The sequence below is a fragment of the Thiemannella venezuelensis genome, from assembly GCF_014203605.1.
Lineage (GTDB): Bacteria > Actinomycetota > Actinomycetes > Streptosporangiales > Streptosporangiaceae > Planomonospora_A > Planomonospora_A venezuelensis.
Genome location: NZ_JACHJJ010000004.1, coordinates 225,433 through 281,692, shown reverse-complemented (window position 1 = coordinate 281,692; position 56,260 = coordinate 225,433). Strand labels below are relative to the sequence as shown.

Annotated in this window: 52 protein-coding genes (2 of these 52 running past the window's edge); 18 read left to right on the top strand and 34 right to left on the bottom strand. The window is 72.0% G+C overall.

Translation table 11 applies throughout. From position 1 onward, the window contains the following. Window positions 1–232, bottom strand: partial view of a VOC family protein gene (locus FHS22_RS08955; protein WP_184940047.1) — the 5' portion only. Its footprint begins 188 nt before the window's first position; 232 of the gene's 420 nt are visible here — the first part of the coding sequence; its start codon is at window positions 230–232; its stop codon lies beyond the left edge, outside the window. Between the two features lie 236 nt (window positions 233–468). Here FHS22_RS08955 and FHS22_RS39185 point away from each other — a divergent pair, with 236 nt between their 5' ends. Beyond that, a complete protein-coding gene (locus tag FHS22_RS39185) occupies window positions 469–921 on the top strand; it encodes an aldehyde dehydrogenase family protein (RefSeq protein WP_221473406.1) in 453 nt (150 codons plus the stop codon). 138 nt (window positions 922–1,059) lie between these two features. Continuing rightward, the gene (locus FHS22_RS08945; RefSeq protein ID WP_184940045.1) at window positions 1,060–1,647 is read left to right on the top strand and encodes a TetR/AcrR family transcriptional regulator; all 588 of its coding nucleotides are present in this window, start codon (window positions 1,060–1,062) and stop codon (window positions 1,645–1,647) included. Window positions 1,648–1,888: 241 nt separating this feature from the next. Here FHS22_RS08945 and FHS22_RS37270 read toward each other — a convergent pair whose 3' ends face one another. The 3 genes from FHS22_RS37270 to FHS22_RS08930 form a co-directional block, all read right to left on the bottom strand. Continuing rightward, the gene (locus FHS22_RS37270; RefSeq protein WP_221473404.1) at window positions 1,889–2,347 is read right to left on the bottom strand and encodes an integrase core domain-containing protein; all 459 of its coding nucleotides are present in this window, start codon (window positions 2,345–2,347) and stop codon (window positions 1,889–1,891) included. Between the two features lie 1,104 nt (window positions 2,348–3,451). Beyond that, window positions 3,452–3,784 carry a hypothetical protein gene (locus tag FHS22_RS08935; protein WP_184940043.1) on the bottom strand — a complete coding sequence of 111 codons (333 nt, stop codon included), beginning with the start codon at window positions 3,782–3,784 and terminating at the stop codon, window positions 3,452–3,454. Between the two features lie 328 nt (window positions 3,785–4,112). Continuing rightward, window positions 4,113–5,072 carry an ADP-ribosylglycohydrolase family protein gene (locus FHS22_RS08930; protein ID WP_184940041.1) on the bottom strand — a complete coding sequence of 320 codons (960 nt, stop codon included), beginning with the start codon at window positions 5,070–5,072 and terminating at the stop codon, window positions 4,113–4,115. A 199-nt stretch (window positions 5,073–5,271) separates the two neighbouring features. Here FHS22_RS08930 and FHS22_RS08925 point away from each other — a divergent pair, with 199 nt between their 5' ends. Together FHS22_RS08925 and FHS22_RS08920 are read left to right on the top strand one after the other, a co-directional pair. Next, window positions 5,272–5,601: a PadR family transcriptional regulator gene (locus FHS22_RS08925; protein ID WP_184940039.1), complete on the top strand. Its 330-nt coding sequence runs from the start codon at window positions 5,272–5,274 to the stop codon at window positions 5,599–5,601. Window positions 5,602–5,703: 102 nt separating this feature from the next. After that, window positions 5,704–5,985 (top strand): HD domain-containing protein, encoded by a 282-nt coding sequence (locus FHS22_RS08920; protein ID WP_184940037.1) that lies wholly within the window; start codon window positions 5,704–5,706, stop codon window positions 5,983–5,985. A 175-nt stretch (window positions 5,986–6,160) separates the two neighbouring features. On the opposite strand, the gene FHS22_RS39180 is transcribed toward FHS22_RS08920, so the two are convergent. The 4 genes from FHS22_RS39180 to FHS22_RS08895 form a co-directional block, all read right to left on the bottom strand. Further along, on the bottom strand, window positions 6,161–7,117 hold the full coding sequence (locus FHS22_RS39180; protein WP_338047667.1) for a hypothetical protein: 957 nt from the start codon (window positions 7,115–7,117) through the stop codon (window positions 6,161–6,163). 70 nt (window positions 7,118–7,187) lie between these two features. Continuing rightward, on the bottom strand, window positions 7,188–7,817 hold the full coding sequence (locus tag FHS22_RS08905; RefSeq protein ID WP_260407768.1) for a hypothetical protein: 630 nt from the start codon (window positions 7,815–7,817) through the stop codon (window positions 7,188–7,190). Between the two features lie 468 nt (window positions 7,818–8,285). Beyond that, window positions 8,286–10,736: a DUF4132 domain-containing protein gene (locus FHS22_RS08900; protein ID WP_184940034.1), complete on the bottom strand. Its 2,451-nt coding sequence runs from the start codon at window positions 10,734–10,736 to the stop codon at window positions 8,286–8,288. 1 nt (window position 10,737) lies between these two features. Further along, complete coding sequence (locus tag FHS22_RS08895) at window positions 10,738–10,926, bottom strand: hypothetical protein (protein WP_184940032.1); 189 nt, start codon at window positions 10,924–10,926, stop codon at window positions 10,738–10,740. Window positions 10,927–11,360: 434 nt separating this feature from the next. On the opposite strand from FHS22_RS08895, the gene FHS22_RS08890 reads away from it, so the two are divergent. Further along, window positions 11,361–12,356 carry a hypothetical protein gene (locus FHS22_RS08890; protein ID WP_184940031.1) on the top strand — a complete coding sequence of 332 codons (996 nt, stop codon included), beginning with the start codon at window positions 11,361–11,363 and terminating at the stop codon, window positions 12,354–12,356. Window positions 12,357–12,422: 66 nt separating this feature from the next. Here the strand turns inward: FHS22_RS08890 and FHS22_RS08885 are convergent, their stop codons facing one another. After that, entirely contained in the window at window positions 12,423–12,905 is a 483-nt protein-coding gene (locus FHS22_RS08885) for a winged helix-turn-helix transcriptional regulator (RefSeq protein ID WP_184940029.1), read from the bottom strand. Between the two features lie 68 nt (window positions 12,906–12,973). On the opposite strand from FHS22_RS08885, the gene FHS22_RS08880 reads away from it, so the two are divergent. After that, a complete protein-coding gene (locus tag FHS22_RS08880; protein ID WP_184940028.1) occupies window positions 12,974–13,465 on the top strand; it encodes a nuclear transport factor 2-like protein in 492 nt (163 codons plus the stop codon). A 193-nt stretch (window positions 13,466–13,658) separates the two neighbouring features. Here the strand turns inward: FHS22_RS08880 and FHS22_RS08875 are convergent, their stop codons facing one another. From FHS22_RS08875 to FHS22_RS08845, 7 genes are all read right to left on the bottom strand, one after another. Then, the gene (locus FHS22_RS08875; RefSeq protein ID WP_184940026.1) at window positions 13,659–15,344 is read right to left on the bottom strand and encodes an amylo-alpha-1,6-glucosidase; all 1,686 of its coding nucleotides are present in this window, start codon (window positions 15,342–15,344) and stop codon (window positions 13,659–13,661) included. An 85-nt stretch (window positions 15,345–15,429) separates the two neighbouring features. Continuing rightward, complete coding sequence (locus FHS22_RS08870) at window positions 15,430–17,337, bottom strand: glycoside hydrolase family 127 protein (RefSeq protein WP_184940024.1); 1,908 nt, start codon at window positions 17,335–17,337, stop codon at window positions 15,430–15,432. Between the two features lie 17 nt (window positions 17,338–17,354). Continuing rightward, window positions 17,355–18,161: a carbohydrate ABC transporter permease gene (locus tag FHS22_RS08865; protein WP_184940022.1), complete on the bottom strand. Its 807-nt coding sequence runs from the start codon at window positions 18,159–18,161 to the stop codon at window positions 17,355–17,357. Next, window positions 18,158–19,084, bottom strand: coding sequence for a carbohydrate ABC transporter permease (locus FHS22_RS08860; protein WP_338047666.1), 927 nt, complete (start codon window positions 19,082–19,084; stop codon window positions 18,158–18,160). The genes FHS22_RS08865 and FHS22_RS08860 overlap by 4 nt, the downstream gene beginning before the upstream one ends. 22 nt (window positions 19,085–19,106) lie before the next feature. Beyond that, complete coding sequence (locus FHS22_RS08855; RefSeq protein WP_221473402.1) at window positions 19,107–20,381, bottom strand: sugar ABC transporter substrate-binding protein; 1,275 nt, start codon at window positions 20,379–20,381, stop codon at window positions 19,107–19,109. A gap of 62 nt (window positions 20,382–20,443) precedes the next feature. Beyond that, a complete protein-coding gene (locus FHS22_RS08850) occupies window positions 20,444–21,466 on the bottom strand; it encodes a LacI family DNA-binding transcriptional regulator (RefSeq protein ID WP_184940019.1) in 1,023 nt (340 codons plus the stop codon). 537 nt (window positions 21,467–22,003) lie between these two features. Next, complete coding sequence (locus FHS22_RS08845; RefSeq protein ID WP_184940017.1) at window positions 22,004–23,311, bottom strand: MFS transporter; 1,308 nt, start codon at window positions 23,309–23,311, stop codon at window positions 22,004–22,006. 196 nt (window positions 23,312–23,507) lie between these two features. On the opposite strand from FHS22_RS08845, the gene FHS22_RS08840 reads away from it, so the two are divergent. After that, a complete protein-coding gene (locus FHS22_RS08840; protein WP_338047665.1) occupies window positions 23,508–24,350 on the top strand; it encodes a PaaX family transcriptional regulator in 843 nt (280 codons plus the stop codon). 91 nt (window positions 24,351–24,441) lie between these two features. Next, window positions 24,442–25,308 carry a GNAT family N-acetyltransferase gene (locus tag FHS22_RS08835; protein WP_184940014.1) on the top strand — a complete coding sequence of 289 codons (867 nt, stop codon included), beginning with the start codon at window positions 24,442–24,444 and terminating at the stop codon, window positions 25,306–25,308. A gap of 269 nt (window positions 25,309–25,577) precedes the next feature. Here FHS22_RS08835 and FHS22_RS08830 read toward each other — a convergent pair whose 3' ends face one another. From FHS22_RS08830 to FHS22_RS08790, 9 genes are all read right to left on the bottom strand, one after another. Further along, window positions 25,578–26,351, bottom strand: coding sequence for an ABC transporter ATP-binding protein (locus tag FHS22_RS08830; RefSeq protein ID WP_184940013.1), 774 nt, complete (start codon window positions 26,349–26,351; stop codon window positions 25,578–25,580). Continuing rightward, window positions 26,348–27,421, bottom strand: coding sequence for a FecCD family ABC transporter permease (locus tag FHS22_RS08825; protein ID WP_184940012.1), 1,074 nt, complete (start codon window positions 27,419–27,421; stop codon window positions 26,348–26,350). The genes FHS22_RS08830 and FHS22_RS08825 overlap by 4 nt, the downstream gene beginning before the upstream one ends. Further along, window positions 27,418–28,446 (bottom strand): FecCD family ABC transporter permease, encoded by a 1,029-nt coding sequence (locus FHS22_RS08820; protein ID WP_184940010.1) that lies wholly within the window; start codon window positions 28,444–28,446, stop codon window positions 27,418–27,420. Before FHS22_RS08820 ends, FHS22_RS08825 begins: the two co-directional genes overlap by 4 nt. 9 nt (window positions 28,447–28,455) lie before the next feature. Continuing rightward, the gene (locus FHS22_RS08815; protein ID WP_184940009.1) at window positions 28,456–29,472 is read right to left on the bottom strand and encodes an ABC transporter substrate-binding protein; all 1,017 of its coding nucleotides are present in this window, start codon (window positions 29,470–29,472) and stop codon (window positions 28,456–28,458) included. Between the two features lie 98 nt (window positions 29,473–29,570). Then, window positions 29,571–30,482 (bottom strand): formylglycine-generating enzyme family protein, encoded by a 912-nt coding sequence (locus FHS22_RS08810; protein WP_184940007.1) that lies wholly within the window; start codon window positions 30,480–30,482, stop codon window positions 29,571–29,573. Window positions 30,483–30,801: 319 nt separating this feature from the next. After that, window positions 30,802–32,145 (bottom strand): FAD-binding oxidoreductase, encoded by a 1,344-nt coding sequence (locus FHS22_RS08805; RefSeq protein WP_184940005.1) that lies wholly within the window; start codon window positions 32,143–32,145, stop codon window positions 30,802–30,804. After that, window positions 32,142–34,001, bottom strand: a complete 1,860-nt coding sequence (locus FHS22_RS39175) for an ATP-binding cassette domain-containing protein (RefSeq protein ID WP_221473401.1) — start codon at window positions 33,999–34,001, stop codon at window positions 32,142–32,144. Before FHS22_RS39175 ends, FHS22_RS08805 begins: the two co-directional genes overlap by 4 nt. A gap of 5 nt (window positions 34,002–34,006) precedes the next feature. Next, window positions 34,007–36,844, bottom strand: coding sequence for a type 2 lanthipeptide synthetase LanM family protein (locus tag FHS22_RS08795; RefSeq protein WP_184940001.1), 2,838 nt, complete (start codon window positions 36,842–36,844; stop codon window positions 34,007–34,009). A gap of 15 nt (window positions 36,845–36,859) precedes the next feature. Continuing rightward, window positions 36,860–37,048 carry a DUF6229 family protein gene (locus FHS22_RS08790; RefSeq protein WP_184940000.1) on the bottom strand — a complete coding sequence of 63 codons (189 nt, stop codon included), beginning with the start codon at window positions 37,046–37,048 and terminating at the stop codon, window positions 36,860–36,862. Between the two features lie 93 nt (window positions 37,049–37,141). On the opposite strand from FHS22_RS08790, the gene FHS22_RS08785 reads away from it, so the two are divergent. Next, the gene (locus FHS22_RS08785; RefSeq protein WP_275955144.1) at window positions 37,142–37,783 is read left to right on the top strand and encodes a helix-turn-helix transcriptional regulator; all 642 of its coding nucleotides are present in this window, start codon (window positions 37,142–37,144) and stop codon (window positions 37,781–37,783) included. On the opposite strand, the gene FHS22_RS08780 is transcribed toward FHS22_RS08785, so the two are convergent. Continuing rightward, entirely contained in the window at window positions 37,758–38,993 is a 1,236-nt protein-coding gene (locus FHS22_RS08780) for an ATP-binding protein (RefSeq protein WP_184939997.1), read from the bottom strand. The genes FHS22_RS08785 and FHS22_RS08780 overlap by 26 nt on opposite strands. Before the next feature lie 163 nt (window positions 38,994–39,156). After that, window positions 39,157–40,383 (bottom strand): oxygenase MpaB family protein, encoded by a 1,227-nt coding sequence (locus FHS22_RS08775; protein WP_184939995.1) that lies wholly within the window; start codon window positions 40,381–40,383, stop codon window positions 39,157–39,159. A gap of 235 nt (window positions 40,384–40,618) precedes the next feature. Between FHS22_RS08775 and FHS22_RS08770 the strand changes: the two genes are divergently transcribed. The 4 genes from FHS22_RS08770 (at window position 40,619) to FHS22_RS08755 (ending at window position 45,433) form a co-directional block, all read left to right on the top strand. Then, window positions 40,619–41,275, top strand: coding sequence for a TetR/AcrR family transcriptional regulator (locus FHS22_RS08770; protein ID WP_184940243.1), 657 nt, complete (start codon window positions 40,619–40,621; stop codon window positions 41,273–41,275). A 124-nt stretch (window positions 41,276–41,399) separates the two neighbouring features. Next, on the top strand, window positions 41,400–42,251 hold the full coding sequence (locus tag FHS22_RS08765; protein WP_184940241.1) for a metallophosphoesterase family protein: 852 nt from the start codon (window positions 41,400–41,402) through the stop codon (window positions 42,249–42,251). A 207-nt stretch (window positions 42,252–42,458) separates the two neighbouring features. Further along, window positions 42,459–44,849, top strand: coding sequence for an ATP-binding cassette domain-containing protein (locus tag FHS22_RS08760; protein ID WP_184939993.1), 2,391 nt, complete (start codon window positions 42,459–42,461; stop codon window positions 44,847–44,849). A gap of 170 nt (window positions 44,850–45,019) precedes the next feature. Next, window positions 45,020–45,433, top strand: a complete 414-nt coding sequence (locus FHS22_RS08755) for an anti-sigma factor antagonist (protein WP_184939991.1) — start codon at window positions 45,020–45,022, stop codon at window positions 45,431–45,433. A gap of 69 nt (window positions 45,434–45,502) precedes the next feature. Here the strand turns inward: FHS22_RS08755 and FHS22_RS08750 are convergent, their stop codons facing one another. After that, the gene (locus FHS22_RS08750; RefSeq protein ID WP_184939990.1) at window positions 45,503–46,252 is read right to left on the bottom strand and encodes a class I SAM-dependent methyltransferase; all 750 of its coding nucleotides are present in this window, start codon (window positions 46,250–46,252) and stop codon (window positions 45,503–45,505) included. A gap of 44 nt (window positions 46,253–46,296) precedes the next feature. On the opposite strand from FHS22_RS08750, the gene FHS22_RS08745 reads away from it, so the two are divergent. Continuing rightward, window positions 46,297–46,557: a serine hydrolase gene (locus tag FHS22_RS08745; protein ID WP_184939988.1), complete on the top strand. Its 261-nt coding sequence runs from the start codon at window positions 46,297–46,299 to the stop codon at window positions 46,555–46,557. Window positions 46,558–46,584: 27 nt separating this feature from the next. Here FHS22_RS08745 and FHS22_RS08740 read toward each other — a convergent pair whose 3' ends face one another. Further along, window positions 46,585–47,148 carry a PadR family transcriptional regulator gene (locus FHS22_RS08740; RefSeq protein WP_184939987.1) on the bottom strand — a complete coding sequence of 188 codons (564 nt, stop codon included), beginning with the start codon at window positions 47,146–47,148 and terminating at the stop codon, window positions 46,585–46,587. 133 nt (window positions 47,149–47,281) lie between these two features. Between FHS22_RS08740 and FHS22_RS08735 the strand changes: the two genes are divergently transcribed. Next, the gene (locus FHS22_RS08735) at window positions 47,282–47,698 is read left to right on the top strand and encodes a nuclear transport factor 2 family protein (RefSeq protein ID WP_184939985.1); all 417 of its coding nucleotides are present in this window, start codon (window positions 47,282–47,284) and stop codon (window positions 47,696–47,698) included. A gap of 46 nt (window positions 47,699–47,744) precedes the next feature. Here FHS22_RS08735 and FHS22_RS08730 read toward each other — a convergent pair whose 3' ends face one another. The 4 genes from FHS22_RS08730 to FHS22_RS08715 form a co-directional block, all read right to left on the bottom strand. Continuing rightward, window positions 47,745–48,587: a sugar phosphate isomerase/epimerase family protein gene (locus tag FHS22_RS08730; protein WP_184939984.1), complete on the bottom strand. Its 843-nt coding sequence runs from the start codon at window positions 48,585–48,587 to the stop codon at window positions 47,745–47,747. Window positions 48,588–48,672: 85 nt separating this feature from the next. Beyond that, window positions 48,673–49,509 carry a carbohydrate ABC transporter permease gene (locus FHS22_RS08725; protein ID WP_184939983.1) on the bottom strand — a complete coding sequence of 279 codons (837 nt, stop codon included), beginning with the start codon at window positions 49,507–49,509 and terminating at the stop codon, window positions 48,673–48,675. Beyond that, a complete protein-coding gene (locus tag FHS22_RS08720) occupies window positions 49,503–50,390 on the bottom strand; it encodes a carbohydrate ABC transporter permease (protein WP_338047664.1) in 888 nt (295 codons plus the stop codon). Before FHS22_RS08720 ends, FHS22_RS08725 begins: the two co-directional genes overlap by 7 nt. Window positions 50,391–50,417: 27 nt before the next feature. Beyond that, window positions 50,418–51,740, bottom strand: a complete 1,323-nt coding sequence (locus tag FHS22_RS08715; protein WP_184939979.1) for an ABC transporter substrate-binding protein — start codon at window positions 51,738–51,740, stop codon at window positions 50,418–50,420. 328 nt (window positions 51,741–52,068) lie between these two features. Here FHS22_RS08715 and FHS22_RS08710 point away from each other — a divergent pair, with 328 nt between their 5' ends. From FHS22_RS08710 to FHS22_RS08700, 3 genes are all read left to right on the top strand, one after another. Then, a complete protein-coding gene (locus tag FHS22_RS08710) occupies window positions 52,069–53,070 on the top strand; it encodes an SIS domain-containing protein (protein ID WP_184939978.1) in 1,002 nt (333 codons plus the stop codon). A gap of 145 nt (window positions 53,071–53,215) precedes the next feature. Further along, the gene (locus FHS22_RS08705; protein WP_184939977.1) at window positions 53,216–54,115 is read left to right on the top strand and encodes a PfkB family carbohydrate kinase; all 900 of its coding nucleotides are present in this window, start codon (window positions 53,216–53,218) and stop codon (window positions 54,113–54,115) included. Window positions 54,116–54,131: 16 nt separating this feature from the next. After that, on the top strand, window positions 54,132–55,226 hold the full coding sequence (locus FHS22_RS08700; protein ID WP_184939975.1) for a LacI family DNA-binding transcriptional regulator: 1,095 nt from the start codon (window positions 54,132–54,134) through the stop codon (window positions 55,224–55,226). Between the two features lie 124 nt (window positions 55,227–55,350). Here FHS22_RS08700 and FHS22_RS08695 read toward each other — a convergent pair whose 3' ends face one another. Further along, a protein-coding gene (locus tag FHS22_RS08695; RefSeq protein ID WP_184939973.1) for a family 2B encapsulin nanocompartment shell protein crosses the window boundary here: on the bottom strand, window positions 55,351–56,260 show its 3' portion. 452 nt of this gene lie beyond the right edge of the window; 910 of the gene's 1,362 nt are visible here — the last part of the coding sequence; the start codon falls outside the window, past its right edge; the stop codon is at window positions 55,351–55,353.

Sequence of the window (56,260 nt, the reverse complement as noted above, 5' to 3'; positions counted from 1 at the left end):
CCACATATGCCAGGGCGAATCCGGCGAAGCCACCCGGCTGACGGTCGGGTAGACCGGCGTCGGCCGCGAAGGCTTCCCGGGACTGAAACGCGACCGCGACCCCACCTAACTCGAACAACGCGAACTCGTCCGAGCCTGCCGTGGATCTTCGCCAGCCCAGTTCCTGGTAGAACGCGACCGAGGCGGCGACATCGCGCACACCGAGCAGAATCAGATTGAGTCGCTGCCGCATGTCTTCCTCCTGGGAACCGGCGTCCGGCACGTCATCCTGCCATCTCCGGCCGCCACCACCACGACCAGCCCTATCAACCCTTTCCGGTGTACTTGGTCTGCCCCCATCGGGGACGCGCTGATGGACGGCGCCGACTACCTGATGTTCACCGGCTCAACCGCCGGCGAACGCCGGATCGCCCGCGAGGCCGGTGAAGGCTCATCGGCGCGTCCCTGGAGCACGGCGGCAAGAACGCCATGATCGTCCTCGACGACGCCGGCCTCGAGCGGGCCGCCGACGTCACCCCGGACATGGCGCTGTACGAGCAGGAGACCTTCGGCCCCGTCGTCGCCGTCTGCTCCTTCCGCGACGACGCGGAGGCGATCACGCCGGCCAACGCCTCGCCGTACGGTCTGAATGCCGGCCTCTGGTCCCGCAGCGCGGTCCGGGGCCGCGCGCGCCGGTACCCGTCAACGTCAACGAGGCCTTCGCCGCCGCGTGGGGCAGCATCGACGCGACGATGGGCGGGATGGGCGACTCAGGGCTCGGCCGCCGCCACGGCGCCGCCGGAATCCTCAAGCACACCGAGCCGCAGACCGTGGCCACCGGCGCCTGCTCGGGTTCTCCCCGCCCGCTCGAATCTCACCCGCCACCTGGGCGGCCCTCGTCACCGGCACGCTGAAGCTCCTGAAGGCGCCGGCGCCCGCTGAGGGAGTCCGCGGCCGGTGCCCGGATCGGTCGAGTCGCCTCCCAGGAGCAGGCCGGTGCCTCGGGGCATGCCACGCCGGTACCATTGTGTGCACTGCATACATCCGCTGTGGACCCGCCGCCCCGTGAAGGAGTGTTCCGTGTCGCGAACCGGCGTCCCGTATCACCACGGCGATCTGCGCGCCGCCTGCCTGCGCGCCGCGCGGGAACTGCTGGAGGAGGACGGCGGCGCCGGGCTGTCGCTGCGGGCGGTGGCGCGCCGGGCCGGCGTGTCGCCCACGGCCCCCTACCGCCACTTCGCCGACCGTGACGTGCTCGTCTCCGCGGTCGCGGCCCAGGGCTACCGCGAACTCACCGAGCACCTCGCCGCCGCCCATCGCGCGCCCCGGACCACTGACGATCTCGCCGAGATCGCGGTCGCCTACGTCCGCTTCGCCGTCGAACGTCCTGCGATGTTCAAGGTCATGTTCGCCGAGCCCTGCGACCCGACCAGCGAGGAGCGCGCCGCCGCGATCGCCGCCATCTCCGGCTACCTCCACGACATCGTGCGCAGCGCCTTCCCCTCCCGTGAAACCGAGCCCCTGGCGAACGCGATCTGGGCGCTGGTCCACGGTCTGGCCTTCCTCCACCTCGACGGGAAGTTCGACACCTCCACACCGCAACAGGCCGCCGACCGCGTCCGCTCCGCCATCCACGCGCTGCTGCCCCCAGCCTCCACGACTCCCTAGTGCTGTGACCGGAAACGATCACCGGGTCGGTGCGCAGGACGTCCCGGCCGGTCGGATGGGTGCTGATCACGTTCGATCAGCACCCAGGAGGCCGGATGACGCGACCGGTCAAGGTCCGCACGCTCACCGACCGAGAAGGACGGAAGCTGCAGCGGATCGTGCGACGGGGCACGACCAGCACGGTCCTGCACCGCTTCACAATCCATCGCGTAGGGCTTGAGCCGGGGATTCTCCGGAGCGGCTACGCGGCTCGGTGGTACTCGTCGATCAGCCCGCCGAGCACCTTCCGGCGTTCGATCCGGCCTTCCAGCGGGACGGCGGTCCGCTCGTCGTGATCGGGTGGCCGCTGCGCGCGGGACTGGTGCGGCCGGTGGCCGTTGCAGTGATCGGCGTACCCGGCCAGTGCCGAGCGCAGGTGCCGTTCGTTGGAGATCAGCGTGCGGTCGGTGCACTCGGCCCGTACGGTGCGCACCCACCGCCCCGCATAGCAGCCGGCCCGCGGCGTGCGCGACGGGAGCTTCACCACCGTCACGCCCTCACTGGCGAAGACCTCGTCGAAGACGCCGGTGAGCTTGGCATCCCGGTCGCGGATGAGCAAATGGAAGGACCTGACCCGGCCGCCGGGGTCCACGAGCAGGTCGCGGTCCTGCTGGGCCGTCCAGACTCCGGTGGGGTGGGCGGTCACACCGAGGAGGTGCACGCGCCGAGTGGTGACTTCCGTGACGAACGGCACGCACAGGCGTCTCAAGAAGATCCTGTCGACGCGGAAGAAGTCGGCGGCCGGCAGTCCTTTCGCCTGGACGCGCAGGAAGGTCCTCCACGAGGTGTCGGCATCTCGGAGAGCCGGGCCAACCCGTCGGCGCCGGAGGATCCGCCGTACGGTCGCTTCGCTTACGCGGTAGCCGAGCCGGATGAGTTCACCGTGCATCCGGCGATATCCCCAGGCCGGGTTTTCGGCTTCGGCCGGGCGACCTGACGCCGCAGCACCGCCGCCTCATGTCGCAGCATCATGATCTCGACGTCCTTGCCGCCTCGCTTCGGCCCGGCAGCGCCAGCCGGCCGGACACCCGGAGCGCGATCAGGTAGAGGAGACGGACAGGCACAAGAACCGATCGTGCCTGAGCCGCCGTGCCGGGTCGATTCGCAGGCCAAACGCCCCCTGCGGCGACTCACGACCGCCGCGCCGTACCCAACCAGCTCGCCGCACCGGGGTCCGCACCGCCGCCCGGAAGGTCGCTCCGACCACCGGCCCCGACCGCTACGCGGCGCCTACGGCGTCCTTCGGATCGACGCCGGCCGCTCCGCTCCACGCAGGCAAGCAAAAGCCGCCACGGACTACCGGACTCGAACCGGCTCATCCCTGCAAGGGGCGTTAGCGCGAAGCTAGTAACGAACTTTCCCATTCGCATTTGCCCGTGGCGGCACCCGAAGGATAGGCCACCGAAAGCAGTGGTTGGAAAACCTGCCTCCGGCGGGGGCCTCGGCTCCGGGATGATCGCGATTACCGAGCCGACGACCGTAAATGGCCGAGGAAGCCTGATCGTCCCGCCCGCCACGTCCCAGGCAGGGTCCAGCAGCCCGACTCCTCCGGCCCAAGCCCGTCTGTGATCGTTGGCGTCCAATGATCGAGGAACGGCTACCGGTGAACGGACACGCCGAGACGGGCTTGATCCTCCCTCGTCGGCCCGTTGCCCTTCGGGCGGGACGAGGCAGACGGGAAGATCAGGCAGGGGGGAATGTGCGGGTTCCCGCCGGGTGGATCCGTGCCCGCTGCGTGCCCGTCAGAAGGGTCACTCACGGGGAATCACACGGAACCACGGAGAACGCGATCAGCCGCATGACCGGCGCCGCAGCAGGTCACATGATCCCGTACCGCAGTCTTCCAAACTGGCTGCCAGTGGCCGCGGTCGGTCATTTCGTCGATCACGTCCGACCAGTTCTCCATCACGTCGCATGCCGGCCAGGACGGATTCGTCTCCCTGCGCCATGTGAGATGAACGATCGCCCAGCCCTGCCGATCAAGCAACTTGAACAACACGTCGTCACACGTTCCGCAGCAAGCTACGGCCTCCACTTTCTGCCCGACCATGGGATGCTGATCGCTGCCGCACTCATGCGCCAACTCGTTTTCCAGCACCCGACCCCGCTCTTGGTCTGTGAGGCGATACCAGGGGCCGGGTAGATCATCGGTTTCCTAGGGCACAGAGCCATCCTGGCAGGAGGGAGACGGGCCGGGTTGCCGAGATCTTCGGCCGCGGAGCCCGATTCCAAGATCCGGAACATGTGCGGATCACTTCCGGCGCACCAGGCCAGAGTATCCAGTGACCATCCAGGTCAGAGGAATCGGCAGGACATAAGAAGCCTTCCTCTTTTAATCTTCAGGTTCAATCTCCGGAGTCGGCATCCTGCGGTTGGTTATCCCGCCTCCCACGGAGCCGCTCTGCTCAGGCACGGCATCGACTACATCATCCGGCCGAGCCGTCCTGCACCGGAACCCGCTCCACCAGGTATCGGGCGAGGTCGAGCAGGTGCGGTAGGCACAGTACCCGGCCGCCGCTGCCGGGCAGCGGGACGTGCAGCGGCTCCGTCCAGCGGACCGGGATCGCGCCGAGGCCGTAGACGGCACCGGCCAGGCCGCCGGTGACCGCGGCGACGGTGTCGGTGTCCCCGCCCAGGTCGACCGCGGCCCGGAGTGCGTCCTCGAAGGCGGAGGTGACGCGCACCGCCCACACCGCCGAGCCCAGGCAGGGCCAGACGGCGCCGTTGAACTCGGTCGCCTGATCCGGATGCCAGGCCGGGTCCAGGACGACGGCGTAGCGCTCCCGGTGCTCCGGATCGACGGCGGCGAGGATGTCCGGCAGGACCTCCAGCGAGTCGGCGCCGTCCAGGGCGAGGCGCACCAGCTCGTGGAAGATCGCGGTGCCCTCCCACGCCGCCGGATCGCCGTGGGTGAGCGCGGCCAGGCGGCGACCGGCCTCCATCGTGGCCTGCCGTCCGTCACGGGCGAAGTACACCGCCGATGTGGCGGCCCGCATGAGTGCGCCGTTGCCGGCGGCCCGGTGGCTGCTGCGGAAGTGGGCGTCAGCGGCCCGGTCCCACGGCAGGCCGCGACTCAGCACGTCCTCGGTCTGCACCCCGATGTCCTTGGGGTCGTCGGCCGCCCACCGCTGAAACCGGGCGAACACGTCCGCCGGGTCCAATCCCCCGCGCTCCAGCAGCGACTCCGCGACATGCACGGCCATCTGCGTGTCGTCGGTGGCCTCACCGGCCTCCCAGCCACCGCCCGCATGCATCTCTCCCCCGGCACCCGGCACCGGGAACCGAGCGGAGAACGCCCCCGCCGGACCGAACTCGAACGGAGCACCCAGCGCGTCTCCCACCGCCGAGCCGGCGACCGCACCGGCGGCACGCTCCAGACGATCCATGGCAGGAGACTACCGACAGTGAGGGAGAATCACGCCGCAGCGGCAGACCGCATCGGCCGGGCTGCCGATATCACTGCGATGGGGCCTCGGAGCCGTGACCGTGTCTCTCCTCTTCGAAGTGACGACTCCATGCCCCTGGCGGGGCGTTCCAGGCGCAGCCGCCCTATGCAGAGTTCTAGTTATGTCAGTGAATCCGCGGATGACCATGCAGGTTCAGGCGATCCTGCGCGTGTTCCTCAGCGATCCCGCGCAGCGGCGCTACGGACTGGAGTTGTGCGAGGCGACCGAGTTGCCCAGCGGTACGGTCTACCCCGTCCTGGCCCGCCTGGAGCAGATCGGCTGGCTCAACAGCCACTGGGAAGAGCCCGACACGCACGTGGACGCGGGCAGGCCCCGCCGCCGCTACTACACGATCACCCCTGACGGCACCGAGAAGAGCCGTGACGCGATCACCCGGGCCTACGCCGCCCGCCGCCGGCCCGCCCCGGGCTGGCTCCACCGTCCCAGTACGGCAGGAGATGCCTCATGACCCGAGACGCCGGAACCGCTCACTACCTCGAACCGCTCCTTCGTGTCCTCCCGCCCGCTCTGGGGGCGCACCAGAGGCAGCTCATCGAGCACGCCTACAACCGTGGCGGCCTACTGGCACCGCGGACGGAAACGCCACAGCGGTGAGCCGTACATCACCCATCCGGTGGCGGTCGCCGTGATCCCGGCAGAGCCGGGCATGGGCCACGAGATGCTGTGCGCGGCCCTGCTGCACGACGTGCTCGACGACACCCGCTGTCCGGAAGCGGAACTGGTCCGCGGGTTCGTCGAAGGGGTCACCGCTCTTCCGACCGGTCTGCGAGCCCTCGGCGATTCGACCTCCGTACGGACGACCGGGAGGTCTCAATCGATGAGCGCGTATTGACGCTCAGGCTGGTCGACCGCCTCCACGATCAACGGACGGTGCGGTTCCCGCCCGCGGACAGGCAGCGCGCCGAGCCCCGGCAGACACTCGATCTCTTCGTCCCTCTGGCCGGACGACTGGATATGAAACGGATCGAGCACTGCCCGACCTGGGCTACTGCATTACGACTTCTGCGCTACGTCCCGCCGCCGGCCTCCGTGCCGAGATGCCTGTTCACGGCTTCAACGATCTTCGCTGCTTGTTCACGAAACTCGTCGTCGGCCGGCGGCTCTGTGCGGCACCGCGCTTGCCAGTCGTCCATGAGGAGCATGAACTCCGTGATCTCACTCGGATGCCCGCATTCATCCATCGACTGCCAGATCAGATAGTTCGCGCCGTCCGAGATGGGCAGCGAGCCCTCCACGATGCCCTGCGCCACGTCACGGGCGACGACCCAAGGATCACGCTGGACGTCGATGGGCGGGAAGCCGGCCTCGGCCAGCACCCGGCGGACCAACGGCTCCACTTCGGACATCGGCCCGATGGAGAGCGTCTGCTCGATCAGTTCCTGAATCGCGGGCGTGTCGAGGCCCGCTTCCAAGAGATCACAGGCCAGCCATCCGGCGTCCGGAACGGTTCCCTGCAGAGGCCGCTCGTGGAGAAGGCCACCCCTCAACTCCGCGAGACGATTCCGCAGGTCGGCGGAGAGTTCCACCCCAGCAGTATCCCGCACCAGGCCGTTCACGCCGTGAGCGCTCCCTCTATCCGCTGGTTGGCCGTCTCGCGTCGGCCGCCGATGCACTTGGCGTAGATCTTGAGCATCACGTCCACGCCGTGGCCCGCCCGCTTCGGGCGCGTGCGCTCCCGCGTCCAGCCAGAGGGACACGGCCGCGTGGCGCAGGTCGTACGGCCGGGCCGCCAGCGGCGAGGCGGCATGACGCGGCGCGCCCCATGCCTGAAGCCGCACTACGAGTTCTGCCTCATCCTGAGCGGATGCCTTCCTGATCTCACTGCTTCCCATGTCATGGTCCCAGCCCTCGAGGTACTCGACGACGAACTCACGATGCGCGAGCCGGAAGGCGCGTCCAGCATCGCTTCGTATCCGCCCCTCCCTCTGGGCGGCGACATCGGCCTCCGTCAGGATCGGTCGCATGCACCCGGGCCGTACCGGCTTCCGGGACGGGAACCGGCTGACCTCGCCATCCACGTGCGGATCGGCGGGTTCACCGCCAGGATCGACAGGGCTTCGCGTCGGGGGGCTTCACGACTTCCGCCTGGCACTGGGGCGCCCCTACGCGCACGTCGGGGGAAGCTCCGCTCTGTCCTCCATGGAGTACTGGATCGGGCTCACCGTCGAATTGGGGCTGCTTCTCGGGGCAATCGGCCTCCACCCAGGTGGCGGTCAGGTCCCGGCAGACCACCGTGACCGTTCCCGGCCGGAAGGCGATCTCGTGGCTGCACCCATCGGGGTGCGGCAGGATCTCGTCGAGGATCACCACGCTGCGCGGCTCGACCCCAGAGGGCGCGGCGATGTCGAGCCTGTAGTCCGAAACGCCGTCGTAGCGGATGACCAGGTCCTCTTCGTGCTTCCAGCAGTTGTGCCGGAACGCGAGCTCCATGAAGCTCTCTCCCCCGGTCTCGCCGAACGCGATCCGCTCCAGGTTGAGGTCCTTCACGCACCGCGGGCCGTGGAAGTCGTAGTGCAGGCGATCCGCCGCGAACGCGCGAGCGCCCGCCGGCAACGCGTCGGCGAACTCGGGCAGCCGTTCCAGATACGGGAACGGGCTGATGACGCCATGAATGGCATCGCCGGCGGACAGGGTCATCGAGGCGTTGAGGTCGACGTACTTCATGCGTCGGCCGCATCCGGAGGCGTGCGGATGCGGCCGCTGCGGAACATACACGCAATGATCTTCATCCCTCTCACCGTGCCATAGCCTGCAGCCGCAGGCCACCCCATTACGGAGCCACCGGCTGCCGCTCCGCCTCCGATCGACGGCCGCAGGGCGAATTTTTGCTCATGAACTGACCTGCGAAAGCTCGGAGGACAAGCCTCTTCTTGAATGGAATTCCGGCCCCCGCGCGCTTGTGGCGTGCTCGCATGCACGGACAGCGCACGCACCATGATCGAAACGGGTCCGTGGCCTCCCTCCACCGGCCATACCGTCGCCCCAGACCGCAGCGGGTCCTTCCGGGTTCTTCCACCGCCGCAGAATTCATCGCGCGGGGCTTGATCTGAGAGTTCTCCCGAGTGACTACGCGGCCGGTGGCGGCCTCCCGAGCGGACTGCGGTGAACACGAGGGAGGCCGCCGCGGCACGTTCAGGCGCCGAGCTGGCGGGTGATCGACGGGTCGGTGATGGCCGTGTCGCCGGCGAGCAGGAAAGCCTTGGACAGGATGACCGAGAGCATGCCGCCGTCCTCCTCGAACGGCAGGAACACCGGGGCGGCGGCGCGGTCGTGGCCGGGGACGATGCACAGGTAGGCGTCGTTGGGCTCCATCAGGATGTTGCCCGACCCGAGGTGGATCCTGTAGGTGCGCAGGTCGCCGCGGACGCGCAGGAACCGGTCGGTCAGCTCGGCCCGGCCGGCGATCGTCAGCCGGGGCAGCAGCCGGACCAGCGCGTCGCGCCGGGTGCGGGCGGTCTCGGTCAGCGCACCGAAGCCCTGGGAGCGCCAGTGCTCCTCGTGCCCGGCCACCGGTTCCGGGTCGAGGCCGACCGAGGCGACGCCCACGGCGAGATCGGCGTCGCGCAGCGCTTCGGACAGCACCAGCGGCGGCACCTCGGCCAGGGGCGCGTCCCCGTGCGGTGTCCGGCCGTGCGTGTGGCCGAGCGGGGAGGGTTCGTCGCGCTGGAGGCGGATCCGGCCGCTGACGCAGAACGCCGCGGTGTCGTACCCGTCGGTCCGCCAGGACTCCCAGGGCAGGTGCATGTCCCACCGGATCCGCCAGCCGGACAGCTCTTTGACCGCCTCGCCCTGCTCGGAACCGCCCGCGGCGTCCCAGTGCCCCAGCGACAGACCGGTCCAGCCGCGTTCCGACAACAGGGCCTTGGCCTGGCCGTAGCGCAGCGTGTGGCGGGCGAAGCGGTTGGAGAAGGTGCCGGTGCGCTCCTCGGCCGGGGTCAGCAGGTAGACCTCGCGGAAGGCCTGCTTGTACGGCTGGCGGATCCCGTGCTCCAGCAGGTGGTCGCGCCAGGCCCGCACGTCCTCGGCGCTCTCGCGGATCGGATGCCAGAGCAGGACCGGGGTGTCGGGGTAGGGCTGGATGCGGCGCCCCCGCAGGTCGGTGAGCTCCCAGCCGTCGGCGGTCCGGACGGGGATGCCTGCAGGGCCCTGCAGGATCTGCCAGATCAGGGTGCGGGCGTACGGTCCGGTGACCGGGTGGTCGAGGAAGAACTCGGTCACCTGCCGCCAGCGCCACATCCGCTCCTCGGCCAGCGCCCGCTCCAGCCGGAACCGCTCCGCGGGCAGCGCCTGCTTGAGCCTCTTCAAGGTGGTCTTGAGCTCGGCCAGTGCGGGATCGGCGCGGATGGCCTGCGGCGCCGCCTTGGCGGTCTTGCCGGCGGCGTTGACGAACCGCAGTGCCGGGCCGTCGGCGCAGAGCCGTACCCGGTGGTCGCCGATGCGCTCCTCGCGCACGCCGTCCGGACCGAGGCCGAAGTCCGGCACGGTGCGGTCCAGCAGCTGCTCGCGGCTCAGCCCGGCCTGCTCGGCCACCGCGTTCAGAGCGCGCGCCACGTTGTTCAGCACGGTCTTCTTGCGGATCCTGGCCTGGAGGCGGGCCAGCGGCGCGACCGTCTCCAGGCCGCCGCGGCGGGCCAGGACACCGACCGCGGCGTTGGCGAGCATCTCGCTGCGGCAGTTGGGGCCCGACCCGCCGGTCCCGGTGCCGCAGGTCAGCGCGACGTCGCCGAGAAGCGGGACCACCCACGGCTCGTCGAGGAGCGCGCAGGTCCACACCATGCCGCGCACGGGTACGGCGGTGCGCCCGTGCAGGAAGACGGTCGTCGTCCATTCGTAGCCGTTGTCGGCCCGGTGCTCGACGCGCTTCTCCCGGTGCGCCACGACCAGGGTGAGGATTTCGTGGACGAGGGCGGCGGCCTCGGGTGTCAGCAACGTCGAGGCGGTCTTGAGCCACCTGTCGCCGGGCTTGGAGGACCGGGCGGTGTTCCAGTGGCGCAGCAGCGGCAGGACGCCGGGGGCGGCCAGGCGCGGGCCGTACTCCTCGGCCAGCAGGCCGGCGAAGGAGTCGCACTCCCAGATCACATTGCGGACCGCGCCGGCCGGGCCGTGCCCGGGGGGTTCGAGCAGCAGTTCCTCCAGTTGCCCGCGCAGGGCCTCCCAGAGCGGCCGGGAGGAGCGGTGGAACTCCTCCGGCGTCCTGTTCAGGACCTTGCGCCGGTCGGCGTAGTCCAGGCGCCGGACCGCGGCGAGCGGGATCCGGTACAGCTCCGCGTGGTCGGTTCGCCGCCAGGCGGTCAGCCCGCCCGCCCACCGGAGGGAGTGGGCGTCCCCGATCGTCCAGGGGATGTCGGCTGCGGCGACGAGCCTGGTCAGACGCAGGACATGCTCGTCGTGGCCGCGCTCCGGGAGCAGGCTGAGCAGGAGTTGCGCCCAGTGGCCGAACATCCGCAGGTCCTCCTCCGCTCCCGGGAGTTCCCGTCCCCCGGCGAAGGCCGCGTCGAAGCGGGCGAAGGTGTCGTAGGCCGTAGGGCCGAGGGTGTGCAGAGCGAAGTCGTAGGAGGGCAGCAGGCCGGCGAGGACACCCATGTCAGCCTCCGGCCAGCGGGAGGAGCTTGATGAACGACACCACCGGGTCGGCGTTGCGGCGGGCGGCCTCCTCCCGGACGCGCAGCCGTACCGGCTCCCGCGCCGGGATGCTCTCCGGCAGATCGGGCAGCGCGGACCCGGCCAGCGGCTTCCCTGCCGCCGTCTCGTCTCGAAAGGTGACCATTGCCATTTCGCAGCTCCACAAGTCAACGGAAGATTGCCAGGCAACCGATATCAGGCAGAGCCGACAGGAACACGGATGTCTTAGGGCATCAGCACTCCGACCGGGCATGACCGCCCCGCGAGCCGGTGAACGGCGGTCCCAGAACGCGACGGCACCGACGACCAGCACGGCCGTGATCGCCCGGGCGAGGGGGCGGCGGGAGCGGGCGTCCGGCCGGCATCGCGTGGCGAGGCCGCCGCCGAAGGCTCCTGTGAGCCCTCTCAGTCCGGCTCAGCTCCGCCACAGGATCTCCCGCATACATTGCCGGAGCATGACGGACACGCCACGCATCGCAGCAGCGCCCCGGAGGCCGGATCATGGCTGAACCCGCGCGTACGGCAGGCCTGCCAGGGCGCGGGCGGTCGTCCCGGGCAGGGTATGCGGCTCTCGGCTGGACAGCCGTGTACGGAGGGTTCGGCCTGGTCTCGGCGCTGACCGGGACCGCGGTGTTCTACCGCGCCGCGGAACCGCTTCCGGTCGGCCTGAACTGGATCATCGTGGTCGTGGCCGTCCTGGCGTCGGCGGCGGCCTCGGCCGCCGTGCGGCCCTGGGGCCGGCGGGTTCCCCGGCGGGTCGTTCCCGCCATGCTGATCGGGCTGTGCCTGGTGAGCGGTGCGGCCGCGTTCGGCCTGCTGATGGACGCGGTCACTCTCATCTTCACCCAGACCGTCGACAGCTGGACGGCCACCGCCAACCGGACGCTCGCCGCGACCGGCGTGGTGCTGCTCATCGCCACGGCCCGCTCCCACCGCTCCTCCACGTACGGCGCCTGCCCCCGCTGCGGCACCGCGCACGCCTCCTCCCCCACCCGCGGGCCGGAGCCCGCACCCGCGCCGCGGCGCGTCCGGGTGGCGGCCTATGCCGGCGCCGCGGCATTCCTGCCGTACGCGGCCATGAAGACGACCTGGGCGCTGGGCGGAACCTTCGCCGGGGTCGGCGGAGCGCAGATGACGGCGACGATCGAGCGCAACGGCGCCTCCGGGGTGCTGCTCACCCTCGAGCGCTGGGGCGTCGACGCCACGGTGCTGCTGGCCGCGCTCGGGGTGTTCCTCATCCTCGGCCTGGTGAGGCCGTGGGGGCAGGTGTTCCCCCGATGGACGCCCGTCCTGCGCGGCAGGCGGGTGCCTCGCTGGCTGCCGCTCACCCCCGCGCTGATCGGCGCCGCCACGCTCGCACCCTACGGAGCGGTCGGGATCGTCTACGCCGCGCTCGGCGCAGCAGGCGCGGTGACCGTCCCCCGGGGCGACTTCCCCACCCCGGGTGACGCCCTGCTGGTGGCCTGGGTCGGGCTCGGCGCCTTCGCCGTGTACGGCATCGCGCTGGGTGCGGCCGCCTGGTCCTACCTGCGCCGTACCCGGCCGGTGTGCGCGGCCGCCGGAGCGGGGATCCCGTCATGAGCCGGGGGCGGCACCGCGGCTTCCGGTTGCTGCCCGCCGCGTACCCGGCCTCACGGGACAGAACACCTAGCCGGCGGATTCGGCCAGCACCATCGTCCCCGGCCCCTGCGCGGCGCCGGGGCCTGCGACCATCGTGATCGTGTCCGCTCCGGCGGGATCGCCGCAGTGCGGACACGTCACCACGGGCGTGAACTGCTCGCCGCAGGAGTGGACCAGCAGCGCGGGCGGCCCGCCGGGCGGCGTGGACCACCGATCCCCCCAGGCCATCAGCGTGATCAGTGCGGGCACGATGTCGCGCCCCGCCTCGGTCAGGTGGTACTCGTAGCGAACCGGTCGTTCCTGGTAGACCGCCTTCTCCACCACCCCCGCCGCCTGCAGGCGGTCCAGGCGCCGGGTGAGCAGGTTGCGGGAGATCCCGAGGTCCTCGCTCAGCTGGTCGAAACGGCGCAGCCCGAGGAACAGGTCCCGCAGGATCAGCGGGGTCCACGGCTCGGCCACCACGCCGACGGCCTGCGCGATCGAGCAGTGCATCTCACCGAACCTGTTCATGACCCCAGCATAGTCAGTTGATAAAGTGAACCCTACAAGGTTCACTTTCAGGACTCACTGGAGGTCCGATGAACGCCGTCACCCGGCTCTACCGCGAGGCCGGCGAGGCCAAGGACATCGACGCGCTGATGTCCGCACTCGCCCCCGCGGTGGTCTTCCGCTCCCCTCTCAGCGCCAGGGCGGGCTTCGCCGGGCACGCCCAGGTCCGGCAGCTCTTCACCGTCGCTCTCGGCGTCCTGCGGGACCTCCGCTACCACACCGACGTCGGCGACGACCGCACCCGCATGCTCACGGCCACCGCCCGTCTCGGCCGCCACGAACTGGAGGAGGCCGCCCTGGTCCGCCTCGGCGGCGACGGCCTGATCGAGGAGGTCACCATGTGGATCCGGCCGCTACCCGCGCTCACCGCGATGATGGCCGCACTGGGGCCCGGCCTGGCCAGGGCCGCGGGCAGACCGGCGCTGGCCGCGTTCGCCGGCGCCTCGGCGAGGCCGCTGGCCTTCATGACCGACTTCGGCGACCGCACCCTGGTCCCCCTCATCTCCCCGAAGAGCGGCTGATCTCCGATCGGAGACGGCGGGCACCGGTTCCAGGCGGTCGATCCCCGCCCTTCGGAGCACCTCGCATCCATGGGACCAGTGAAGATCGCGATCACGCCCTCGGCGGGCGGCGGGCGGCGGGCGCCGGCGGCGGGCGGGGGCGCGTCCCGCGACGCCCGGCGGATCCGGTGCGCCCGCCGCCGGCCCGGGGCGGTCAGCCGTCCCCCGGCGCTCTCCCCGTCCGCCGCTCGTGGTCGGCGGCGAGGATGAGATAGGCGCTCGCCGTCCACGTGTAGGCGCGGTCGCGCAGTCCTTCCCCGGTGCGGGCGTCGAAGTTCTCGGCGAATCCCGACTTCTCGCACAGGGCGCGAAAGCGCGCGCCGACGTCGTCGGCCAGCTCCGGGTATCCGGACCGGCGCAGGCCGTCCTCGATCAGGACGGTGGACGGCGCCCAGATGGGGCCGCGCCAGTAGCCGTCGTCCTGGTAGTGCTCCGAGGCGGGCAGTTCGGTGGCGGGCCCGAACGCGGTCAGGTGCCGCTCGATCCGGGAGGCCAGCGCCGCGCGGACGGGTCGCGGCAGCTCCTCTCCCAGCACGATCGGGATGAGGTCGAGCAGGCTGGAGCCTGCCCAGGTGCGCCCCGAGTGCGCGCCGCGGGCGACGAACCGCTCGCCGTCCCACAGTTCCGAGAGGAGGGCGTCACGCATCCGGTCGGCCTGTCCCGTCCATCTGGCGGACGCTCCGGGATCCGGCGCCAGGCGGGCCAGCTCGCGCATCTGCAGCACGAGGAAGGCGGCCAGGTCGGCGGTCTCGACGACCCGCTCGGGGTCGAAGGTGGTGGCGTTGTCCCAGCCGCTGTCGTTGCCGTGCTGGTAGTGCGGCAGCTCGCGGCCGGGGGTACGGCGGGCGTCGAGCCAGAAGGCGGTCCAGCGCTCCAGCGACCGGTAGGTGCCGGCCGGATCGGGCGCGGGAGGGAGCCGGCGCAGGGCCCAGCCGTGCACGGGCGGCTTGACGAAGTTGTAGAGGATTTCGGAGTGGGCGACGGAGTCGGGCAGCGCACCGGCGGCGTCCTGGTGGTCGAAGGGCAGCCGGAACTGGTCCCAGGCCAGCTCCGGCAGGCCGCGGGAGAGGGCGATGGCGTTGAAGCAGTGGTCCCAGCTCCACACCTTGTCCATCCAGTGCTTGGACATGAGCACGGCGGGCCGGGTGACGAACCCGGCGGGGCGGACGGTGGCCGACCACACCACGTAGGCGGCCAGTCCGGCGGCGGGTGTCCGGTCGCTGCGCCAGGGCGCGACCGCCGCGGTGAACGCGTCGAACTCCGTCCGCACCGCCTCGGCGACCTGCTCGAACGGGCCGGTGCTCGTGTACGGGGCGCGGGCGGTCTCGTACTCCTCGATGGCGATCTCCCACTCGCCGCGCAGGACGACGCCGCGTTCGGCGGCGCCCGGCGCCTGCGCGCCGAGATGCCCGGCCTCGCCGCCGAGGAGGGTGATCCGGTAGCGCCGGCCGGTCTGGTAGACGGTGAAGACGTACGATCCGTCGACGGGGTCCTGGTAGAAGTACGGGCCGCTGAACGGCGTCAGGACCGGGTCGGCGGCCAGCAGGCGGAGCCCGAGGCCGCGGCCGCGCACGCGTACCGTGTCGGCGCTCTCGTAGGCGAGGTCGATCCGGCCGCCGCCGCCGCTCCAGGTCAGCAGGTGCGGGGTGGCCGTCACCGCGGTCTCGGCGTCGGGGACCAGTTTCAGGATCGGGTGCATCCCGGTCTGGTGCGAGACCAGGTGCACCTCCCGGGCGTAGGTCTTCTCCGCCACCACGGGCGAGAATCCGAACCAGGAACCTCGGCGGCTGAACGGTATCTCCCACAGGGAGAACACCGGCCCTGGGGCGGCGACGGTCATCAGGCGGGAGTCCTTTCTCTGTCTTCGGCGGCGTCCGTGCCGAGGGGGCGGTGGCGGCGGCGCCGCCCCCTCTGTGCGGAGCCCGTCACTCTCCTCGGGCGCGGGGGGCTGAGGCGGGCAGCCAGACGCGCATGCCCGCCGGGCCCCGCCGGGCCCAGGAGTGGTAGGGGCGCAGCGGAAGGTCGATCCATCCGGCGTCCCCCGCGGGAGGCGCCGGATCGGGCAGGTAGGGCCAGTCCCTGCCGGGGTGGCCGGGGACCAGGGCGCGGACCAGGACGGCGCCGTTTCCGGCCCGGGGCGCGGAGCGGGTGTCGATCACGAGGGCGTCGAGTGCGGCGGGGTCGGGCAGGTCGCGGGACTCGGCGCACAGCACCTCGGGGCCGCGCTCGACGGCGACGCAGCCGCGCACCGCGTCGATGCGGGGGTCGGGCCAGGTGAAGCGCGGCTCGACGGGCAGGTCGAGGGTGACGATCTCGCCCGCCCGGAAGGCCCGGTGGACTCGGACGAGGCCCGGCGCGGCCTGCCGCGTGCGGCCGTCCTCGGTGAGGGTGGCGCCCGCCGCCCAGGCGGGGACGCGCAGGGTGAGCGTCCAGGGGCGGGGGGCGTCGGCCGCGATGCGGAGGCGGACGGTGCCGGACTCCGGGTAGCCGGTCTCGACGTCCACGGCGACCGGCCGCCCGTCGGGCAGCTCGGCGCGGATCTCGCAGGGGGCGTACTGGTGGATCTGCAGGCCGTCGTCGTCCGTGGTGGCGAGGTAGCCGTGCAGGCTGGCGAGCGTGCGGGCGACGTTCGTGGGGCAGCAGGAGACGTCGAACCAGGCGGCCCGGGTGCCGCCCTCGGCGCGCGGGCTGACCTCGTCCGGGTCCGCGGCCTTGCCCGGCGTGCGCTGGTGCAGCGGGTTGGCGTAGAAGAACGCCCGGCCGTCGGGGCCCGGCGAGGTCGCGATGACGTTGTACAGGGTCCGCTCGATGAGGTCGGCGTAGCGCGGGTCGCCGATGGCCAGCAGGAGCCGCCAGGACACCATGATCGAGGCGACGCCGGCGCAGGTCTCGCAGTAGGCGCGGTCCGGCGGCAGCTCCCAGTCCTCGCCGAAGCCCTCGTCCTGGTGGCGGGAGCCCATGCCGCCGGTGATGTAGGTGCGGCGCGCGACCGAGCGCTCCCACTGCCGCCGCACCGCGTCCAGCAGCTCGTCGTCGCCGCGTTCGACCGCCACGTCCACGGCCGCCGCGGTGAGGTAGAGGGCCCGGACGGCGTGGCCGCGCCACACGTCCGCCTCCCGGACGGGAATGTCGTCCTGGAAGTACGCGCGTCCCAGCGGGATGTCCCGCAGCGTCCCGCGGCCGCGGCGGTCGAGGAACAGGCGGGCCTGCTCGACGTACCGCTCCTCGCCCAGGGCGCGGCCGAGCTCGGCCAGGCCGACCTCGATCTCCGGGTGACCGCAGATCCCGGCGCGCCCGCCGGGGCCGAACGTGCGGCACACGTGGTCGGCGGCGCGCCGCGCGACGCGGACCAGGTCGTCCTCGCCGGAAGTGCGCAGCCGGGCGACGGCGGCCTGGAGCAGGTGGCCGGTGTTGTAGAGCTCGTGGCCCATCTCCAGGTCGCTGTAGCGCGGCGGCTGGTCGCCGTGGCCGAAGCAGGTGTTGATGTACCCGTCCGGGTCCTGGGCGCGGGCGACGCGGGCGGTGAGCCGCTTGATCGCGGCCTCCGCCCCGGGGTCGCCGGTTCTCGCGGCCTCCCAGGCCAGGGCCTCCAGCAGCTTGTAGACCTCCGAGTCGGAGAACGACCAGCCGGGACGGTCGGGTCCGGTCGTCCCGTCGGCGACCCGGTCGAAGTTGGCCAGCCAGCCGAGACGCTCCATCCACGATTCGCAGTGGGCGAGCGTCGCCGTGGCGTTCACGGTCTGCCGGTCGCCCCAGAACCCGCCGGTGAGCGAGACCTGCGCGAGCCCGAGGGGGCGTGCCCGGCCGTGGGACGGCAGCACGGGGCCGGTCATATGTCGAAACCTTCCTGTCAGTCCTTGACGGCGCCCGCGGTCACTCCGGCGGCGATGTAACGCTGCGCGAGGACGAGCAGGAACGCCGCGGGAAGCGAGGCGATCACGGCGGTCGCCATGATCGAGTTCCACTGGGTGGTGTTGTTGCCGATGTAGCGGAAGATGCCGAGCGTGACGGGGATGACGTCGCTGTTGCGGTTGAGGGTCGAGGCGAAGATGAAGTCCGACCACGCCCACAGGAAGGTGAACAGCGAGACCGTGATCACGGAGTTGCGGCTGAGCGGCAGCACGATCGACCGGAACGTCCGCCAGGTGCTCGCCCCGTCGATCTGCGCCGCGGCCATGACCTCGGCGGGGATGCTCGCCATGAACGCCCGGAAGAGCAGCACCCCGAACGGCACGGCCAGCGTCGAGTCGGCCACGATCAGACCCGCGACGGTGTTGAGCAGCCCGAGTCTGATGTAGATCGCGTAGAAGCCCATGGCCATGACGACGCCGGGGATCATCTGCGCGACGAGGAGCAGGAAGTCGATCGCCCGTCCCCCGCGCGGGCGCAGCTTGGCCAGCGCGAACCCGGCCGGCAGGGACACGGCGAGCGTGAGCGCGACCGTGCCGAGCCCGATGAGAAGGCTGGTGGCCAGGGCCGGGAGCTGCTGGCCGAGCGCCGCACTGTAGCCCTCGAACGTCGGGTCCCACGGGAACCAGTGCGGCGGGTCGGCCCGCATGTCGCCCGTCTTGGTGAGCGAGACGTTGAACATCCAGTAGACCGGGAAGAGCATCACGCCCACCAGGACGACGCCCACCGCGGTCTTCCACGCTCTCATGCGGTCTCCTCCCTCCTCTGCAGGCGCACGTGCACCAGCCCGGCGACGAAGGCGATGAGGATGAGCAGGTTGCCGACCGCCGCCGCCGGGGAGAAGTCGGGCTGGCCGGTGCCGAACGCCTCGCGGTAGGACCAGATGGCCAGCGTCGTCGAGGCGTCCGCGGGGCCGCCCCGCGTCATGATCCAGATGATGTCGACGACCTTGAGCGTGTAGATCAGCCCGAGCAGCAGCGTGATCGCCGACACCGGCCGCAGCAGCGGGAAGGTGATGCGCCGGAACCGCTGCCAGGCGTTCGCGCCGTCCAGGCCGGCGGCCTCGTACAGGTCGGCCGGGATGTTCTGCAGCCCGGCGTAGAGGATCACCAGGTTGAACGGGACGCCGAGCCAGATGTTGGCGACGGTGACCGCCAGCAGCGAGGTGTCCGGGGACGTCAGCCAGTTGATCTGGCCGATGCCGAACGCCTGGAGCGCCGCGTTGACGATGCCGTTCTCGCTGTTGAGCATCCACGACCAGGTGGACGCGGACACGATCAGCGGCAGCAGCCACGGCACGAGGAACATCGCCCGCAGCACGGCCGACAGGGGGAAGCTCCGGTGGAAGAAGACCGCCAGGGCCAGGCCGAGGGCGTACTGGACGGCGATCGACCCCAGGGTGAACAGCGCCGTGTTGCCCAGCGCGTCGAGGAACGCGTCGTCGGAGAGGATGTCCAGGTAGTTGTCCAGCCCGGTGAACTCCGGATCGCCCTGGACGAAGGCGCGCGGCGTGTAGTCGTGCACGCTGAGGTCGATGTTGCGGTACAGCGGATAGGCGTAGAAGGCGAGCAGGTAGACGATCAGCGGGGTCAGGAAGGCGAGGGCCGTCCACCGCCGGGCCCGCCTCCGCGGGGGAGCGGCGTGCGCCGCTCCCCCCACTTCGGCCGTCACGGTGTGAAGCGAAGTCATCGGATCAGTCGCCGGTGGCTTGCTTCGCCTGCGCCTGCGCCTCCTTTAGCGCGTCGGCGGGGCTCGCCGCGCCGCTCAGCGCCTTCTGCACGCCGGTCCACATCGCCTCGGAGATCTTCGGGTAGTCCGTGCCGAGGTTGTCGCTGGTACGGCCCTTGGCGGTGCGCACGGCCTCCACCCACGGCTGGAGCGTGGGCTCCTTGGCGAGGATGGCCTCCTGCCCCTCGGCCGTGGAGGGGATGTAGTACGCGAACGTGGTTCCGGTCTCCACCAGGCCCTCGGGTGTGGTCATGCACTCGAGGATCTTCTTGGTGGCGTCGTAGCGCTTGGTGTCCTTCTGCACCGGGACCGTGATGAACTCTCCGCCGGTGGGCGTGGGCGCGGCGCCGCCGTCCTTGGCGGGGATCTGCACGATGCCGGTCGGGAAGCCCGCCTTCGCGGCGCTGTTGATCTGCCAGGTGCCGTTCTCGCCGAAGGCGAACTCGCCGGTCAGGAACTCCTCCCAGGAGGTGTTCTGGGAGTTGCCGATGACCGAGTTCGGCGCGAGGCCGTCCTTGAGCCAGGAGTTCCACAACTCCAGCGCCTCGGCGGCCTGCGGCGAGTCGAGCTGCGTGAGCTGCGCGCCGGCGCCCCAGAGCCACGGGAGGAACTGGAACGAGCCTTCCTCGGTGCCGATGCCGGCGAACGTGATCGGCTTCTTGCCCGCGGCCTTGACCTTCTTCAGCGCCGCGGTGAGCGAGGCCCAGTCCTTGATCGAGGCCGGGTCGACGCCGGCCTCGTCCAGGATCTTCTTGTTGTAGTAGAGGGCGAGGGTGTTGGCGCCGATGGGGATGCCGTACGTCTTGCCGTCCAGCTCGCCGGCGGCGATCAGGTTCTTGTCGAACCGGCTCGCGTCGAGGCCGAAGTCGGACATCGCGCTGAGCATCCCGGCGTCGGCCAGCGTGGAGACGGCCGGATTGTCCAGGAGGATGACGTCGGGCGCGTTGCCCTCCTGGCCCGCCAGCAGGGCCTGGTTCGTCAGCGCCGTCGTGTCGTAGGCGGTGCGCTGGATGGTGACGCCGGCCTGCTGTCCGCAGGAGCCGACCCGCTCGGCCCACGCGGAGCCCGCGTCGTGCTGCGGGTACGGGTCCCACCAGGTGTACGCGCCTGCGGCGGAGGCCGTGGCGGTACCGGATCCGGACGCGTCCTGGGGAGCGGACGCGCAGGCGGTGAGGGTGGACAGCGCCAGGACGGCGGTTCCGAAGACCGTCGTCCTCGTGGACATCGACGGACGGTTCATCGATTCCTCCTTGTTAGCGCTCACATCGGGAGCGCGACGGAAGTGGGGGGTAGGGCCTGGTGTCAGCGGGAGCGCGGGGGCGCGGTGCTTCCCAGGGAGACCAGCTCGGGTGAGATGAAACGCACCACGAACGGCTCCTTCCTGGCCGCCGGGGACTCCGCCCGGCGCACGAGCTGGCGCACCGCCATGGAGCCGAGGCGATCGGGCGCGCTCTCGACGAACGAGTAGGGCAGGGAGAAGGTGGCGGCGAAGTCGGCGGAGTAGCGCCCGACGACCGACAGGTCCTCGGGCACCCGCAGCCCCCGCGCGTGAGCGACGGTGGGCAGCGCCGCCACGGCCGCCTCGTTGTTGATCAGCAGGCCGGTCGCCGCCGGGTAGGCGTCGAGCGACTCGTTGAGCAGGCGGCCCACGGCCGGTTGCCGGGACTCGCCGTACACGGCGTGCAGGGTGACGCCGAGCTGACGGGCGCGTTCGAGCGCCGCGTCGCGCAGCCGCCACACGTAGGCGCCGCCCCGCTCGACCACGTGCTCCGGGTGGGAGATCAGGATGAGCTCGCGGTGGCCGAGCCGGTGGAGGTGGTCCACCATCACCCGGCCGGCTTCCTCGAAGTCCAGGTCGAACACGTCGAGCCCGGAGCAGTCGTCCGGCAGTCCGACCAGAGCGCCCGGCTGCGGCGCGGCACGCAGGATGGGCAGCCGGGCGTCGTCCTGGGCGATGTTCATGAGAATGACGCCGTCCACCATCCGCGAGTCGGTGATGCGCCGCAGCGCCCGCACCCCGTCGGCCTCGGTGACCAGCAGGGTGTCGTAGCCCAGGTCGCGGGCGGTGTTCGTGACGCCCAGGATGTACTGCATCATCGCGGGCGCGAACTCGTCTTCGTGGAACTGGGCGAGCAGACCGAGGACCTTGGTCTGGGAGGTGGCGAGCGCCCGGGCGCCCGCGTTCGGCGTGTAGGCGAGCGCCTCGGCGGCCGCCAGCACGCGCCGGCGCACGTCCTCCGAGATGGGCCGCTTGCCCGACAGCGCGTACGACGCCGTGCTGCGGCTCACCCCGGCCTCCCGGGCCACGTCTCCGATCGTCGCCATTCTCACCTCCTGGGTGTCGAACCGGTTCGATGATTGCGTTGCACTGCTCCCTCGCATCGTTGCCCGGATGCCACCTGATCCGCGAGCGTATGCAGGAAGGCCCCGAACCGGCGTCGTGTGTAACCACCGGAGCAAGCGAACCGGTTCAACGATGTGGCCCGACTGTTCCCTCAACGGCCGCCCGGCGTCAAGAGTGAGCGCAACCGGCGATATCGAATCGTGACAAGCCGGAAACGCATGGAGATCAGGCTATTGACGCGCGGCGCACGGCTACGTAGCCTGCGCGAAACCCCAGGTTGCGTTGCCGGTCTGCTCCCTCAGCATTGTTAGCGCTCACACTCCAGGGGCACCGCCATGGCATTCCCGAGCACCACCAGGGCCTTACGCGCAGCACTCCTCCCGGGTGAGTCCGGCGGCAGGACGTATGCGTCGGAGACGTTCCCGGGAGCGCCCCTGCGCTCCCGGTACGCCCCGGTGATCGACGAGATCACGATCGCGCGCTACGGCCGCCGGCCCGAACCGGAGCCGCGACCGGCCTCAGCCGTGGGCGAGGTCGGTGCGGCTGGTCTCCCTCAGCACCAGGGTGCAGACCACGGTCAGCAGGCAGAAGGCCGCGATGATCGCAGAGATGAGCGTGGTTCCGCCGCCACCGCCGGAGGCCTGGATCTGGGCGAAGAGCAGGGGTGCCAGACCGGCCCCGAGACCGGCGACCTGGTAGCCGAGCGAGGCGCCGGTGTAGCGGCTGCGGGTGGAGAACAGCTCGGTGTACAGCGCGGCGAGCGGCCCGTACATCATCGGGTGGATGACCGACTGGCCGAGCACGAGGGCGAGGGTGAGCAGGCCGACGCTGCCGGCGTCGGCGAGCGGGAAGACGAGGAAGGCGAACACGGCGGCGGCGACGGCCCCGGTGAGCACGATCGGCCGGCGGCCCACCCGGTCCGACAGGGCGGACCAGCCCAGAATGCCGATGATCGCGATCCCGGAGGAGAGCGTCAGGCCGTTGAGCACCTGCGTGCGGGTGAAACCGGACTGCACGCCGTACGAGATGAGGAAGGTCGTGAGCGTGCCCTGCAGGACGAACGGCGACAGCCCGACGCCGATGCCGAGCAGGAGCGTCCGGGGGTGGTGGCGCAGCACGTCCAGCAGCGGCGCGGAGCGGGGCGCCGGATCCCGCTGCGCGGCGGTGAAGACCGGGGTCTCCTCGACCCGCGCGCGGACGAACAGGCCGACGGCCAGCAGGACGATGCTGATCAGGAACGGGATCCGCCAGCCCCAGGCCAGGAACGACTGCTCGTCCATGACCGCGGCGCTGCCGTTGAGCGCCGCGGTGGACAGCAGCATGCCGCAGGGGGCCCCGGCGTTGGTGAAGCTGGCCCACAGTCCCCGGCGGCCGGTGGCGTGCTCGGCGGACATGAGCACCGCGCCGCCCCACTCGCCGCCGACCGCGATGCCCTGCACCACGCGGAGCAGGACGAGGGCGACCGGCGCGAGACTGCCGACCTGCTCGTACGTCGGCAGCAGGCCGATGAGGAAGCTGGCCGCGCCCATCAGGGCCATGGTCAGCACCAGCATGCGCTTACGGCCGAGCCGGTCGCCGAAGTGACCGAAGATGACGCCGCCGAGCGGCCGGGCGAGGTAGCCGGTGGCGAACGTGCCGAGACTGGCGACGGTCGCCACGAGCGGGCTCAGGTCGGAGAAGAAGACCTTGCCGAACACCACGGCGGAGGCGGTGGCGTACAGCAGGAAGTCGTAGTACTCGATGACGCTGCCGAGGAAGCTGGAGGCGACGGCGCGGCGCAGCTGGACCGGGCCGGCGGCGGTGGGCGGGGCCGACGGGTTGGACATGGCATTGGTTCCGTTCGTAGCGGGGGGATCTCCGGACGGGACGAGCCGGTCCCGGCGAGGTCGGGCGTGGCGGCGGACGTGCCGTTCCGCGGACGCCGCCGCGCCCGGCGGGGAGCGGGACACGTCATATATGGGGCATCAGATTGACTTGCGTCACAGTTTTGCCCAACGAAAGGGATCCGTCTACCCTCTGCTTGTGACTTCCGGCGAAGGAGACGACGCGTCCCCCTCCCCCTCCGCGCGCCCCCAGTCGTTGATGCTCAGCTTCCTCGGCCTCTACGTGCTCGACCGCCGCGTCGCCGTCTCCTCCGGCAGTGTCATCGAGGTGTTCGCCCGCCTCGGCGTGACCGAGGAGGCGGTGCGTTCGACGCTCACACGCATGGCCAAGCGGGGCCTGCTGACCCGTCACCGGCAGGGCCGCAAGACCTACTTCGGGCTCACCCCGCACGCCACCGCCGTCCTGGAGGACGGCCGCCGCCGCATCTGGGAGACCGGCGCGATCAACCGCGGCTGGAACGGCTCCTGGACCGTGGTCGGCTTCTCGCTGCCCGACACCCGCCGCAGCACCCGCCACGACCTGCGCTCCCGGCTCACCTGGGCCGGCTTCGGCCTCCTGCAGAGCGGTCTGTGGATCGCCCCGGGCACCAAGGACGTGACCGCCGTCGTCACCGAGCTGGGCCTGCGCGACCACGTCACCGTCCTGGCCGCCCGGGCGCTCAGGCCGACCGAGTCGGCCGACCTCGTCCACAGCGCCTTCGACACCCGGCAGATCGCCGAGCGCTACCACGCGTTCCTCGACCGCTGGGACACCCCCGGCCCGCAGCCCGCGCTCCCCGACGACCTGGCCCGCCAGTTGCTGCTCCACACCGACTGGCTGCAACTCGTCCGCCGGGACCCGCACCTGCCCGCCGAGCACCTGCCCCCGGACTGGCCCGCCATCCGGGCCGAGCAGGTCTTCCGCACCCTGACCCGCGCCTACTGGGAGCTCGCGCGCGACCTGGCCGCCGCGATCCTGGACGAGCTGCCCCTCCAGCCCTGACCCCGGGAGGGGAAGGCCGCCCTCCGGGCGGACCCCCGACCGGCCGTAAACCGGGTGCGGACCGCCGGTGCGGTGGTGTGTGATCACGGGTATGGCGATTGCGCTGGGTGGGCCGGGAGTCGACGGGCTGGGCGAGGTTGCGGGGGTGCTGCGGGAGTGGCAGCGCGACGGGGCGCCGGCGCAACTGCATCCGGGAGACCTGGGCTGGTTCTGGCGGTTCGGCGCTGAGGCGACGGCCGCGGCGGTACGGACGTGGAGCCGGGACGGCAGGATTCTCGCCGTCGGGCTGCTGGACCATCCCGCGCTGCTGCGGCTGGCGGTCGCGCCCGCCGCCCGGCGGGACGAGGAGCTGGCGCGGCGGCTGGTCGAGGACGTGACCGAGCCGGGGCGCGGCGTACTGGCCGCGGGCAAGGCGCACGTCGACGCGTCGATGTGCGAACTGATCCGAGACCTGCTGTCCGAGGGCGGATGGAACACCGACGAGCCGTGGACGCCGCTGCGCCGCGACCTCACGGATCCAGTGGAGGACCCGGGCGTGCGGATCGAGGCGATCGGGCCGGAGCAGGCGCACGTGCGGACCGCCGTACAGCGGGCGTCGTTCGACGGGTCGACGTTCACGGACGAGCGCTGGCACGCGATGGCGGCCGGATCTCCGTACGCCGACGCCCGGTGCCTGGTCGCGTACGACGCCCGGGACAACGCGGTGGCGGCGGTGACGGTGTGGTCGGCCGGTCCGGGCAGGCCCGGGCTGATCGAGCCGATGGGGGTGCACCGGGAGCATCGCGGGCGCGGCTACGGCGAGGCGATCACCATCGCCGCGGCCGCCGCGCTCCAGGAGCTGGGCTCGTCGAGCGCGACCGTCTGCACCCCGGCCTCCAATGCCGGAGCCGTCGCCGCCTACAGGTCGGCCGGCTTCCAGCGGCTCCCCGAGATCCGGGACCACTACCGGGACGCCTAGGCTGCGTCCCTTCCATCGACCGCCGAGCGTTGCCGATCAGGTTGTCGACCAGCCGTCGCACCAGGGCGGTATCGGCGTAGGCGTCCGGCAGCGGGTCGTCGACCTCCTCACCGCGCAGGGCCCGTATCAGCGGGGTGTGCTCCAGGGCCAGCGGCGTGCCGCCGGTGGATCCCGGCGGCGGGCCCGCCGCGGAGCCCACCCCGCACATCGGCGGCGGGCCGGCGTGGGTCCGGCGGATCGGCCGGGAACCGGCCCGAAGCGCCGGAGGATCAGGAAGGCACCACCATCGGTGTGCCGGCGACCGGATCGGGCACCACGACGCAGCTGAGGCCGAAGACCTTCTCGACCAGCTCGGCGGTGATCACCGCGGTCGGGGCGCCCTCGGCGACGATGGTGCCTTCCGCCATCGCGATGACGTGGTCGCAGAAGCGGCAGGCCAGGTTGAGGTCGTGCAGGACGACCACGATGGTCTTGCCGGACTCCGCGTTCAGCTTCCGCAGCAGCCGGAGGAGCTCCACCTGGTGGTTGATGTCCAGGTAGGTGGTGGGTTCGTCGAGGAGCAGCAGATCGGTGTCCTGGGCGAGCGCCATCGCCACCCAGACGCGCTGGCGCTGGCCGCCGGAGAGCTGCCGGAGCGGGCGGTCGACCAGGTCGGCGGTCCCGGTGGCCTCGAGGGCGCGGGTGACAGCGTCGTCGTCGCGTTCGGTCCAGCGGCGGAACCACCCCTGGTGCGGGTAGCGACCGCGGGCGACCAGGTCGGCGACCGTGATGCCGTCGGGCGCGAGGGGGGTCTGCGGCAGCAACCCGAGTGTCTTCGCCACCTCGTGGGTGCTCATCCCGGTCAGTGCCCTGCCGTCGAGGTACACGGCACCGTGCCGGGGCTTGAGCAACCTGGCCAGGCCGCGCAGCACCGTGGACTTGCCGCACGCGTTGGCGCCCACGATCGCCGTGACCTTGCCGTCCGGGATCCGGACGTCGAGGTTGGTCACGATCGCCTGGTCGTCGTATCCGAGGGTCACGCCCTCGGCCCGCAGTCGGGTCATCCGCCCGCTCCTTGCCGGTTGGTGGTGGCCAGCAGCCACAGCAGGTAGGGCGCGCCGACCGCGCCGGTCACCACGCCGGTGGGCAGCGGCGTGGGCAGCAGGTGGACGGCGACGAGGTCGGCGGTGAGCAGCAACGCGGCACCGACCAGCGCGGCCGGGATGATCCCGCCCGTGGCGGGGCCGAGCAGGCGGTTGGCGATCGGTCCGGCGATGAGGGCGACGAAGACGACGGGGCCGGCCACGGCGACGGCCAGGGCCGTCAGCACCACCGCCGTGGCGAGGAGGCCGGCGCGGCCGAGCTCGGTGCGGACGCCCAGCGCCCGGGCGGTGTCGTCACCGAGTTCGAGCGCCCGCAGCTGCCGCTGCAGGAGGACCGCGGTGGGCAGGAGGAGGAGCACGGCGCCGACGAGGAGCCGCAGTTCGTCGGCGTCGGCCTGCCCGACGGAGCCGGTCAGCCAGTGCATCGCCTGCCGGGCGTCGGACAGCCGGGCCCGGGTCAGCATGTAGCCGATCAGCCCGTCGAAGAAGAGCGTGACGCCGATGCCGATGAGGATGAACCGGTAGCCGGCCACGCCGTCGCGCCAGGCGAGCGCGTACATCAGCAGGGCGGCGGCGACGGCCCCGGCGAGCGCGAGCGCGCTCACGGCCAGTCCGCTGACCTGGAGGAGCACGATCCCGGTGATGGCGGCGAGCCCGGCACCGGAGTTGATCCCGACGAAGTCAGGGGATGCGAGAGGATTGCGCAGCAGCTGCTGGAAGATCGTCCCGGCTGCGCCGAGGGCGAGGCCGACGGCCAGCGCGGATGCCGCGGTGGGCAGCCGCAGCCCCCGGACGACGAAGTCGACGCTGGGTTCGTCGCGCAGGTGGAGCACCGAGGCGACGACCTCCTCCGCGCTGAGCTGGAAGCTGCCCACCATCATGGTGAGCACGAACAGCGCGCCGACGGCCGCGGCCAGCGCGCACGCCACCGCGTACGAACGGGCGGTCCGGCGACGCCGGGTGGCGCGGAAGGCGCCGGCGGCCGCGGCCCGCGGCGCGGCGGTCGTGGTCGTGGTCGCCTTCACGGTCATGCCTCCGACAGCCGGCCGTAGCGGACGATGCCGACGAACACCGGCGCCCCGAGCACGCCGAGGACCACGCCGACCTGCAGTTCGTCGGGAGCGACCACGATCCGGCCGAGCACGTCGGCCAGCAGCAGCACGACGGGGGCCAGCAGCATGGAGTACGGCAGGATCCACCGGTAGTCCGGTCCGCAGACGAACCGCGCGACGTGCGGTACGACCAGCCCGACGAAGACGATCGGCCCGCAGGCGGCCGTGGCGGCGCCGGCGAGCACCGCGACCACCGCGAACGCCGCTACCCGGGTCCGGGTGACCTGCTGGCCGAGGCCGCGGGCCGTGTCCTCGCCGAGCGCGAGCCCGTTGAGCGCACGTCCGAACCCCAGCGAGGCGATCAGCCCGAGGAGGAGGAACGGCGCGACCCCGGTCAGGATCGGGGCGTACCGCCCGGCGAGCGACCCCACCTGCCAGAACCGCAGCTCGTTGAGCGCGTTCACGTCGGTCATCACGATCCCGGTGGTCACCGAGACCAGACCCGCGGTGACGGCAACCCCGGCCAGGGCGAGCTTGACCGGGGTGGCGCCCTCCCGTCCGAGCGACGCGATCGCGTACACCAGCACCAGGGCCGCGATCGCCCCGGCGAAGGCGAACCAGACATAGACATCCGCGCCGCGCACGTCGAGCACCGTGACGGCGAAGACCACGAAGACGGCCGCGCCGGAGTTGACGCCCATGATCCCCGTATCGGCCAGCGGGTTGCGGGTGACGCCCTGCAGGATGGCGCCGGCCACGCCGAGGGCGGCGCCCACCAGGATGCCGAGCAGGGTGCGGGGCACGCGCAGCTCCAGCGTCACCGTGCTGTCGATCGACCCGTCGGTGTCCATGCCGCCCAGGGCGCGCAGCACATCCGGCAGGCCGATCGAGCGCGAGCCCAGGGTGACGCTGAGAAAGGCGGCCAGGGCCAGCGACACGCACAGGATGACGAGTCCCGGTCCGAGGACCGAAGCCCTGCGCCCGAGGTGTGCCGAGCCGTTCATCAGCGGCGGTCAGTCGCCGATGTTCGGGTCCGCGACCTTGACCGCCGCGGTCAGCTTGTCCAGCTCGGCGGCGAAGTGGCCGTACGTGTGCAACCAGTACGCCGGCCACGCCACGACCGCCCCCGCCCTGGCCGCCTTGATCTTGAACCAGGTGGGCTGCTTCTCACCCCACTCGGCGTTGGAGGTCGGCTTGTGGTTGCGGCCGTCCCACAGGATCAGGTCGGGCTGGTACTTGTCGACGTTCTCCCAGCTCAGGTTCTCCCAGTACGGGAAGCCGGGGTCCGGGCTGTCCGGGTTGATCACCTTCAACCCCCAGCGCTGGAAGTCCAGCAGTTCGGGCGCGTACTCGGGGTTGGCCACGTACACCTTGTCGTCCGCGGGCGACATCGCGGCCACCGTGAGGCCCGGCTTGGCCGCGACCGCCTCCTTGAAGGAGGCGAGCGCCTCGTCGAAGCGCTTCTTGCTCGCGGCGATCTCCGGGGCGTCGACGTCGGCGCCCAGGCTCTCGGCCAGGTCCTCGTACCCCTTCACCAGGTCGACGATCGACCTGCCCTGGGAGACGCCCACCACCGGCGCCAGTTCGGCGAGCTTCTTGCTCTTCTCGTCGACGCCTTCCTCCAGGCCGCTGTGCGCCTTCTCCGCCGGCCACCAGTCGCCGACGATCAGGTCCGGCCGCAGGGCCGCGGCCTTCTCCACGTCGATCTTGCCCCACTCCTGGCCCAGGATCTCGATGCCGGTCAGGTCGAGATCCTTCAGGTTCGGATCGGTCTTGACCGGCTCGTCGGCGTAGACGCCGACCGGTTCGATGCCGAAGGACATCAGCGCGGCCGCCTCGCCCGCGTGCGCGATGATCCGCGCCGGAGTCCGGTCCGCCGTGACGACCTTGCCGGACCCGTCGGTGAACGACCAGGGTCCGGAGGGCGCGGCGGAGGCCGCGGAGGTGGTGCCGGAGGTGCCTGCGGAGCCGCAACCGGCGAGCACGATGCTCAGGGCGGCGAGTGCCGGGACCGGACGCCATGCACGCATGATGATCTTCCGTTCTCGCGGGGGCGAACCATCCGAAGACCACTACTTAGGCAAGGCTAACCATATTTTCGATGGATGACCAGAAGAACGGCTCGGGCTCACCGGATCCGGGAACCGGGCTCCGGGGACGGAGCCCGGTCTCGCGCGGTCCTGAAACCGGCGTTCGCCATCGAGGAGCCGGGGGTGTTCGCCGACCTGGCCGAGTTCCGGTAGCGGTTGCAGTAGGAGTCGTGGCACAGGAACGAGCCGCCGCGCAGCACCCGTGCCGTACCGCGCCGCGGGCCGCGCGGGTCCTCCTCGGGTGAGCGGGCGTAGTAGTCGGGGGCGTACCAGTCCGCGCACCACTCCCAGACGTTGCCGACCGTCTGCCGGAGCCCGTACGCGTTGGGGGCGAACGCGCGTACCGGGGCGGTGGTGAGATGGCCGTCCTCCAGGGTGTTGCGGGAGGGGAAGTCCCCCTGCCAGATGTTCACCCGCCACTCGTCCCGGGGCAGTTCGTCGCCCCACGGGTAGCGGGCGCCCTCCAGCCCGCCCCGGGAGGCGTACTCCCACTCGGCCTCGGTCGGCAGCCGCCGGCCCGCCCACGAGCAGTAGGCCGTCGCGTCGTTCCAGCTCACGTGGACCACCGGATGGTCGGGCTCGGCCTCCGACAGGACGCCGCCGGGATGCCGCCAGTCGGCCCCGCGCACCCCCACCCACCAGGGGGCGCCCGGCACCGGACGCATCACATCCTGCGGCCGGGCGCTCAGGGCGAGGTGGAAGACGGCGGAGAAGCCGTACAGCTCGGCCTCGGTCCGGTAGCCCGTCGCCTCGGCGAAGGCGGCGAAGTCGGCGGTCGTCACGCACGTGGCGTCGATCGAGAAGGGCCGCACGACCACCCGGTGGACGGGGGTCTCGCCGTCGCCGGGATTGCCGTCGCCGCGCGAATCTCCCATCAGGAACGCCCCTCCGGGCAGTTCGGCCTGCTCGGCCGCGTGCCGTCCCGCGGCCGCGAAGCGCACCGGTTCCATCGGTGCCGCCGCCGTCGCGGGCGAGCAGCAGTTCCCGCCCACGTCACACCCCCTCGGGCGCCGGCAGGCATGCCCGCGCCCCCACCCGCAGGCCCACCCGCACGGCGGTCTCACCGCGGCTCAGCGCGCCGCTCCGCCGCAGCGCGCGCGGTACCCGCCCCTCACGGGACCGGCGGACGAGTGCGTGGGCTCCGCGTGGCGTCGGCACGAGGGGAAACGTATGGTTCGCCGGTTTTCCCGTCAACGGTCCGACGGAAAGATCCGGGAGATCCGCCGGTTGACCGGCCGGAAGCCGCCGGGCGGCGGGAGCCCGCCCCCCTCATCGCAGGGACTGGGCGAAGCGGAACAGGCCGCCGGGGTCGTAGGCGGCCTTCACCTCCCGCAGCCTCGGCAGGTTGCCCCCGTAGTAGGCCTGCGCCCAGTCCTCCAGGTCGGCGTCGGGGTAGTTGGGGTAGACGGCCCCGGAGGCCCACGGCGACAGCCGCGCCCACGACCGGCGCAGCCATGCGTGCGCGTCCCGTCTGCGGCCGTCGGCGGCGCGGAATCCCACCTGGACGGACTGCTTGAGCAGGAAGCGCGGGGCGCGGTGGACGAAGGCGCTCGCGTCGGGGGCGACCCGGGCGATCGCGCCCGCCCAGGGCACGAACTCCAGGTCCCGGATCTCGCCGCGCACGCGGTCGGCGGCCAGCCGTCCCAGCAGATCCTCGATCGCCGGCCGGGGCAGGTGCCCGTCGAAGAAGCCCGACTTGTTCAGGCGGAGCCCGGGCCGCTCGCCGTACGGCAGCTCCGTGACGGCGCCCTCCCCGCCGTCGGCGTAGGCGTGGTGGCAGGCGGCCGCGGCGCCCTCCAGGCGGGTGAGCCGGACGCGGTCCAGCGGGGCGAGGTCGCCGACCAGTTTCCGGGCCCGCTCCTCCGCTCCGGCGACGATGCCGAAGAGCACGGCGTAGGGCGGTTCCTCGGGCTCGTCGCCGGAGACGACGGCGATCTCCAGGTTGACCTCGTCCGGCGCGTCGGGCGCCCAGTGCTGCCACGCGTCGACGAGATCGGCGGCGCGGTCGAAACCGCAGACCGCCTGGACGGCGGTGACCGGCACGATGGGCCGGGTGCGCAGCGTGAGTTGCGTGACGACGCCGAAGTTGCCGCCGCCGGCCCCGCGCAGCGCCCACAGCAGGTCGTCTCCCGCCTCGACGCTCCGCCCGTCGGCCAGGACCACGCGCGCCGCCAGCAGGTGGTCGGCGCCGAGCCCGTACAGGCGGCTGAACGGGCCGTATCCGCCGCCGAGCACCGCGCCGGTCACGCCGACCGTGGGGCACCAGCCGCAGGGCACCATGCGTCCGCGCGCGGCCAGGTGCCGGGCCAGCTCGCCGATCTGCACACCGGGTCCCACCCGCACGCTCTCCGCGCCGGCCTCGATCGTCTTCATCGCGCCGAGATCGACCAGCAGCCCCGTCGTGGAGGAGTGCTCGGCGAAGCTGTGGCCGCCGCCGCGCAGGGCGAACGGCAGGCCGCGGGCGCGGGCGAGCTCCAGGGCGTCCACCACGTCCGCCTCCGAGGCGCAGCAGGCCACGGCTGCGGGGAGTTCCTCGGTGAGCGTGCCGAGGAACGCCTTGCGCCTGGCCTGGTAGCCCGGCTCGTCGGGACGGATCAGGCGCGGGCCCGTCACCGGCGGGCCGCCTTCCCGGTCTGCAGCGCGTACAGCTCGGCGTAGCGTCCCCGCAGGGCCAGCAGTTCCTCGTGTGTGCCCTCCTCGGCGATGCGCCCCCGGTGCAGCAGGTAGATGCGGTCGGCGTGCCGCACGCTCGTCAGCCGGTGCGTGATGAGCAGGACGGTCCGCTCCCCCGCGATCTTCCGGAGCGTCTCGTAGACGGCGTACTCCGCCTTGGCGTCCAGCGGCGCGGTCGGCTCGTCCCAGATCAGCAGGGGCCCGTCGCGGAAGAGCCCGCGGGCCACGGCCAGGCGCTGCCACTGCCCCGCCGACAGCTCGTGGCCGCCCCTGAACTGCTTGGACAGCAGGGTCCGCCATCCGGCGGACAGGCCGGCGACGACGTCGTCGGCCGCGGCGAGCGCGGCGGCCTCGTGCAGCGCGAGGTCTCCCGGGTCCGGGCGGTCGTGGCGGCCCATGCGGACGTTGGTCCTGGCGTCGTGCGGCCAGCGGACCGGGTGCTGCGGCACCAGGACCACCCGGTCGGCCACGGTGTCCGGGTCCAGACCGGCGGTGTCGAGCCCGTCCCACCGCACGGTGCCTCCGGTGGGCCGGTAGAGCCCGGCCAGCAGTCTGGCCAGCGTGGTCTTGCCCGAACCGTTCTCGCCGACGAGCGCGATCGTCTGGCCCGCGTGGATGGTCAGGTCGATCCCCTCCAGCGCGGGGCTCCGGCCGCCCGGATAGGTGAAACCGACGCCGTGCAGGGTGATGCGCCCGGGAGAGCGCGGCGCCGCCGTACCCCCCGCGGGCCGTCTCCTGGCCTCGGCGTCGGCGAGGAAGTCGTGGTAGTCGGCGACGTACAGCGCCTGCTCGAACAGCTGGTTGGCGGCCTGGGCGAGCTGCCGCAGCGCCGCGGCCGCCACCCGGACGGCGATCACCGCGGTGCCCGCCGCGGCCGGCGCGATCCAGCCCGAGTGCAGCATCAGCCCGAGTACGGCCAGCACCCCGGCCATGGCCGCGCCGCCCGCCGCGCGGCCCGCGGTCCTGATCCGCGCCATGGACAGCCCGACCCGCGTCTCCTGCGCCTTCAGCACGTCCGCCGCCTGACGGTATTCGGCCAGCACGTACGGCTGGGCCTGGCAGGCCCGCAGCTCGCCCGCCGGTTCCCGCTCGGTGGCCAGCTCGGCCAGCATGTCCACCCGGCGGTTCAGCGTGACCATGCTCCTCATGCCCGCGTACCCGAGCCGCGCGGCCTTCAGCACCGCCCACGCCTCCGGGATCACGCTGACCGCGAGCAGCGGCACCAGCAGCGGGTGCAGGACGGCCAGCCCGGCGGCGGCCGCCGTCACCCCGCAGGCGGCGCCGAGCAGGTCGATGGTGTTGCCCGCCGAACGGTCGAGGTGGAACAGCCCGCGATCGCGTGCCCGGTGCAGGCCGTCGTAGAAGTCCACGTCGTCGAAGTCGGCGAGCTGCACGCCGAGGGCGGCGGTGAAGAGACGCTCCTCGGCCGCCCGCCGCAGCGCGGGCTCCAGCCGCGCCCTGGCCAGCTCCACCGCCGCCTGGGCCGCGCCGTACAGGGCCGCGACCGCGGCGACCAGGGCCAGGCCGGGCACCGCTGCCGACAGCCGGTCGGGAGCCGCCCCCGAGGCCAGCAGCTCCTCCAGCACCGCCGTGGTCGCCAGCAGCCCGCCGGCCGTCGCGGCGCCCGCGGCGAGCTGGAGGACGAGGATGGTGAGGGCGGGCAGGCGCCCGCTCTCCCAGATGAGCCGCAGCACCGGCGCGGTGAGCGACGGCAGCCGCCGGAGCGTGCGCCGGGGCCCGTCCGGCCGGTCCAGGTGCCAGTAGGGGGCGACGAGCCCCTCCACCTCCTCTTCCACCGGGTTCACTCCAGGTCCGGGAGCAGGACGGACGGCAGCGCGCACTCCGGGTGCATGCGCAGCAACTGGTAGGCCACCCCGCCGAGACCTGGTAGCAGACCCGGCGCGAAGGCGTCTCTGGCCAGGCCGCTGACCGGGCCGTTGACCTCCAGGCTGCCCAGGATGCGGGCGTCCAGCAGCTCCCGCTCCACCGGCGCGACCCCGGCCGCCCGTGCCTGTTCGATCGTCTCCCAGCAGCCGAGGTCGCCGTGGCAGAGCGTGTGGTTCCAGCCGATGCCGTCGGCCCAGCAGGAGGCGGCGGCGCGCGCCAGCCGGTCGCGCCACTGGACGCCGCCCTCGCGGGCCAGCCGGTCGGCGGCGACGATCCCGATCCCGCCCGCGCCGTGGCACCATGCTTTGGCGGCGAAGCCGTCGTTGCGCAGATCCAGCCAGCCGCGCTGGTCCGGGTCGTAGAGGGCGTCCTCGTAGGCGAAGGCCGCCTCGGCGAGCTCCCGCATGCCCTCGGGGCCGTCGGGGGACTCCGCCAGCCGCGCCAGGGCCCAGCCGATGCCGGTCGCGCCATGGGCCAGCCCGCCGAGCCCCTGCGGGAAACGCGGGCTGGGCCAGCAGACCCCGCCGGAGCGGCGCTCCGCCAGCCCCGCCAGGCGTACCCCGACCGATCGGGCCAGTTCGGCCCACTGCGTCTCCCCGGTCTCCCGGCTCAGCCGCAGCAGCGGGACGATCGCCCCCGCCATCCCGGAGAGCAGGTCGTAGTTGTCGTCGGCCTCGATCGACTCCGGGAGCAGTCCGGCCAGCACGCGGGCGCGTTCCAGTGCCTCCTGGCCGGCCGCGCCGAAGGCGCGCAGCAGCAGCCAGCCCCACGCCTGCGAGGCGACCCCCAGGTAGGCGCCGGGCGGCTCGGGCCGCACCCGCATGGCCTCCTGCCGCTTTTCGGCGTCGCGGTCCTCCATGCGGCGTATGGTGTGCAGGACCGCCTCCAGCAGGCCGGGCAGTTCCCCGACCGGCTCGGCCCTGCCGTCCGCGGCCTCACCGATGTAGGCGGCCAGCAGGAACGCCACGCCGTGGGCTCCGCCGTACAGGTCGGGCGAGAGCGGCTGCACGGCCCAGCCGGTGGGGTTGAGCACGGGCGTGATCCAGGTGACCGTGCCGTCCGCGCCGCGCACGGCGCCGTCCAGGACGCCGCGCATGATTCCGGCCGCCGCCGCACGCCGCCGGGGCTCCAGGCGCTCGGTACGGATCAGGCCGGGCGAGAGCCGCGTGTCCTCCGGCATCCAGCCCTCGTTGAGGTAGGCGCTGACCAGGGCCGCCTGCGCCACCCGGCGGTCCAGGCCGTGGTCGCGCGCCCGCCAGCGGGCCGCGGCGTCGGCGATCAGATCGTTCTCCGGGCCGCACCTGGTGTCGGCGGGGCCGCGCAGCATGCCGACGCGCGGGGTGGTGTCGAACATCGGGATGTCACCGTGGCACAGCTCGTCCACTTCGGCGGCGATGATGGCGGGGTCGCCGGGAGCCCCCGGCACGTTCTCCGACATCTTGGCCAGCAGCGCGGAGGCCTTCGCGCGGGCGGGCGCCTCGTCGTGCAGCGCGGCGGGATGCCAGAGCATGCGGCTCAGCTCGGCGTACGACTCGGTGGAACGCAGCACCGCACGGACCGGGCAGTCGGCGAAGGCCGCCAGCAGCGGCTCCAGCTTGCCCGACCGGTCCAGTTCGGTCAGACGGTCGTCGAGCTCGTCGAATCCGGCGATGATCACATCCCAGTAGCGGCCGAGCACCGGTTCGGGGCTGGGGTGGTTTTCCGCCGGGGGCAGTTCCACCCGCTCGGTGCCCATCCGGGGGTTGTCGGTGCCCGCGCCGAGCACCACCGGCAGCTCGACCTGCGGCTGCTGGCCGGGCAGCGCGCCCGCCCCCGACATGTCCACGCCCCGCCATCCCAGGGCCACCCCCCGTCCGGGGAGCAGCCCGGTGCGCATCACCGAGGTGTCCACCAGTTCCACCGCCAGGTCGACGGCCTGGCCGTACCCCGAGGGGCGGGCTCTGGCGTGCGGGGCGAACAGGCTCTCGCAGTCGACGACCACGGGGTGCGGTCCGGCGGCGATGAGGTTCTCGGCGTGCAGGTCGCTGCCGCCGAGCAGGCGCATGAGCGCCAGCCAGTGGCCCATGCCGCGGTAGAAGGCGCGCAGCTCTCCGGCTCCGGCGCAGTGGCGGTGCCCGATGTGCTCGGCCCAGCCGTACCCCTGCCCGGTCACGACCGCGGGCACGCGCATGGGGGAGTCGCCGAGGTGGCCGAGCAGTCCGGCGAGTTCCGCGTCCACCGCCAGCGAGCGCGGTTTGTAGACCACCCGGCCGTCCTCGCCGTGCAGCACGACGACCGTCTGCCCGCCCCGGTGGCTGTCCCCGGCGCCGAACTCGACGCGTTCGAGCGCGCCGGACGGCGCCCCCGGGAGCGCGACCAGTGCCGTGCGGTCGGCGGCGAAACGTTCGGCGAAGCGCGCGGCGGCCTCGCACCGGTTGCGGATCGCCGTCGCCAGCCTGGGCATCATGGTGGGGTACGGCACCGCCAGACCGTCCCAGAACGCCGGTTCGGCGACGCTTCGCTTCCATTCCTCCCAGCGGGCGGCGGGGTCGGGGGCGGTCAGCCGCCCGGACAGCCGGGCGGCGTTCAGCTCCAGCACCAGCACCCTGGTGATCTTGCGGCGGACGTCGTCCTCGACGGACAGCGCCGCGCCCGCCAGGATGGCACCGCGCTCGGACGGGGTGAGGCCGGTGAGCGACCCCAGCCGGGCCTCCAGGTCGGCCAGAGCCGGTCCGATCAGCGGGTCCAGCGGAGGGTCGAACTCACCGGCCATGCGTTTGGGCCCCTCTCAGCAGCACATGTAGGTTCGGGAGCCCGAGCAGGCGGTCCCGCACCGGCCGGAGTAACCCGGACCGGTCATGGTGATCTCGGACTCGACGTACATGCCGGGCAGCACCGGGCCGGCAGGGCTGTCCGCCTCGTCACCCGACCTCCAGGCGGCGATGATCTCCTCGGCCCTTTCGAGCGTGACGGTCATGCTTGCTCCCTTCTCGGACGTGGCGCCATGATCCGTCGCCGGCCCCGTGACCGGTAGCCGCCATAACTGCTCACTTGACAGGACTTGCCGGATATGGGAAAGACAGGCGTGATCACCCTTTCCGTAGTCGACGATGACCGGATGCTCATCGAGGGGCTGGCCGCCTGGCTGGCCGGTGTGCCCGACGTACGGCTGACCGCGTCGGCCGCGACCGTCGCCGAACTGCTCAGGACGGAACCGTCACCGGCCGACGTGGTCCTGCTCGACCTGCTGCTGGCCGACCGCTCCGACCCCGTGGACAACGTGCGCACGCTGGTGCGGCTGCGGCGGCGGGTGCTCGTGGTCAGCGTGGTGACCTCGGGCGGCACGGCCCGGCAGATGATCGGCGCGGGAGCGGGCGGGTACCTCACCAAGGACCACGACCTGGCGGCGCTGGTGGCGAAGATCAGGGAGGTGGCGGAGGAGGAGGTGGCCGTCTCCCCCGAGCTGGCGCTGGGCTGGCTGGCCGACCGGGACGGCGACCGGCCCGTCCTGTCCCCGCAGGAGCGGGCGGTGCTGCTCGCCTACGCCTCCGGCATGACGCTCGGCGCGGCGGCCCGCAGCGCCGGGGTGCAGCCGGGGACCGCCAAGAACTACCTGGAACGCGTCAAGGACAAGTACCGGAAGGCGGGCCGCCCCGCCTACACCAAGCTGGAGCTCGCCACCCGCGTCAGAGAGGACGGTCTGGCCACCTGAGCTCCACGCACGCCCCCTCGCCGGGAGCCGTGATGATCTCCGCGCTTCCGCCGATCTCACGCATGCGCCCGGCGACCGAGGAACGCAGCCCGTAGCCGATCCCGGCCCGGCCGGGATCGAAGCCCCTGCCGCGGTCGACCACGCGGACGGTGACCACGCCGTCCACCGCGACGGCGGTGAGCCACGCCTCCCGCTCTCCGGAGTGCCGGACCACGTTGTTGAGCGCCTCCGCGGCGGACTCCGCCATGGCCGCCGCCACACCGGCCGGCAGGTCCTCGGGAAGCGCCTCGGCGGCGTAGCGCACGCACAGCCCCAGCCCCGCCGCCCTGGACACGGCGCGGGCCAGGCCGTTGCCCAGCCCGGTCGCGGGGCCCGCGCCGTCCTGCCCGATCAGCGCCCGCACGTAGGCCGCGTCGGCCGCGCACCGCCGCCGCACCTCCTCCGTACAGTGATCCAGCCCGCCGCGGGCGATCGCGGTCAGCGTGGCCAGGACCGTGTCGTGCAGCTGCCGGTAGTGCGCCAGCCGGGTCCGCTCGGCGGCCCGCTCCGCCTCGGCCGCCAGCCGCTGCTCGGCCAGGCCGTCCAGCCGCGCGGCCTGGGCGGCCAGGTAGCGGTGGATGAAGAAGACGATGACCGCGAACCAGAGGTAGCCGTTGACCCGTACGGCCAGCTCCAGCACGGGCGGGAAGCGCCGGCCGAGGTCGTCGGCGTGCGCGATCGCGTAGACCGCGATCGGCGGCAGCAGGGCGGTGAACTGGACCGGCCGCTCGCCGACGGCGCCGATCAGCGCCCCCGTCGCCAGCAGGGCGTGCGAGGACCAGTTGCTCACGCACGTACCCGACGCGGGCAGGCACGCGCCGGTCACCCCGATCATGAAGACACAGGTGGCCAGGACGTCGATCACCACGGCCCGGGGCGTGAACCAGCCGCGCCGCGCGACCCAGTGGAACAGCGCCACGTTCCAGACCAGGGCCGACGCCAGCAGCACCGCGTTGCGGGTGCGGCCGGAGAAGAGCACCTCTCCCGCGAACAGGCTCGAGCAGGCGGGCAGCAGGTAACTGAGCCGCTGCAGCATCAGCAGCATCGCCACGAACCGGCGTACGCGCTCGCCGCTGGGCCTGGCCGCCAGGAGCAGCGGATCCCGCCAGCCGAGGAAGCCCCGTCCCGCTGCGGTCTGTCCGGCGGTGTCACGCGCGGGTGGTGGCTGCATACGGAGCGACGCCCTTCCGACGAACCGGCTTCAGAGATCCATCGAGCTCGACGCGATCCTAAGCGCGGGCCGCCGGTCCCGGCCTCCGGCACGGTTCCTGCGGTCGGATGACGCGGCCTCCCCGGTCCGGGGCATGCGGAGGTCGAGGAGGCCGCGGGACTCCTCAGTGGTCGGGGTTGTTGGTCAGCGGGATCTCGATGCTGATCTGCCGCGCCTCGGACAGGTAGACCAGGACCACCTTGCGCAGGAGCTCGTCGAAGAGCCAGTAGGTGTTGTCCGCTCCCGGGAACACCTTGAGCACGCCCTCGCGGACGGCGATGAAGGGCCCCCAGAGCGTGTCGAGGAGGCCGTCCCAGAGCGGATACCTGGGGATCTTCAGCCACTCGGCGATCCGGTCGCCGAGCAGGAAGCGCGTGAACGCGCCGAGCACGCGCTTGCTGAGGATGCCGGCGTCGATCGCCGCACCGAGGTTGAGGAGGATGTCGGCCAGCTTGACGCCTTCGGGCGTCGGGGCCAGCACCGGGTCCAGGACCTGCTCGGCCTGGGAGTCCGCCTCGTCCCACGACGCGGGGATGTACTCGTCCTTGATGCCGAGCATGTGCGCGGCCAGCTGCCACGAGTGCAGGAAGGCCGCGGACTCGGCGGCGGGGATCGGCACCTTCCACGCGGTCAGGTTCTTCATGACGGTCGTGGGCAGGCTGTGCCAGGTGACCATCATGTCCGCCTGGCTGATCGGGATCTCCTCGTCGGCGGACCTCTGCCAGTACGGGGACTTCGGCAGCAGGTGGCGCACGGCCGCGTGCACCAGCCGGGTCTTGACACAGGTCACGATCATCTCGCCGTCGGCGTCGTAGGCCTTCCGCGATCCGATGTCGTACCCGAGCTTGGCGGTCTTGGAGATGCGGTCCTTCATGTCCGCACCGCCCTGCGAGTAGTAGACCGCGCGGGCCTCCTTGGGGATGACCGTGCTCATCATGCCGCTGGCGAAGCCGTACAGCACGCCGAGGTAGAGCCCCCTCCGGTCGTTGAATCCGACCGCGGTGGCGAGCTTGCCCCTGTCGGTCCACGGGGGCAGCCGGCGGGCCCGCTCCATGAAGTCCCGCAGGTCCGCCGGGAGCCCGTCCGGCAGCGGCTGGCCGTTCTTGGTCCAGGTCCGCAGCAGCTCGTTGACCCTGGGCACGTCGCCCCGGTCGATCAGGGAGGCGACCAGCGGATCGGCCTCCTCGTCCCACACCCACCGCGGATCGGCCCCCGCGCCCGCGCCCGCGACCGAGCCGCTGGGCGACCACGTCCACACCCGCGCCTGGGCGGGCGCCGCGACGCCCAGCGCACCGAGTGCGCCCAGCGCCCCGCCCGCCTTCAGCATGTTCCGCCTGCTGAATTCGCCCATGCCTTCGTTCCTCCTTCTCGTGATCCGGGAGCACCTGACCGATACGAACATCCGACTGGTGCGGGCACCTGACCGGCACGAGCACCTGACTGGTACGGTGAAACACAAGATGAGTCTCTGTATCATTCATCACAGCACACTGTGACGGGCACCACAAGACCGGGTCGGCGACTGTGGGCGGCTGAGGCAGAATCGACTGCAGGAGGTGATCGTGGAGTCTGCGCTGTCCGCGTTCATGACGTCCTCGGACTCGGAGTCGCTGCTGGAGCGGGCGTACATCGACGCCGTCGAGCAGATCGACGACGTGGACGAGACCCGTGCGCGCATCCTCGACGCGGCGTACGAACAGTTCTGCCGGATGGGCATCCGGCGCTCCACCATGGAGGACGTGGCCCGCCGGACCGGCGTGTCGCGGATCACGGTCTACCGGCGGTTCGCCACGAAGGACGCGCTGGTCGAACACGTGGTGCGCCGGGAGTTCCGCCGGTATTTCGACCGGTTCCTCATCGACATCGAACAGGCCCGCACCGCCGCGGACCGGGTGGTCCTGGGCTTCGTGAGCTCGTTGCGCGCCATCCGGCGCAACCCGCTGATCGGCGGCCTGATCGCCGCGGAACCGGACCTGATCGTGCCCTCCATGGTCAGCGACGGAGGCCGGACCCTCGCCACGGTGCGGCGGTTCGTCGCGGGCCAGCTCCGCCGCGAGCAGCGCGCGGGCAACGTGCCGGACGACCTGGACACCGACCTCGTGGCCGAGCTGATGGTCCGGATCTCCGCCTCCTTCCTGGCGATCCCCAGCCACCTCGTCGACCTCGACGACGACGAGCAGCTGGCGGCGGTGGCCCGGCGGTTCCTCGTGCCCATGCTGGAGCGGACCGGCTCCCCGGACTGACCGCCGGGGACTCCCCCGCCGGAGGCCGCAGAGGCAGGGGTTCCGCAGGGACAGGGGTTCCGCGTACGGCGCCGGACGGCACGGGATGCCTATGATCGGACACGTGATCCGTCCGCCGGGCCTGATGGCCATCAGCGATCTCCACGTGCGGCATCCGGACAACCGCCGCCTCGTCGAGGACCTGTACCCCGGATCGAGTGGCGACTGGCTGCTCGTGGCCGGGGACGTCGGCGAGTTCGTGGCCGACGTGGCCTGGGCGCTGCGCCTGCTGAGCGAACGGTTCGCCACCGTGGTGTGGGTGCCGGGCAACCACGAGCTGTGGACCCCGGCCGACGATCCGGTGCAGTTGCGCGGCGAGGCGCGCTACCGCCACCTGGTCGGCATCTGCCGCGAACTCGGCGTGGTGACTCCGGAAGACCCCTATCCGGTCTGGGAGGGGAGCGGCGGGCCGGTGACGGTGGTGCCGATGTTCCTCCTGTACGACTACACCTTCCGCCCGGCCGGCGCGCCGACCCAGGAGGCAGCACTGGAGCGGGCCTACGACGCCGGAGTGGTCTGCGCCGACGAGTTCCTCCTGCACCCGGACCCCTATCCCAGCCGCGAGGCGTGGTGCAGGGCCAGGGTCGACGAGACGGCGGCGCGGCTCGCCGCGCGTGACCGCGACGTCCCCACCGTCCTGGTGAACCACTATCCGCTGGTCCGCGAGCCCACCCGCGTCCTGCGCCACCCCGAGTTCGCCCAGTGGTGCGGGACCGAGCTCACCGCCGACTGGCACATCAGGTACGGCGCCGCGGCCATGGTCTACGGCCACCTGCACATCCCGCGCAGCACCGTCTACGACGGCACGCGCTTCGAAGAGGTCTCCGTCGGCTACCCGCGCGAATGGAGGCCCCGGGCCGTCCGTCCCGCGCCGCGCACGATCCTTCCCGTCCAGCGGGCTCCGGAGACCACCCGGGGCGGACACCGGGCGACCTGACCGATCAGAAATCGAGAAGCACGGATCACGCGGCCGCGCCTAGTGTGGCTGCCGTCGCCTGGTCCGGCGCCTCGGCGGACACCGCCGATCGAATGCACGGCGGCCGGACCGGCGAAGGCGACCAGGCAGACCGCTCGAAGCCGATCAGATCGAGCCGGGTGACGCCGGCGGAGACCGCGAGGGCGGCCCGCCCGACAGATAGGACAGATGGGCATGACCACGAGGACGGACGCGCAGTCATCCGCGCCGCACGTCGCCGACGGGCACGATCTGATCCGCGTGCACGGCGCGCGCGGGAACAACCTCAAGGACGTCAGCATCGAGCTCCCCAAGCGCCGGCTCACGGTGTTCACCGGCGTCTCGGGCTCGGGCAAGAGCTCCCTGGTGTTCGGCACGATCGCCGCGGAGTCGCAGCGGCTGATCAACGAGACCTACAGCACCTTCGTGCAGGGCTTCATGCCCGCGCTGGCGCGGCCCGAGGTCGACGTGCTCGAAGGACTGACGACCGCGATCATCGTCGACCAGCAGCGGATGGGCGCCGACCCCCGCTCCACCGTCGGCACCGCCACCGACGCCAACGCGATGCTGCGCATCCTCTTCAGCCGGCTGGGCGAGCCGCACATCGGATCGCCCCAGGCGTTCTCCTTCAACGTCCCCTCGGTCCGGGCGAGCGGGACGATCACGGTCGAACGCGGCGCCGGAAAGACCGTGGGGCAGAACTTCACCCTCACCGGCGGCATGTGCACACGCTGCGAGGGCCGGGGATCGGTCTCCGACATCGACCTCACCCAGCTCTTCGACGACTCCAAGTCGATCTCCGAGGGCGCGTTCACCATTCCCGGCTGGAAGTCGGACAGCTGGTGGACCGTGCGGACCTACGCCGAGTCGGGTTTCCTCGACCCGGACAAGCCGATCCGCGACTACACCGAGCAGGAGATGCAGGACTTCCTCTACCGGGAGCCGACCAAGGTGAAGGTCGAGGGCGTGAACCTCACCTTCGAGGGCCTGATCCCCAAGATCCAGAAGTCGTTCCTGTCCAAGGACCGGGAGGCGATGCAGCCGCACATCCGGGCGTTCGTGGACCGGGCGGCCACCTTCACCGCCTGTCCCGAGTGCGGCGGCACCCGGCTCAGCGAGGCGGCCCGGTCGTCGAGGATCAAGGATGTCAACATCGCCGACGCGTGCGCGATGCAGATCAGCGACCTGGCCGCGTGGGTCGGCGGGCTCGACGAGCCGTCGGTGGCGCCGCTGCTGGCCTCGCTGCGGCAGACGCTCGACTCGTTCGTGGAGATCGGGCTGGGTTACCTCTCGCTGGACCGGCCCTCGGGCACGCTGTCGGGCGGCGAGGCGCAGCGCGTCAAGATGATCCGCCACCTCGGCTCCTCGCTCACCGACGTCACCTACGTCTTCGACGAACCCACCGTCGGCCTGCACCCCCATGACGTCCAGCGGATGAACGGCCTGCTGCTGCGGCTGCGGAACAAGGGCAACACGGTGCTCGTCGTGGAGCACAAGCCGGAGACGATCGCGATCGCCGACCACGTCGTCGACCTCGGTCCCGGCGCCGGTACGGCGGGCGGCACCGTCTGCTACGAGGGCACCGTCGAGGGACTGCGGGCCGGCGGCACCGTCACCGGCCGCCACCTCGACGACCGGGCCTCCCTCAAGGAGGCGGTGCGGACGCCCACCGGCAGGCTGGAGATCCGCGGCGCCGGCCGCCACAACCTCCAGGCCGTCGACGTCGACGTCCCGCTCGGGGTGCTCGTCGTCGTCACCGGCGTCGCCGGCTCCGGCAAGAGCTCGCTCGTGCACGGGTCGATCCCCGCCGGCGCGGGCGTGGTCTCGATCGACCAGGGCGCGATCCGCGGCTCGCGGCGGAGCAACCCGGCGACGTACACCGGGATGCTCGACCCGATCCGCAAGGCGTTCGCGAAGGCGAACGGCGTGAAGCCGGCGCTGTTCAGCGCCAACTCCGAGGGCGCCTGCCCCAACTGCAACGGCGCCGGCGTCGTCTACACCGACCTGGCGATAATGGCCGGCGTCGCCACCACCTGCGAGGAGTGCGAGGGGAAGCGGTTCCAGGCATCGGTGCTGGACCACCGCCTCGGCGGCCGCGACATCAGCCAGGTGCTCGCGATGTCGGTGAGCGAGGCCGAGGAGTTCTTCGGCGCCGGCGAGGCGCGCACGCCGGCCGCGCACGCCGTCCTCGGCCGGCTCGCCGACGTCGGGCTCGGCTACCTCAGCCTCGGCCAGCCGCTCACCACGCTGTCCGGCGGCGAGCGGCAGCGGCTCAAGCTGGCCGTCCACATGGCCGAGAAGGGCGGCGTCTACGTCCTCGACGAGCCGACCTCCGGTCTCCACCTCGCCGACGTCGAGCACCTGCTCGGCCTGCTCGACCGGCTCGTCGACTCCGGGAAGTCGGTCATCGTCGTCGAGCACCACCAGGCGGTCATGGCGCACGCCGACTGGATCATCGATCTCGGCCCCGGCGCCGGCCACGACGGGGGCCGGATCGTCTTCGAGGGCACCCCCGCCGATCTCGTCGCCGCCCGCTCCACCCTCACCGGTGAGCACCTCGCGGCCTACGTCGGCGCCTGACGGGGCCCCGCGGACACCGGGACGGTCTCCCTCCGGCGGCGCTCCACCCGGCGCCGCCGGTCCCCGGCCGGCTCCCGGGAGGGGCCGCCGGACGGGAGCTCCGCCCTCCTCGCGTCCACAGAGGGAGACAACGCCCTCTACCACCGCGGAATCACTGGTAGAAAGGGCGCATGCCCACTCTGCCCCCAGCGATGAGCACGCCGTTCAGCCCCGGCTACGACCGCCGCCTGTCCGTGTCCCTGGTCCAGCACGGCGCCGTGATGGTCGCCCACGTCACCGGCGAGCTCGACCCCAGCACCGTGCCCGTCCTGCGCGAGCACCTGGAGCCGCTGTGGCGGCGCGACGACCTGACCGCGGTGGTGCTGGATGCGGCCGGGCTGACGTTCTGCGACTCCGTGGGGGTCAGCGCGCTCATCGGTGCCCTGAAGCAGTGCCAGGCCGCAGGCAAACACCTGCTGCTCAGCGCCGTGCACGGCACCCTGGCCCGCTTCCTGACGATCACCGGCCTGCGCCGGGCGTTCGAGATTCACGACAGCGCCGCCGAGGCGGTGCAGGCCGCGTCCCGCACCGCGGGCGAGGCGTAGCCCGGCCGCCGCTCCGCCCCCGCGCGGGCGGCCGCCGGGAAAGCGCCTCCGGAGTCCCTGCGGCCACGCTCACCTGCGGCCGTACACGAACGCGCCTTTCTTGGTGACCGTCGTCGGCGTGCGCACCCGGGCGGCCGCCGACGCCGCCGCCCCGGGCGTGACGAATCGGGCGATCAGGTAGTCGCGGACCGCGCGCTCGTCGGGCAGAGTGATCAGCGGCGCGTCCCACCACTCGACCTCGACCCGGCCGAAGACCCGCGCCACCAGCCGGGGCGCGTCCTCGGCGTCGAAGCTCGACGGCTCCGGCCGCCAGACGTGCGCCAGTTCGGGGGAGTCGAAGCGGCTGGGCGAGGCGGTGACGAACATCCCGCCCGGGGCCAGCACGCGGTGGGCCTCACCGATGGCGGCGACCGGATCGCCGAGGTGGTAGAGCACGTTCACCGCCACGGCCGCGTCGAAGACCCCGTCCGGGAACGGCAGCGCGGTCGCCTCCGCCCGCACCACCGGCCGCGGGTGCCGGGCCAGCATCGTCGCCGAGGCGTCCAGCCCGACCACGCGCGGCCGGGCCGGCACCGGCAGCGCCGTACGCGGTTCCGTGTGCAGCGCCGTGTGCAGCGCCGTGTGCAGCGCCGTGTGCAGCGCCGTGTGCAGCGCCCCCTCGCCGCATCCGATGTCGAGGACGAGGCCGGCTCCCGCGCCGGTCAGCACCTCGGCGACGTGTTCGTGCTGGCCGCGCCCCCCGCTCAGGTACCGTTCGGTCACCCTGGTCGCGAGACGGAACCGCTCGGGGTCGGCGTCGTAGTCGCGCGGTGTGGCCACCGGTTCATTCTGCCCGCCCGGCGGCGGAGGGGACCGCCGGAGCGGTGGCGCCGCGGGCCGAGGGCTGGTCCTACTCCTCCACCGGCGCCGTGCTGTCCGCCCTGTTCGCGGAGGAGGTGACCGGCCAGGACATCGGCCGGCTGATCACCCGGCGCATCATCAAACCGCTCAAGCTGACAGGAACCTACCGGCCCGACGCCACCGACGACGGCCGCCGCGTCACCTTGGCCGCCAACCAGCATCCGAGCGAGGCCAAGGCCTTCCAGCCGGCGGTGGTGCCCCAGCTGCTGTGCGCCTTGCGGTAGGCCGGGTCCGCCGCGGTCCTCGGCACCTCACGTGGTCGCGGCCGAGCGCCGCCTCAGCACGGTCAGGGCCCACTCCCCCCACGACCGGTTCTCCCGCTCGAAGGCCAGGCCGCGCATCAGGGTCAGGTAGGGCCCGACGCGCTCGGAGTGCGCCAGGTACTCCTCCTCGCTGCGGCCGTCCAGCAACCGGAGGCGCAGCCGCTCGTATCGGGCGATCTTGGCCTGGGCCCAGACCATGCGCTCCTCGATGGCCGCTCGCACGGCCTCGGCGTCACCGACGTCGACGGCCTGGACCTTGACCATCAGCTCGTCACGGATCGCACCCGGTCGCAGCGGCGCGGCGGTGAACTCGCGCAGCGCGCGGCGCCCGGCCTCGGTCAGGGAGAACACCCGCTTGTTCGGGCGGCGCTCCTGCCGGACGACCTGTGCCCGGACCAGGCCCTCGGACTCCATCCTGTCCAGCTCCCGGTAGAGCTGCTGGGGCGTGGCCATCCAGAAGTTGGCCACCGACGCGTCGAATCCCTTGGCCAGGTCGTATCCGGATGCGTCGCCCTCCAGGAGCGCGGCCATGACCGCGTGGCGCAACGACATCCGCTCAAGATATCACCGAGCCGGCCACCTGCTTTTTTCTCTGGCCGGCGGAGTGGGCACCGGCCTCTGGACAGCTCCCGGCACGAGAGATAGCGTCTGGCATGAATAATCAACAATTTGAGTAAGGATGGGCATGCATCCGTTCCGCCAGGCCGTCGAGGCCCGCGACGCCGCGGCGATCGAGGCGCTGCTCGCCGACGACGTCGTGTTCACCAGCCCGGTCGCGTACAGGCCGTACCCCGGCAAGGCCATGACGGCGGCGATCCTGCGCGGCGTCATGAGGGTGTTCGAGGACTTCCGCTACACCCGGGAGATCGCCGGCGCCGACGGGCGCGACCACGTGCTCATGTTCCAGGCGACGGTGAACGGCAGGCAGGTCCACGGCTGCGACGTCCTGCACGTCGGCGACGACGGCCTCATCGACGACCTCACGGTCATGGTCCGGCCGCTGTCGGGAGCCAACGCGCTGGCCGAGGCGATGGGCGCCCAGTTCGAGCGGATCCGGCGCGAGGCGGCGGACGCGGTCCCGCCGTCGCCGCCGGCCTCGTGACGGCCCCCGCCGGCGCCCCCGGGCCGGCGGGGCCGTGCTCCCGTGCTCAGCCGGAGGCGGGTAGGGCGGCGCGCACCGCCGCGAGGCAGCGCTCCACCACCGGCCGCGGCTCGAACGCGTAGCCGCCGTCGCCGAACAGCTCGAAGGTCATGGCGCCCCGGTAGCCGCGGCGGTCCAGGGCGGCGAGGTAGTCGCCCAGCGGCAGCTCCCCGTCGCCCCACGCCAGGTGCCCGGTGGGCCGCCCGTCGATCAGGTGCACGTGGCGGATCCGGTCGCCCAGCGTGTCGAAGTAGTCGTCGATGCTCTCCCCCGCCGCCGCCATGCCCACGGTGTCGAGCACGGCGCCGAGGTTCGGCGCGCCCACCTCGTCGAGCATCGCCGCGAGCGTGCGGGAGTCGTTGACCAGGTTCGACTCCACCCGCTGCAGCGGTTCGAGCACGCATGCCACACCGAGCGCGGCGGCGTGCGCGGCGATCTCGCCGACGGCGTCCACGGAGCGCCGCCAGGCCGCCTCCACCGGTTCGTCCTCGAAGCCGCGCCCCGGGGTCAGCAGCAGCAGCGGCGCCCCGAGCTCGGCGCACAGCTCGGCGGCGCGGCGGAACACGGCTACGCTCGACGCGCGCAGCCAGGTGACCGGCGAGGCGATGTTGACCGGGTACATCACCTGCTCGGGGGTGAGGCACCGTACGGTGAGGCCGCGCGACTCGACGCGGCGCCGTACGGCCCGCGCCTCGGCGTCGCTCAGCTGCGGGACGTGGAGCTGCGGCGCGATGCCCCACAGCTCCACCTGCTCGCGGCCCAGGGCGGCGGCGTCGTCGAGGAAGCGGTCGAACGGCAGGTGCTGGTAGGCGAAGTTCGACGCGGTGATCTGCTGCATGGAGAGGGTCATCGGGCCTCCTGGGATGCGCGGCGGGCTCCTGCCGGTTCCCAACCCGGACGGGGAGCCGTTGATTTCCGGTCCTTCCGGCGGGCGGTCACTTGCCGATCCCGTCGGCCAGGCCCCTGACGATGTACCGCTGGCCGAGGAAGAACAGCAGGACCACCGGGACGGCCGCGATCACCATGCCCGCGAACACGACGGGGAACTCGGTGCCGTGCTTGCTCATCAGGCTCGTCAGGCCCACCGGCAGGGTCTGCACGCCGCTGCCGCTGGTGAAGACCATGGCGAAGAGGTACTCGTTCCAGGTGAACAGGATGTGCAGCAGGACGGTCGAGGTGATGATCGGCTTGCACATGGGCAGGGTGATCCGCCAGAAGGCCGTCCAGCGGCCGGCGCCGTCCATCTCGGCGGCCTCGTCGACCTCGCGCGGCAGGTCGATCATGTAGGCGCGGATGAGGAAGGTGGTGAACGGGATGCGGAAGGCCGTGTACAGGATCAGCAGCGCCCAGAAGCTGTTGTACAGGCCCATCGCCTGGAACATCTTCACCAGGGGGACGAGCGCCACGGTGGGGGCGAGCATCAGTCCGCCGAGGATCAGCGCGGCGACCGTCCGGTTCAGCGGGATGTCCACCCGGGTGAGGCCGTAGGCGGCCCAGGCGCTGACGAACACGGTGGCGACCGTGGACGTCACGGTGACGAGCACGCTGGTGGTCAGGTAGTCGCTCACCCCCCGGTTCCAGGCCTTGCGGTAGTTGTCGAAGCTCCAGTCGACGGGGAGGGCGAAGGGGTCGCCGAAGAGTTCGGCGTTGGTCTTGAACCCGCTGACCACCATCCACAGCAGCGGATAGAGCACGACCACCGCGAGGCCGAGGAGGAAGGCCCACATGAACACGCGGGCGATCACTCCGAGGAAGCTCAGGCGACTCACCATTCCACCCTTCTGGAGCGGGTGACCCACAGCTGCGCCAGGGCGATGCCCAGCGTGATCACGAAGAGCACCGTCGCGATGGCGGCGGCGTAGCCGAAGTCGTTGCGGACGAAGCCGCTGCGGTACAGCCAGGTGCCCAGCACCTGGGTCGAGTTGTTCGGTCCCCCGGCGGTCATCACCATGACCTCGTTGAACACCTGGAACGAGCCGGAGACGGTCACGATCGCCATCAGCCCGGTCATCTCCCGCACCAGCGGGAACGTGACGTGGACGAACCGGCCGACCGGCCCGACGCCGTCGATGGCCGCCGCGCCGTAGACCTCGCCGGGGATGCGCTGGATCGCGACGGCGAACAGCAGGGTCGAGTAGCCGAACCCCTGCCACTGGCTCATCGCGATGATCGCGCTCATCGCGGTGCTCTCCTGTCCCAGCCACGCCTGGGCGAGCTCACCCAGTCCCACCGCCCGGAGCAGGTGGTTGAGCGGGCCCAGGCTGGGCTCGTAGAGGAAGTAGAAGAGCAGGCCCGCGACGGTCAGCGAGATGGCCGAGGGGATGAAGTAGACCGCCCGCAGGCTGCGCCGCCACCGCTCGCTCCGGACGCTCTCGATCAGCGCGGCGAGCACGAGCGCGCCGAAGACCTGGAAGGCGATCGAGACCACCGCGTACAGCAGGTTGTTGCCGAACGACGACCAGAAGACCGGATCGTCCAGGAGTCTCCGGTAGTTGTCGAGCCCGACGTACTCCTGGCTTCCGCTGTAGATGTCCCATTCGAGCGTGCTGAACTGGAAGTTCTGCACGAGCGGCAGGTAGACGAACACTCCCACCAGCACGAGGGCCGGGAGGACCCACGCGAGCCCGAGTGTCCTTCGCACGATGGCGCGCACCGGCATGCCCTCCTTCCGGCCGCGCGGCTACTTGGCCGCCGCCGAGGCCTGGCGCACGCTCTCCAGCACCTTCTCCGGGGTCGAACTGCCGCTGACGAGGGCCTCACCGCCGGCCAGCCACGCGTCGGCGACCTCGGGGACGGTCACGGTGTCCAGCCAGACGGCCAGGTACGAGGCCTTGTTGACCAGTTCGACGCCCTCGGAGACGGCCTTGCCGGAGCCCTCCTCGGTGACCGCCCCGACGACCGTGCTGGGCTGGGCGTACGGCGCCGCGGAGAGCTTCCTGGCGTTCTCCCGACCGGTGGCGAACTTCATGAAGTCGACGGCGAGCGCCACCCGCGGCGACCTGGCGTTGATCAGGTAGCCCTCGGGCGCCCCCTCGATCGCCCCGGGGTCGCCGCCGGCGCCCTGGGGGACCGGCAGCGGGAAGATGCCGAAGTTCTCCGGCGTGAGCTCCCGCTCGTCGGTGACGTTCGCGAACTCCAGGATCTCCTGGTAGTACATCGCCGCCTTGCCGTTGAGGAACTTCTCCTGCGCGGAGCTGTACAGCACGCCGTTGGTGCCGTCGCGGGTGTCGGTGCACTCGTCGACGAGGGTCTTGAACTGCCCGAGCGCGGTGACGTAGCCGGGGTGGTCGAGCTTGGCCGTCCCGGGCTTGAAGTCGGCGTTCAGGACGTCGGCCGGCACGTGGTAGGCGAACAACTGCTGCAGGTAGTGCAGGGCGGGCCAGCCGTCCTTGTTGCCGAAGGTGACGGGCTCGTATCCGGCCTTGCGCAGCGGGGCGCAGGCGGCCAGCAGTTCCTCGAAGGAGGCGGGGACCCCGATGCCGGCCCTGTCGAAGGCGGCCTTGTTGTAGCCCATGAACTTGCCGTTGTTGTACAGCGGGATGCCGTAGTACTTGCCGTCGTAGGCGAAGGCCGACAGCGCCGCCTGGCCGAAGGTCCCGCCCCACGGGGTGCCGGGGCCGATCACCTTGGTCAGGTCGGCCGCGCGGCCACCGCGGACGAAGTTCTCCGCCCAGTTGCCGGTCCAGGTGAAGTAGATGTCGGGCAGGGCGTCCGAGGCGGTCAGGGTCTTGGTCTTGTCCTTGATGCTCTGGTCGGTCTCCTGGATGAGCTCGACCTTCACCCCGGGATGCATCCGCTGGTACTCGGCGGCGATGCCCTCGAAGTAGGAGCTCAGGGGGTCGCCGGCGAACTTGGTCAGGATGCTCAACGTCCCGGAGAACTCCGGGGTGGCCGCGACGTCGGCCGCGGGGGCCTTCGCCGCCGGCTCGCCGGCGCAGCCGGCGAGGGTGAGCACCGAGGTCCCGACGATCGCCGCGAACGTCGTCAGCGCGCGAGGGCGCATGGGCTCTTCCTTTCTCCCGGGCGAGAGGGAACCGCCGGTGCGGTGGCACCTCAGATCCGCCGTGGAGGTCTGCGACACGAAGCGTTTGGTGTGGGCCGACTGTACAGACCTTCTGATACCGGTACCAGACCTAAACCAAAGATCTTTTATGGAAAGCAGGTCGCAGTACCGCCCGATCCATCGAATCTCGCCCCTGCCAGGGGTCTATGGAGTTAGAAGGCGCGGTGTTGACGGCGGGCGTCCACCTGTGTCAGCGTGACCTCCGCGTGATACCGGTATCAGGCCGCAGAGCGGCACCGGCCGCAAGCATTCCCGAAAGGACGCGAAGATGCTCCGATTCAACGAGCCGGAATTCCTCGAGCAGCTGGCCAGCACCGTGGCGCTGCGCCCGCAGATCGAGGAACTGGTCGATCGGCTCGTGGACGAGGGGTTCGACAACCTCTTCCTCGTCGGCGCCGGCGGCACCTACGCCCAGATGTGGCCGTACGAGCACCTGGCCCGACGCTCCTCCACCCTCCCCGTGCGGGCCGCGATAGCGGCCGAACTGATCGCCTCCGGTGACGCGTCCCTCGGGGAGCGCTCTGTGGTGATCTTCACCTCGGTCTCCGGCACGACCGACGACAGCGTCCGCGCCATCGAGTACTGCCGCGCCAGGGGCGCCTACACGATCGGCTTCACCGGCTACCCCGACTCGCCCGTCGCCCGGCAGGTCGACGCCGCGCTCGTCTCCGAGCCGAAGGCCTGGCCCTTCGACGCGCAGATGCTGCTGTTCATGGGCCGGCTGCTCTCCCGGCGCGGCGAGTTCGACGGCTACGGCAGGCTCGCCGACGAGCTCGCCGGCCTCCCCCGGATCCTCGTCGAGGTGGCGAAGCAGGCCGATCCGGTGGCCGCCGCCTTCGCCGAGGCGCACAAAAAGACCGACTACCACTTCCTGGTCGGCGGAGGGAACCTGTGGGGGTTCACCTACCTGTACTCCATGTGCATCCTCGAGGAGATGCAGTGGCTGCGCACCACCCGGGTGCACAGCGCCGAGTTCTTCCACGGCTCCCTGGAGCTGATCGAGGAGGACACGAGCGTGATCGTCTTCCAGGGCGAGGACGAGACGCGCGCGCTCACCGACCGCGTCGAGTCCTTCGCCAGGCGCATCACCAAGGACGTCACCGTCTTCGACATCCGTGACTACCCGCTGGAGGGCATCAGCCCCGAGTTCCGCGGCCTGGTCGCCCCGCTGGTGCTCGACACCGTCCTCGGCCGGGTCAGCAAGCACCTGGAACGGGTCCGGGACCACTCGCTCGACCTGCGCCGCTACTACCGCGTCATGGACTACTGAGCCACCGGCTGCCGGGGGCGCGCCGCGCCCGGCCTGCGGACGGCCGCCCCCGCCTGTCCAACCGACCGCCCGCGCGGGAGGCGCTCCGCCGGCCCGCGCGCCCTCCCGGCCTCCACGCACGCGGAGTCCCCGCACAGGAGAATCCATGAGAGTCCTCGGCTTCGGTGACAACATCGTCGACCGGTTCACCGACCGCGGCGTCGACTACCCGGGCGGCAACAGCGTGAACGTCGCCGTCTACGCCCGCCGCCTCGGTCTTGAAGCCGCCTACCTGGGGGTCTTCGGCGACGACGAGCTCGGCCGTTTCCTCGGCGAGGCGATCGCCGCCCAGGGCGTCGCCCTCGACCACTGCGTCACGCGGGCCGGTGAGACCGGTCTCTCCCTGCTCCGCGTCGACGACGGCGACCGTGTCTTCCTCGGCTGGAACGGCGGCGGGGTCACGGTGCGCGAGCCGCTCGTGCTCGACGGCGGGCTGCTCGCCTACGCGTCCTCCTTCGACCTGGTCCATTCGAGTGTGTACTCCCGCAGCGAGAGCGAGCTGCCGAAACTGGCCGGACTCGGCACGCTGGTGAGCTTCGACCTCTCCAGCGAGGAGGAGTTCCGCACCCCCGCCTACCTCGACCGGATCTGCCCGCACGCCGACCTGGTGCTCCTGTCGTGCTCGCATCTCGACGAGGCCGGCACGCGCGACCTCCTGGCCGAGGCCGTACGGCGGGGCGCGGCGGTCGCGCTCGCCACCCGCGGCGTGGACGGAGCGATGGCCTGCGACGGCCGGGTCACGGTCACCGCCCCGGCCCGCCGCGTGGCGGACCCCCGCGGGATCGTCGACACGATGGGCTGCGGTGACGCCTTCCTCACCGGCTTCGCGGTCTCGCTGCTGCGCGGCGGATGGTCCCCGGATGCTCCGCCGCGGCACCGCATGATCGAGGACGCGCTGCGCGCGGGGGCGGACACGGCCTACGGGCAGTGCTTCGTCGAAGGCGCGTTCGGCTGCGGCCGCCCCGCCATGGCTAGCATGTGGCGAGCCTCCGAACACGAGAGATGAGGGAGGGGCGCGATCCATGCCGTCTGACCGGGACGAGATGCCGGCGCGGCCGACGATCTCCGAAGTGGCCGCCGAGGCCGGCGTCGGCCGCGCGACCGCGGCCCGCACGCTCGGCGGGTACGGATACGTCAGCCCGGAGATGCGGGAGCGGGTGCTCGCGGCGGCCGACAAGCTCGGCTACCGCGCGAACGCGCTCGCCCGCAGCATGTCGACGGGCGTCAGCCACACCCTCGGAGTGATCCTCGCCGACATCGGCAACCCCTTCTTCGCGGGCGTGATGCGCGGCATCTCCGACACCTCCCGGGCCCGGGGGTTCGACACGATCGTGCTGAGCACCTACGAGGACCTCGATGAGGAGATCGCGGCGGTGAACGTGCTCATCGACAAGCGCGTCGACGGCGTCATCGTCGCGTCGACCGCGGTCGGCCCGGGCGAGGTCGCGCACATCCGGGCGGCCGTGGACCGGGGCGTGCCCGTCGTCCTCGTCGACCGGGCGGTCGCCTCGCTCGACCTCGACGCGGTCGTCATCGACAACCGCGACGCGGCGCGGGAGGCGGTCGAGACGCTCATCGCGGCCGGGCACCGCCGCATCGGGTTCGTGTGGGGACCGCCCGCCGCGCAGGTTCCCGCGACCCGGCGGGAACTGCTGGCGGAGGCCTCCCGCAACCTGTGGACCGACGGTGAGCGCCTGCGCGGATACCTCGACGCGCTCGACGACGCGCGCATCCCCTTCGACCCCGACCTGGTGATGGTCGGCCGGAAGACCGAGGAGCGGGTGACCCAGGAGGTCGCCCGCATGCTCGCCCTCCCCGACCGGATGACCGCGCTGTTCTGCACCGAGACCGAGGCGGTGACGGGGGCGCTGCGGGCCCTGCGGGCGGCGGGGCTCGCCTACCCGCACGACGTCGCGCTGATCGGCTTCGACGACAGCGCGTGGGCCGCGGTCATGGACCCGCCCCTGACGATGATCGAGCAGCCCGTGCACCGGCTCGGCGCGAAGGCGGCCGAGGTGCTCCTCGACACCATCGGCGGGGCCGAGCCCCGCCGGGAGATGCACACGCTCCGCTCCCGCCTCGTCATGCGCTCCTCGGTCGCCCCGCCCGCTTCCTGACCGCCGCACCGGCCCTCGCCGGGTCGTCCCGCCCGGGTCCCCGCCGGGACGGCCATCGCACCGGCCCCGCCGTCGTGCCCGCCCGCGTCCCCGCCGGCTCCCCGTCAGGCGGGGCGCTCACCGTTCACGTGTCCACCTCGACGCTCTCCAGGATGCCCAGGGCGTCGGGCACCAGGACGGCCGCCGAGTAGTAGGCGGTCACCAGGTAGGAGATGACGGCGTGCTCGTCGATGCCCATGAAGCGCACCGACAGGCCGGGCTCGTACTCGTCGACCAGCCCGGTACGGCGCAGCCCCACGACCCCCTGGTCCTTCTCGCCCATGCGCATCACCATGATCGAGGTCAGCCCGCCGTCGGTGACCGGGATCTTGTCGCAGGGCAGCACCGGCACCCCCCGCCACGCCATGACCGTGGCGCCGCCGGCCTCGGTGACGGCGGGGTACAGGCCGAGGCGGTTGCACTGGCGGCCGAAGGCGGCGATGGCGCGGGGGTGGGCCAGGAAGCAGTGGGATCTGCGGCGACGGCTCAGCAGGTCGTCGAGGTCGTCGGGGGTGGGCGGCCCGGACCGGGTGTGGATGCGCTGCCGGAGATCGGCGTTGTGCAGCAACCCGAACTCGCGGTTGTTGACCAGCTCGTGCTCCTGGCGCTCGCGCAGCGCCTCGACCGTCAGCCGCAACTGCTGCTCGGTCTGGTTCATCGGCTCGTTGTACAGATCGGCCACCCGGGTGTGCACCCGCAGCACCGTCTGCGCCACACTCAGCTCGTACTCCCGCGGGCTCAGCTCGTAGTCGACGAACGTGCCCGGCAGCACCGGCTCACCGGCGTGCCCCGCCGCCAGCGCGATATCCGCCTCCCCGTACCTGTTGCGGGGCCGGTCGGAGGAGGGCCGGCGCAACCGGTCGCGGAGGCCGGCGGAGCCGGCGACGAGCTCGTCCGCATCCGCGCGGGACAGCACCAGCACGGTGCAGGAGGTGACGGCCTCCGCGGCCGCGCCGTCCGGCCCGGTGCCGGCCGGGCCGGTCAGATCGCCCAGG

Bases quoted from the DNA above. Each gene is read 5' to 3' on its own strand.
- FHS22_RS08830 (WP_184940013.1), bottom strand. From the start codon at position 26,351: ATGACCCGACTGCGGGCCGAGGGCGTGACCCTCGGATACGACGACCAG.
- FHS22_RS08895 (WP_184940032.1), bottom strand. From the start codon at position 10,926: ATGGCAATGGTCACCTTTCGAGACGAGACGGCGGCAGGGAAGCCGCTG.
- FHS22_RS08700 (WP_184939975.1), top strand. From the start codon at position 54,132: ATGCCGTCTGACCGGGACGAGATGCCGGCGCGGCCGACGATCTCCGAA.
- FHS22_RS08755 (WP_184939991.1), top strand. From the start codon at position 45,020: ATGCCCACTCTGCCCCCAGCGATGAGCACGCCGTTCAGCCCCGGCTAC.
- FHS22_RS08855 (WP_221473402.1), bottom strand. From the start codon at position 20,381: ATGAACCGTCCGTCGATGTCCACGAGGACGACGGTCTTCGGAACCGCC.
- FHS22_RS08790 (WP_184940000.1), bottom strand. From the start codon at position 37,048: ATGACCGTCACGCTCGAAAGGGCCGAGGAGATCATCGCCGCCTGGAGG.
- FHS22_RS08760 (WP_184939993.1), top strand. From the start codon at position 42,459: ATGGGCATGACCACGAGGACGGACGCGCAGTCATCCGCGCCGCACGTC.
- FHS22_RS08835 (WP_184940014.1), top strand. From the start codon at position 24,442: ATGGCGATTGCGCTGGGTGGGCCGGGAGTCGACGGGCTGGGCGAGGTT.
- FHS22_RS08765 (WP_184940241.1), top strand. From the start codon at position 41,400: ATGGCCATCAGCGATCTCCACGTGCGGCATCCGGACAACCGCCGCCTC.
- FHS22_RS08775 (WP_184939995.1), bottom strand. From the start codon at position 40,383: ATGGGCGAATTCAGCAGGCGGAACATGCTGAAGGCGGGCGGGGCGCTG.
- FHS22_RS39185 (WP_221473406.1), top strand. From the start codon at position 469: ATGATCGTCCTCGACGACGCCGGCCTCGAGCGGGCCGCCGACGTCACC.
- FHS22_RS08930 (WP_184940041.1), bottom strand. From the start codon at position 5,072: ATGGATCGTCTGGAGCGTGCCGCCGGTGCGGTCGCCGGCTCGGCGGTG.
- FHS22_RS39180 (WP_338047667.1), bottom strand. From the start codon at position 7,117: ATGCGACCGATCCTGACGGAGGCCGATGTCGCCGCCCAGAGGGAGGGG.
- FHS22_RS08825 (WP_184940012.1), bottom strand. From the start codon at position 27,421: ATGACCGTGAAGGCGACCACGACCACGACCGCCGCGCCGCGGGCCGCG.
- FHS22_RS08870 (WP_184940024.1), bottom strand. From the start codon at position 17,337: ATGACCGGCCCCGTGCTGCCGTCCCACGGCCGGGCACGCCCCCTCGGG.
- FHS22_RS08885 (WP_184940029.1), bottom strand. From the start codon at position 12,905: ATGAACAGGTTCGGTGAGATGCACTGCTCGATCGCGCAGGCCGTCGGC.
- FHS22_RS08900 (WP_184940034.1), bottom strand. From the start codon at position 10,736: ATGGGTGTCCTCGCCGGCCTGCTGCCCTCCTACGACTTCGCTCTGCAC.
- FHS22_RS08865 (WP_184940022.1), bottom strand. From the start codon at position 18,161: ATGAGAGCGTGGAAGACCGCGGTGGGCGTCGTCCTGGTGGGCGTGATG.
- FHS22_RS08875 (WP_184940026.1), bottom strand. From the start codon at position 15,344: ATGACCGTCGCCGCCCCAGGGCCGGTGTTCTCCCTGTGGGAGATACCG.
- FHS22_RS08780 (WP_184939997.1), bottom strand. From the start codon at position 38,993: ATGCAGCCACCACCCGCGCGTGACACCGCCGGACAGACCGCAGCGGGA.
- FHS22_RS08925 (WP_184940039.1), top strand. From the start codon at position 5,272: ATGACCATGCAGGTTCAGGCGATCCTGCGCGTGTTCCTCAGCGATCCC.
- FHS22_RS08785 (WP_275955144.1), top strand. From the start codon at position 37,142: ATGGGAAAGACAGGCGTGATCACCCTTTCCGTAGTCGACGATGACCGG.
- FHS22_RS08820 (WP_184940010.1), bottom strand. From the start codon at position 28,446: ATGAACGGCTCGGCACACCTCGGGCGCAGGGCTTCGGTCCTCGGACCG.
- FHS22_RS08905 (WP_260407768.1), bottom strand. From the start codon at position 7,817: ATGAAGTACGTCGACCTCAACGCCTCGATGACCCTGTCCGCCGGCGAT.
- FHS22_RS08880 (WP_184940028.1), top strand. From the start codon at position 12,974: ATGAACGCCGTCACCCGGCTCTACCGCGAGGCCGGCGAGGCCAAGGAC.
- FHS22_RS08770 (WP_184940243.1), top strand. From the start codon at position 40,619: ATGACGTCCTCGGACTCGGAGTCGCTGCTGGAGCGGGCGTACATCGAC.
- FHS22_RS08705 (WP_184939977.1), top strand. From the start codon at position 53,216: ATGAGAGTCCTCGGCTTCGGTGACAACATCGTCGACCGGTTCACCGAC.
- FHS22_RS08725 (WP_184939983.1), bottom strand. From the start codon at position 49,509: ATGGTGAGTCGCCTGAGCTTCCTCGGAGTGATCGCCCGCGTGTTCATG.
- FHS22_RS08795 (WP_184940001.1), bottom strand. From the start codon at position 36,844: ATGGCCGGTGAGTTCGACCCTCCGCTGGACCCGCTGATCGGACCGGCT.
- FHS22_RS08730 (WP_184939984.1), bottom strand. From the start codon at position 48,587: ATGACCCTCTCCATGCAGCAGATCACCGCGTCGAACTTCGCCTACCAG.
- FHS22_RS08850 (WP_184940019.1), bottom strand. From the start codon at position 21,466: ATGGCGACGATCGGAGACGTGGCCCGGGAGGCCGGGGTGAGCCGCAGC.
- FHS22_RS08810 (WP_184940007.1), bottom strand. From the start codon at position 30,482: ATGGAACCGGTGCGCTTCGCGGCCGCGGGACGGCACGCGGCCGAGCAG.
- FHS22_RS08815 (WP_184940009.1), bottom strand. From the start codon at position 29,472: ATGCGTGCATGGCGTCCGGTCCCGGCACTCGCCGCCCTGAGCATCGTG.
- FHS22_RS08845 (WP_184940017.1), bottom strand. From the start codon at position 23,311: ATGTCCAACCCGTCGGCCCCGCCCACCGCCGCCGGCCCGGTCCAGCTG.
- FHS22_RS08710 (WP_184939978.1), top strand. From the start codon at position 52,069: ATGCTCCGATTCAACGAGCCGGAATTCCTCGAGCAGCTGGCCAGCACC.
- FHS22_RS08735 (WP_184939985.1), top strand. From the start codon at position 47,282: ATGCATCCGTTCCGCCAGGCCGTCGAGGCCCGCGACGCCGCGGCGATC.
- FHS22_RS08740 (WP_184939987.1), bottom strand. From the start codon at position 47,148: ATGTCGTTGCGCCACGCGGTCATGGCCGCGCTCCTGGAGGGCGACGCA.
- FHS22_RS08715 (WP_184939979.1), bottom strand. From the start codon at position 51,740: ATGCGCCCTCGCGCGCTGACGACGTTCGCGGCGATCGTCGGGACCTCG.